At 72.7% G+C, this 44,411-nt stretch carries 38 protein-coding genes and 2 pseudogenes; 25 read left to right on the top strand and 15 right to left on the bottom strand.

The genetic code is table 11. The features are described 5' to 3' along the window. A pseudogene (locus ACZ573_RS37095) lies at window positions 1–231 on the top strand (glycosyltransferase); the annotation flags it as partial. A 43-nt stretch (window positions 232–274) separates the two neighbouring features. On the opposite strand, the gene ACZ573_RS37090 reads toward ACZ573_RS37095, so the two are convergent. From ACZ573_RS37090 to ACZ573_RS37080, 3 genes are all read right to left on the bottom strand, one after another. Further along, on the bottom strand, window positions 275–460 hold the full coding sequence (locus ACZ573_RS37090; RefSeq protein ID WP_471313092.1) for an acyl-CoA carboxylase subunit epsilon: 186 nt from the start codon (window positions 458–460) through the stop codon (window positions 275–277). Between the two features lie 24 nt (window positions 461–484). Continuing rightward, on the bottom strand, window positions 485–2,050 hold the full coding sequence (locus ACZ573_RS37085; RefSeq protein WP_471313089.1) for an acyl-CoA carboxylase subunit beta: 1,566 nt from the start codon (window positions 2,048–2,050) through the stop codon (window positions 485–487). A gap of 68 nt (window positions 2,051–2,118) precedes the next feature. After that, the gene (locus ACZ573_RS37080) at window positions 2,119–3,030 is read right to left on the bottom strand and encodes an aldo/keto reductase (RefSeq protein WP_471313087.1); all 912 of its coding nucleotides are present in this window, start codon (window positions 3,028–3,030) and stop codon (window positions 2,119–2,121) included. Window positions 3,031–3,455: 425 nt separating this feature from the next. On the opposite strand from ACZ573_RS37080, the gene ACZ573_RS37075 reads away from it, so the two are divergent. From ACZ573_RS37075 to ACZ573_RS37025, 11 genes are all read left to right on the top strand, one after another. Further along, the gene (locus tag ACZ573_RS37075) at window positions 3,456–4,466 is read left to right on the top strand and encodes a ScbA/BarX family gamma-butyrolactone biosynthesis protein (RefSeq protein WP_471313085.1); all 1,011 of its coding nucleotides are present in this window, start codon (window positions 3,456–3,458) and stop codon (window positions 4,464–4,466) included. Between the two features lie 44 nt (window positions 4,467–4,510). Continuing rightward, window positions 4,511–5,542, top strand: coding sequence for a beta-ketoacyl-[acyl-carrier-protein] synthase family protein (locus ACZ573_RS37070; RefSeq protein ID WP_471313083.1), 1,032 nt, complete (start codon window positions 4,511–4,513; stop codon window positions 5,540–5,542). A 79-nt stretch (window positions 5,543–5,621) separates the two neighbouring features. Continuing rightward, window positions 5,622–7,289, top strand: coding sequence for an FAD-dependent monooxygenase (locus ACZ573_RS37065; protein WP_471313081.1), 1,668 nt, complete (start codon window positions 5,622–5,624; stop codon window positions 7,287–7,289). Further along, window positions 7,286–8,302, top strand: coding sequence for a beta-ketoacyl-ACP synthase III (locus ACZ573_RS37060; protein WP_471313079.1), 1,017 nt, complete (start codon window positions 7,286–7,288; stop codon window positions 8,300–8,302). The genes ACZ573_RS37065 and ACZ573_RS37060 overlap by 4 nt, the downstream gene beginning before the upstream one ends. 53 nt (window positions 8,303–8,355) lie before the next feature. Further along, on the top strand, window positions 8,356–8,619 hold the full coding sequence (locus ACZ573_RS37055; protein WP_471313077.1) for an acyl carrier protein: 264 nt from the start codon (window positions 8,356–8,358) through the stop codon (window positions 8,617–8,619). A 2-nt stretch (window positions 8,620–8,621) separates the two neighbouring features. Next, window positions 8,622–9,854 carry a beta-ketoacyl-[acyl-carrier-protein] synthase family protein gene (locus ACZ573_RS37050; RefSeq protein WP_471313075.1) on the top strand — a complete coding sequence of 411 codons (1,233 nt, stop codon included), beginning with the start codon at window positions 8,622–8,624 and terminating at the stop codon, window positions 9,852–9,854. 166 nt (window positions 9,855–10,020) lie between these two features. Then, window positions 10,021–10,947 (top strand): aldo/keto reductase, encoded by a 927-nt coding sequence (locus tag ACZ573_RS37045; protein WP_471313073.1) that lies wholly within the window; start codon window positions 10,021–10,023, stop codon window positions 10,945–10,947. Window positions 10,948–11,121: 174 nt separating this feature from the next. Then, complete coding sequence (locus ACZ573_RS37040; protein WP_471313069.1) at window positions 11,122–12,720, top strand: MFS transporter; 1,599 nt, start codon at window positions 11,122–11,124, stop codon at window positions 12,718–12,720. Between the two features lie 108 nt (window positions 12,721–12,828). Next, window positions 12,829–14,745, top strand: coding sequence for an HAD-IB family hydrolase (locus ACZ573_RS37035; RefSeq protein ID WP_471313067.1), 1,917 nt, complete (start codon window positions 12,829–12,831; stop codon window positions 14,743–14,745). Between the two features lie 80 nt (window positions 14,746–14,825). After that, window positions 14,826–15,812: a quinone oxidoreductase family protein gene (locus ACZ573_RS37030; RefSeq protein WP_471313065.1), complete on the top strand. Its 987-nt coding sequence runs from the start codon at window positions 14,826–14,828 to the stop codon at window positions 15,810–15,812. A gap of 6 nt (window positions 15,813–15,818) precedes the next feature. After that, on the top strand, window positions 15,819–16,460 hold the full coding sequence (locus ACZ573_RS37025; RefSeq protein WP_471313063.1) for an MBL fold metallo-hydrolase: 642 nt from the start codon (window positions 15,819–15,821) through the stop codon (window positions 16,458–16,460). A gap of 148 nt (window positions 16,461–16,608) precedes the next feature. Here ACZ573_RS37025 and ACZ573_RS37020 read toward each other — a convergent pair whose 3' ends face one another. After that, window positions 16,609–17,076 (bottom strand): MarR family winged helix-turn-helix transcriptional regulator, encoded by a 468-nt coding sequence (locus tag ACZ573_RS37020; RefSeq protein WP_301370282.1) that lies wholly within the window; start codon window positions 17,074–17,076, stop codon window positions 16,609–16,611. Between the two features lie 239 nt (window positions 17,077–17,315). Between ACZ573_RS37020 and ACZ573_RS37015 the strand changes: the two genes are divergently transcribed. From ACZ573_RS37015 to ACZ573_RS37005, 3 genes are all read left to right on the top strand, one after another. Further along, on the top strand, window positions 17,316–18,044 hold the full coding sequence (locus ACZ573_RS37015) for a 4'-phosphopantetheinyl transferase family protein (protein WP_471313060.1): 729 nt from the start codon (window positions 17,316–17,318) through the stop codon (window positions 18,042–18,044). Between the two features lie 121 nt (window positions 18,045–18,165). Next, window positions 18,166–21,600, top strand: a complete 3,435-nt coding sequence (locus ACZ573_RS37010; protein ID WP_471313058.1) for a HelD family protein — start codon at window positions 18,166–18,168, stop codon at window positions 21,598–21,600. 18 nt (window positions 21,601–21,618) lie between these two features. Beyond that, on the top strand, window positions 21,619–21,882 hold the full coding sequence (locus ACZ573_RS37005) for a hypothetical protein (RefSeq protein WP_471313055.1): 264 nt from the start codon (window positions 21,619–21,621) through the stop codon (window positions 21,880–21,882). 3 nt (window positions 21,883–21,885) lie between these two features. Here the strand turns inward: ACZ573_RS37005 and ACZ573_RS37000 are convergent, their stop codons facing one another. From ACZ573_RS37000 to cseB, 4 genes are all read right to left on the bottom strand, one after another. Beyond that, window positions 21,886–24,489 carry an ABC transporter permease gene (locus ACZ573_RS37000; protein WP_471313053.1) on the bottom strand — a complete coding sequence of 868 codons (2,604 nt, stop codon included), beginning with the start codon at window positions 24,487–24,489 and terminating at the stop codon, window positions 21,886–21,888. 58 nt (window positions 24,490–24,547) lie between these two features. Then, complete coding sequence (locus ACZ573_RS36995; RefSeq protein ID WP_471313050.1) at window positions 24,548–25,321, bottom strand: ABC transporter ATP-binding protein; 774 nt, start codon at window positions 25,319–25,321, stop codon at window positions 24,548–24,550. Between the two features lie 161 nt (window positions 25,322–25,482). Next, window positions 25,483–26,715 carry a sensor histidine kinase gene (locus tag ACZ573_RS36990; protein WP_471313048.1) on the bottom strand — a complete coding sequence of 411 codons (1,233 nt, stop codon included), beginning with the start codon at window positions 26,713–26,715 and terminating at the stop codon, window positions 25,483–25,485. A gap of 41 nt (window positions 26,716–26,756) precedes the next feature. After that, the gene (gene cseB, locus ACZ573_RS36985) at window positions 26,757–27,485 is read right to left on the bottom strand and encodes a two-component system response regulator CseB (RefSeq protein ID WP_471313047.1); all 729 of its coding nucleotides are present in this window, start codon (window positions 27,483–27,485) and stop codon (window positions 26,757–26,759) included. Between the two features lie 363 nt (window positions 27,486–27,848). On the opposite strand from cseB, the gene ACZ573_RS36980 reads away from it, so the two are divergent. Continuing rightward, on the top strand, window positions 27,849–28,787 hold the full coding sequence (locus ACZ573_RS36980) for a beta-ketoacyl-ACP synthase III (protein ID WP_471313044.1): 939 nt from the start codon (window positions 27,849–27,851) through the stop codon (window positions 28,785–28,787). Further along, window positions 28,784–29,560: a thioesterase II family protein gene (locus ACZ573_RS36975; protein WP_471313042.1), complete on the top strand. Its 777-nt coding sequence runs from the start codon at window positions 28,784–28,786 to the stop codon at window positions 29,558–29,560. Before ACZ573_RS36980 ends, ACZ573_RS36975 begins: the two co-directional genes overlap by 4 nt. A 92-nt stretch (window positions 29,561–29,652) precedes the next feature. Here the strand turns inward: ACZ573_RS36975 and ACZ573_RS36970 are convergent, their stop codons facing one another. Beyond that, complete coding sequence (locus tag ACZ573_RS36970) at window positions 29,653–30,930, bottom strand: M6 family metalloprotease domain-containing protein (protein ID WP_471313040.1); 1,278 nt, start codon at window positions 30,928–30,930, stop codon at window positions 29,653–29,655. Window positions 30,931–31,199: 269 nt separating this feature from the next. Here ACZ573_RS36970 and ACZ573_RS36965 point away from each other — a divergent pair, with 269 nt between their 5' ends. From ACZ573_RS36965 to ACZ573_RS36955, 3 genes are all read left to right on the top strand, one after another. Then, the gene (locus ACZ573_RS36965) at window positions 31,200–31,922 is read left to right on the top strand and encodes a TetR/AcrR family transcriptional regulator (RefSeq protein ID WP_471313038.1); all 723 of its coding nucleotides are present in this window, start codon (window positions 31,200–31,202) and stop codon (window positions 31,920–31,922) included. 62 nt (window positions 31,923–31,984) lie between these two features. Further along, complete coding sequence (locus tag ACZ573_RS36960) at window positions 31,985–33,517, top strand: MFS transporter (RefSeq protein WP_471313036.1); 1,533 nt, start codon at window positions 31,985–31,987, stop codon at window positions 33,515–33,517. Between the two features lie 59 nt (window positions 33,518–33,576). Continuing rightward, a complete protein-coding gene (locus ACZ573_RS36955) occupies window positions 33,577–34,398 on the top strand; it encodes a dioxygenase family protein (protein ID WP_471313034.1) in 822 nt (273 codons plus the stop codon). Between the two features lie 284 nt (window positions 34,399–34,682). Here the strand turns inward: ACZ573_RS36955 and ACZ573_RS36950 are convergent. Continuing rightward, window positions 34,683–34,925 (bottom strand): annotated as a pseudogene (locus ACZ573_RS36950) (GNAT family N-acetyltransferase); the annotation flags it as partial. A 225-nt stretch (window positions 34,926–35,150) separates the two neighbouring features. On the opposite strand from ACZ573_RS36950, the gene ACZ573_RS36945 reads away from it, so the two are divergent. Further along, entirely contained in the window at window positions 35,151–36,128 is a 978-nt protein-coding gene (locus ACZ573_RS36945) for a sigma-70 family RNA polymerase sigma factor (protein WP_471313032.1), read from the top strand. 84 nt (window positions 36,129–36,212) lie between these two features. Here ACZ573_RS36945 and ACZ573_RS36940 read toward each other — a convergent pair whose 3' ends face one another. Further along, complete coding sequence (locus ACZ573_RS36940; protein WP_471313029.1) at window positions 36,213–37,166, bottom strand: helix-turn-helix transcriptional regulator; 954 nt, start codon at window positions 37,164–37,166, stop codon at window positions 36,213–36,215. A 62-nt stretch (window positions 37,167–37,228) separates the two neighbouring features. Between ACZ573_RS36940 and ACZ573_RS36935 the strand changes: the two genes are divergently transcribed. After that, window positions 37,229–38,791, top strand: a complete 1,563-nt coding sequence (locus ACZ573_RS36935) for an MFS transporter (protein WP_471313027.1) — start codon at window positions 37,229–37,231, stop codon at window positions 38,789–38,791. 269 nt (window positions 38,792–39,060) lie between these two features. On the opposite strand, the gene ACZ573_RS36930 is transcribed toward ACZ573_RS36935, so the two are convergent. Next, window positions 39,061–39,837 (bottom strand): DUF6227 family protein, encoded by a 777-nt coding sequence (locus ACZ573_RS36930; protein ID WP_471313025.1) that lies wholly within the window; start codon window positions 39,835–39,837, stop codon window positions 39,061–39,063. A gap of 192 nt (window positions 39,838–40,029) precedes the next feature. On the opposite strand from ACZ573_RS36930, the gene ACZ573_RS36925 reads away from it, so the two are divergent. Continuing rightward, complete coding sequence (locus ACZ573_RS36925; protein WP_471313022.1) at window positions 40,030–40,671, top strand: vitamin K epoxide reductase family protein; 642 nt, start codon at window positions 40,030–40,032, stop codon at window positions 40,669–40,671. Window positions 40,672–40,785: 114 nt separating this feature from the next. On the opposite strand, the gene ACZ573_RS36920 is transcribed toward ACZ573_RS36925, so the two are convergent. Next, complete coding sequence (locus ACZ573_RS36920) at window positions 40,786–41,196, bottom strand: rodlin (protein ID WP_471313020.1); 411 nt, start codon at window positions 41,194–41,196, stop codon at window positions 40,786–40,788. A 271-nt stretch (window positions 41,197–41,467) separates the two neighbouring features. Between ACZ573_RS36920 and ACZ573_RS36915 the strand changes: the two genes are divergently transcribed. Next, the gene (locus ACZ573_RS36915; RefSeq protein WP_471313018.1) at window positions 41,468–41,989 is read left to right on the top strand and encodes a hypothetical protein; all 522 of its coding nucleotides are present in this window, start codon (window positions 41,468–41,470) and stop codon (window positions 41,987–41,989) included. A 155-nt stretch (window positions 41,990–42,144) separates the two neighbouring features. After that, window positions 42,145–42,384, top strand: coding sequence for a chaplin (locus tag ACZ573_RS36910; protein WP_471313016.1), 240 nt, complete (start codon window positions 42,145–42,147; stop codon window positions 42,382–42,384). 84 nt (window positions 42,385–42,468) lie between these two features. Here ACZ573_RS36910 and ACZ573_RS36905 read toward each other — a convergent pair whose 3' ends face one another. Together ACZ573_RS36905 and ACZ573_RS36900 are read right to left on the bottom strand one after the other, a co-directional pair. Further along, window positions 42,469–42,816, bottom strand: coding sequence for a hypothetical protein (locus tag ACZ573_RS36905; RefSeq protein WP_373042054.1), 348 nt, complete (start codon window positions 42,814–42,816; stop codon window positions 42,469–42,471). Between the two features lie 177 nt (window positions 42,817–42,993). After that, a complete protein-coding gene (locus ACZ573_RS36900; protein WP_471313013.1) occupies window positions 42,994–44,193 on the bottom strand; it encodes a chaplin in 1,200 nt (399 codons plus the stop codon). Window positions 44,194–44,411 lie beyond the last annotated feature (218 nt).

Raw genomic sequence — 44,411 nt, 5'->3', positions numbered from 1 at the left:
TACACCACGATCCAGTACGCCCTCGGCGCCACCGTCCCCGGCTGGGCCTCCCTCTTCATCGGCATGGTCTTCCTCGGCGGCGTCCAGCTCGTCTGTGTCGGCCTGCTCGGCGAGTACATAGGCCGGATCTACTCCGCCGTCCAGGCCCGCCCCGCCTACTTCGTCGGCTACGACTCCGCCGACCAGGAAGCCCCCGCCCCCAGCGAACGGACTCCCGAATACGCGTCCTGACCCCGGCAGGGACCTGGAGCGGCGGGCGCGAACGGTCGGCCGCTCAGCCCTGCCAGCTGTGTGCGGTGCGGAAGCCCGGGGCGCGCTCCAGGCGGCGCCAGCCCGCGCGGGGGTGCGGGACGGGGCGGGGTTCCGCGACGGCGGCGGCGCGGGCCAGGAGGATCGCGGTGATCGCCGCCAGTTCCTCGGGGGCCGCGTCGCCCTTCTCTATGCGCAGCAGGGTGTCCATACGGGTCAGCTCTCCTTCGCTCGGTTACTGCGGCGGGTTGCCGTGCTTGCGGGCCGGCAGATCGGCGTGCTTGTTGCGGAGCATCGCGAGGGCGCCGATGAGGACCTCGCGGGTCTCGGTCGGGTCGATGACGTCGTCGACGAGGCCGCGCTCGGCCGCGTAGTACGGGTGCATCAGCTCGGTCTTGTATTCCTTGATCTTCTGCGCGCGCATGGCGTCGGGGTCGTCGGCCCCGGCGATCTCCCGGCGGAAGATGACGTTCGCCGCGCCCTCGGCACCCATGACCGCGATCTCGTTGCTGGGCCAGGCGTAGGTGATGTCGGCGCCGATGGACTGGGAGTCCATGACGATGTACGCGCCGCCGTAGGCCTTGCGCAGCACGAGGGAGATACGGGGCACGGTGGCGTTGCAGTAGGCGTACAGGAGCTTGGCGCCGTGGCGGATGATGCCGTTGTGCTCCTGGTCGACGCCGGGCAGGAAGCCGGGGACGTCGACGAGGGTGATGATCGGGATGTTGAAGGCGTCGCAGAGCTGGACGAAGCGCGCGGCCTTCTCCGAGGCGTGGATGTCCAGTACGCCCGCGCAGCTGGCGGGCTGGTTGGCGACGACGGCGACGACCTGGCCGTCCATCCGGGCCAGGGCGCAGATGATATTGGTGGCCCAGCGCTCGTGGACCTCCAGGTACTCGCCCTCGTCGACGAGTTCCTCGATGACCTTGCGCATGTCGTACGCCCGGTTGCCGTCGGCGGGGACCAGGTCCAGCAGGGCGTCGCAGGGGCGGTCGGCCCGGTCGCCGGTCTCGACCGCGGGCGGGTTCTCCCGGTTGTTCTGCGGGAGCAGGGACAGCAGGTAGCGGACCTCGGAGATGCAGGTCTCCTCGTCGTCGTACGCGAAGTGCGCGACGCCCGAGGTTCCGGCGTGCACGTCGGCGCCGCCGAGGCCGTTCTGGGTGATCTGCTCGCCGGTGACGGCCTGGACCACGTCCGGGCCGGTGATGAACATCTGCGAGGTGTCGCGGACCATGAAGACGAAGTCCGTGAGGGCCGGGGAGTACGCGGCGCCGCCGGCGCAGGGGCCGAGCATGACCGAGATCTGCGGGATGACGCCCGAAGCCTTGGTGTTGCGCTGGAAGATGCCGCCGTAGCCGGCCAGCGCCGAGACGCCCTCCTGGATACGGGCGCCGGCGCCGTCGTTCAGGGAGACCAGCGGGGCACCGGCCGCGATGGCCATGTCCATGATCTTGTGGATCTTCGTCGCGTGGGCCTCACCGAGGGCGCCGCCGAAGATGCGGAAGTCGTGCGCGTAGACGAAGACCGTCCGGCCCTCGACCGTGCCCCAGCCGGTGATCACACCGTCCGTGTAGGGCTTCTTGTTCTCCAGGCCGAACCCGGTCGCCCGGTGCCGGCGCAGCTGCTCGACCTCCCGGAAGGAACCCTCGTCGAGCAGCAGCGCGATGCGCTCACGCGCGGTCAGCTTGCCCTTCGCGTGCTGGGTCTCGGTCGCACGGTCGCTGGGGCCGCTCCGGGCCTGCTCCTTGATCTGCCGCAGCTCCGCCAGCCGGTTGAGTGCTGAGTGCTCGCTCGTGGTCACGTCGGTTCCTTGGTGGGGTTGTCGGTGGGGAGGAGGCCGGTCGCAGGTGGCCGGTCGCAGGTGCCCGGTCAGCGGCTGCCGACCGCCGCGGGCAGGTCGGCCAGTTCCGCCAGGACCTCGGACGGGAGGGTGACCGCGCCGGCCGCGACGTTCTCCTCGAGGTACTTCGGGGTCTTGGTGCCGGGCAGCGCCATCACCCCGGGGCCCTGGGCCAGCACCCAGGCGATGGCCAGCTGGGGCACGGTGATCCCCAGGCGGGCCGCGATCCTGCCGGTGGTCTCGGTGATCGCCTGGTTGGCGGCGATGGCGTCCGGCTGGAACCGGGGGATCCCGCGGCGGGCGTCGACGCGCGGCAGGTCCTCGACCGTGGTGATCCGGCCGGAGAGGAAGCCGCGGCCCAGCGGGGCGAAGGCGATGAAGGTGATGCCCTGCTCCGCGCAGTAGGGGACGACGTCCCCGGTGGCGTCCGGGCTCCACAGGGAGAGTTCGGACTGGACCGAGGCGACGGGGTGGATCGCGTGCGCGCGGGAGATCTCGTCGACGGAGGCCTCGGAGAGGCCGATGGCCTTGGTCAGGCCGGCCTCGACGAGTTCGGCCATGGCGCCCCAGCTCTCCTCCACGGGGACGGCCGGGTCGACGCGGTGGAGCTGGTACAGGTCCACGTGGTCGGTCCCGAGCCGCAGCAGGCTCGCCTCGCACGCGGCGCGCAGGTGCTCCGGGCGGCCGTTGCGGTGGGTGCGGCGGGCTCCGTCGACGATCAGGCCGCCCTTGGTGGCGAGCACGACCTCGTCGCGGCGCTCGCGCAGCGCCTTCCCGACGAGCCGCTCGTTCGTGAACGGGCCGTACTGGTCGGCGGTGTCGAAGAAGCGGACTCCCATGTCGATGGCCTGGTGGATGACCCGCACCGACGTCGCGTCGTCCCATCCCTCCTGGTCATAGCCCCAGGACATGCCCATGCAGCCCAGTCCCACCCGACCCACGGAAGGTCCTTCGGTTCCCAAGTTGAGGGTGTGCACAGGGGCCTCCAAGGGGCTTGCAGTCAGTAGTAGATGCCGATTCACATCGGATCGAAGGTTATCGCAGATGTCTGACACTACTGTGAGTCCTACCATGCATCGCATCCGATGTGACCTGTGATGATGCCCTCAGCCGGTTAACGGGATGTGTCGTTCAAATGATTGATCAAATCCCTTGACGGTGAGGTTGTTGGCGCATAGCGTCCTGCCTCGTGCCAGGGCCCTGACACTCGTCTGGGGTCGAATTTTCATCGTGGCATCGCCCGTGCAGCGCCGCCGGGCCGCCGAGGATCCGACCGGCCGACACGGCCGCGAACAGGAACCTGTCTTCTTGGTGAGGGCCGCCGTACGGGCGAGCCGTCGCCCCTAATGCTTCGGGTGGTGTCAGGGTGGGGATCGACCGCTTTGAGTCGAACGCGAGTGTTATTTCCGAGGAGCTTCCGCTCTCCTACGTACGGACCGTCGACCGGACGCTGCTGCACCGCAGCGCGCTCTCCGAGGTGTTCCTGACGGACTACCGCCACCAGGACCCCTCCCGCTTCCTCGCCGCCGCGCAACTGCCCGCCTCGCACGCCTACTACACCGACCACCTCAGCCAGTCCCGGGTCCTGGACCCGTTGCTGCTCCTGGAGTGCTGCCGACAGGCCGAGACGTACGCCGGGCACGCCCACTTCGACATCCCGCGCGACCAGAACTTCATCCTGAAGTCCTGGTCCATGACCTACGAGCCCACCCCGGCCCCCGCCCCCGGCACCCCGCCGGCGGAGCTGCGCATCGAGGTGGAGACCGCCGACGAGAAGCGTCTGCGCGGGCAGTTGCGCGGTGTGACGTACGTGATGGCGATGCTGCTGGGCGGCGAGCGCATCGGCGAGGTGCGCATGGACGTCGGCTACCTGCCCTCCGAGGTGTACCGATCGCTGCGGCACGGCCGCCGCCCCGACGCCCCCGCGCTGTCGGACCTGTTGCCGCCGCGCCCCCTCGACGCCCTGGCGGACGCGGCCGCGGTGGACCGCGCGGACCGGCGCAACGTCGTACTCGGCACGGTCGACCGGACCGGCCCGCTGGCCGGGAGCGCCCCGCTGCTGGCCCCGTTCGACAACCCCAGCATGTTCGACCACCGCCAGGACCACCTGCCCGGCATGGTGATGATGGAAGCCGCCCGCCAGCTCGGCCTGTACGTCATGGCCGACGGCGCGCCGGCCCCCGCGGCGGTCATGACCGGTTTCACCGCGGACTTCTTCCAGTACGCCGAGCTGGACCGCCCCACGCTGGTGACCGCCCGCCCCGCGCGTGACACGGCCGGGGCCGAAACCGTCCTGGAGATCTCCTTCGAGCAGGAGTCGACGGTCGTGGCCTCCGGTCGGATCACCCTGCGGGCCGCCGACGGCCTGCCCGGCTGACCGTCCCACCCACCACGAACACGGCTTACACGAAAGGACTCGTCATGGACCTGAGGGACGGGCTGGGGATCAAGGCCGTACGCGTCTGGCTGCCCCAGCGGGCCGACACCGCGCACGAGGCCGTCGCCGCCGGCCGGATCGACACCGAGGAGCAGGCCACCGCGGGCATCCGGCAGCTGCCGGTGTCCGACCTGGCCGCACCCGACATGGCCGTACGCGCCGCCCGCGCCGCACTGGCCGCCGCCGGCCCGGACGCACCCGCGCCGGATCTGCTGATCCACGCCTGGATCCACCACCAGGGACACGACTTCTGGTCGCCGGCGCACTACGTCGCCCGCGAACTGGGCGCACACCACACGCTCCCGGTCGGGATCCAGCAGATGTGCAACGGCGGCGCCGTCGGCCTGGAGCTCGCCGCCGCGCGGCTCCTCGCGGACCCCGGCTGCCGCAGCGCGCTGGTGACCACCGCGGACCGCTTCGCCGACGAGGGCTTCGACCGCTGGCGCGGCGACTACGGGGTCTGGTACGGGGACGCCGCCACCGCGGTCGTCCTGCACCGCCCCGACGGCACCCCCGACGAACTGCTCCTGCGCTCCCTGGCCACGGCCACCATCCCCGAGGTGGAGGCGCTGCACCGGGGCCGGGACGCCTTCTCGCCCGCGCCGCGCTGGCACAGCGACCGGGTCGACGTCCGCCGCACGAAGAAGGCGTTCATCGAGGACACCGGACTCGATGTCTTCTACGAGCGCGTCCACTCCGTACTGCCCGACATCGTCCTCGGGGCGCTGGCCGACGCCGGGCTGGAGCCCGACGACCCGCGCGTGGCGCTGATCGCCTTCCCCCGCGTCGGCGACAAGGTGCTGAACGAGACCTACTACCCGGGTGTCGCCGGCCTCACCAAGGCGCGGAGCATCCGGCTCGGCGGCGACACCGGACACCTCGGCGCCGGTGACATGGCGGCCAACTTCGAGGAGATCCGGCGGCGCGGGCTGCTGGCCGCCGGCGAGATCGCCCTGGTCATCAGCGCGGGCGGCGGATTCACCTTCTCCTGCGCCGCGGTGGAGATGCAGCAGTGACCGACCGTACGACCCGTACGACCCGCAAGGCCCGTACGACCGCCTCACCGAACCGACGACCCCGACCCGGAGCGCAACGATGACCCCTGAACAACGACGCGAGTCCGCACCCGCACCCGACGTGCTGGTCGTGGGCGCGGGCCCGGTCGGCCTGGTGGTCGCCTGCGAACTGGTCCAGCAGGGCATCCCCGTCCGGCTGGTCGACGCATCCGTCACCTCGCCCGAGCACTCCCGGGCCGCCATCGTCTGGCCGCGCATCCTGGAACAGCTGCGCCGCATCGGCGCGGCCGCCCCGCTGATCGACGCGGGCCACCAGGTGGACGGGGTGAGCTTCTACTCCGAGGGCAGCCGCCTGGGCTCGGTGTCCATGAACCACCTGCCCGGCACCCCGTACCGCTTCGCCCTGACCATCCCGCAGAACGTCACCGAGTCGGTGCTGGAGAAGCGCCTCCTCGAACTCGGCGGCAGCATCGAGCGCGGGGTCACCCTGGAGCGGCTCACCCAGGGCCCGCAGCGGACCCGGGTGAGCCTGCGCACCGCCGAAGGAGCGGTGGAGGAGGCCGAGTACGGCTGGGTGGTCGGCGCGGACGGCGCGCACAGCACCGTACGCAAGCAGCTCGGCATCGCCTTCGAGGGCGAGGCGCCGGACCTGACCTTCGCGATCGCCGACGCGCCGGTCGAGGGTGGGCTCTCGCACCGCATGCTGCACTACCTGTACTCCGCCAGGGGCGCGTTCGGGCTCGCACCGCTGGACGGGGTGAACTTCCGGCTGGCGGTCAGCGTTCCGCACCAGGAGAAGGGTGCCCCCGCACCGTCCCGGGAGCTGTTCCAGGAGCGCCTGGAACAGGTCGCGCCCGGCGCGGGCACCATCGGCGCACTGCACTGGAGCACCACGTTCCGGCTGCGCTGCCGTACGGCCGCCGCCTTCCGGCAGGGGCGCTGCTTCCTGGCCGGCGACGCCGCGCACATCATGAGCCCGGCCGGCGGCCAGGGCATGAACACCGGCCTCGTCGACGCGGTGAGCCTGGGCTGGCGGCTCGCCGGAGTCATCCGCGGCCGGCTGGCCGACTCCGTGCTCGACGAATACGACGCCGAGCGCCGGGCCGCCGCCCACCGGATCACCCGTACCACCGGACTGCAGACCCGCTGGGGCCTGGTGAGCGGCCGGGCCCGTACCGCCGCCCGCGACGGCATCGCCCGCGTCGCCGACACCACCGGACTGCTCCAGCGCGTCGCGGCCCCGGTGATGAGCCAGCTCGACATCGGCTACGCCCCGCCGCAGGACCGGTGGTCGGCGGTCAAGGGCGCCGCCACCCGGCTGGCGGGCATCTCGGGGGTGCGGCCGGGCACCCGGCTGCCCGTCTTCGTCGCCGAGCCGGGCGACGAGGAGCGGCGGACCGGCCGGCCGCGGATCGCCGGGGACCGGCTGAGCGTGCTGCTGTGGCCCGGCGTCCACCGGGGTCCGGGCTGGGCCGAGCGCACCGCGGCCGCCTGCGCGGCGATACCCGCCGGGACACCGGTGGTGGACCTGGCCGAGATCGTCTCGCCGGACCTGGAGCGGAGCTTCCCGCGCGACCCGGCCGCGGCGGTCGTCCGCCCCGACGGGCACCTCGCGGCCTTCGTACCGCTGACCCGGCCGTGGGAGATCGCGCCGGCGCTGCGGCACGCGGGACTGCTGCCCACCGCCGATGCCGCGACCGCCGACCTCGCTACCGCTCCCGAGGCCCCCCGCGAGGTGACGGCATGACGCGCGTCGCCGTGGTCCGCGGCATCGGTGCCTGGCTGCCCCCGACGGTGGTCACCAACGACATGCTCGCCGCCCGCCTGGACACCTCGGACGAGTGGATCCGCAGCCGGACCGGCATCGGGCAGCGCCATGTGGTCGACCCCGGCATGGCCACCGGCGACCTCGCGGTCGAGGCCGGGCGGCGGGCCCTGGACTCGGCCGGCGTCGACTCGGTCGACCTGGTCGTGCTGGCCACGACCACCCCGGACCGGCCCTGCCCGGCGACCGCTCCGGACGTGGCGCACCGGCTGGGGCTGGCCGGCGTACCGGCATTCGACGTCTCCGCCGTGTGCAGCGGCTTCCTGTACGCGCTGTCCACCGGGGCCGCCATGATCGGCGCGGGCCGGGCCGACCGCGTGCTCGTCATCGCCGCCGAGGCCTTCACCACCCTGCTCGACCCGCAGGACCGCTCCACCGTCGCGATCTTCGGCGACGGTGCGGGGGCCATGGTGCTCGGCGCCGGCCAGGAGGGTGATCCCGGCGCGGTGCTGGGGATCGACCTCGGCAGCGACGGCGCGCTGGCCGACCTGATCACCGTACGGGCCGGCGGCTCGCGGCAGCCGCTCGCGGCCGACCCGACGGCCGACGCGACGGCGGACCCCGCGGACGCGTGGTTCACCATGCGCGGCCGCGAGGTGTTCATGAACGCCGTCGTCCGCATGGACGCCTCGGCCCGCAAGGTGCTCGGCGAGGTCGGCTGGAGCGCCGACGACGTGGACCTCTTCGTCGGACACCAGGCCAACGCCCGCATCCTCAAGGCCCTGGGGGACCGGCTCGGCGTCCCCGGGGGCAAGGTCTTCTCCCACATCGAACACGTCGGCAACACCGCGGGCGCCTCCATCCCCGTCGCCCTCGCCGATGCCGTGGCCACCGGCCGCCTGCGCGGCGGCGACAAGGTGCTGCTCAGCGCCTTCGGCGGCGGCGCCACCTGGGGGAGCGCCGCCCTGAACTGGCCGGACCTCGCGGCCGGCTGACACCACACACTTCCTTCCCGCCTCACGACACCACACACAGGAGCGCAACGACCATGACCGCCGACACCGCCGCCACCACCGACACCTTCACCCGCATCGCCGCCGTCCTCGGCCGCCACTTCGGCGTCGAGAGCGCCGAGGTGCAGCCCGGCACCACCTTCGAGGAGCTGGAGTTCGACTCCCTCGTCCTGGTGGAGTTCGCCCTGACCCTGCAGCAGGAGTTCGGCGTCGACGTCTTCGACTACGAGCTGCTGGAGTGCCCCACGGTCGCGGACGTCGAAAAGCTCATGCTGACCAAGGCCGAGGCGGCGGTCTGACGATGGGCACAGCGCAGAAGGACGGCATCGCGGTCACCGGCCTGGGCCTGGTGACCCCGGCCGGCATCGGAGTAGACGAGAACTGGCGACGTGTCCTCTCGGGCCGCAGCGCCGCCGCCTGCGACCCGGAACTGGAGGGCGGCAAGCCGGACTTCTCCTGCCGGGTGCCCGGATTCGACGCGGCCGCACTGCTCGGCCGTACCAAGGCGTGGCGCTACGACCGCTTCGTCCAGCTGGCGATCGCGGCCGCACGGGAGGCGGTCGCGGACTCCGGACTGGATCCGAAGCAGTGGGACGGCGCCCGGGTGGCGGTCGTCGTCGGCAACTCCCTCGGGGGATCCACCACCTTCGAGCGGCAGTGCCAGACGATGGGCGAACAGGGCCCGGGCATGGTCTCGCCCATGCTGGTCCCGATGTCCATGGTCAACATGGTCGCCGGGTACGTGGCCATCGACATCGGGGCCAAGGGGCCGAGCCTGGTCACCGCCACGGCCTGCGCCTCCGGCACCACGGCCGTCGGCTACGCGCAGGACCTGCTGCGCAGCGGTGCCTGCGACGTGGTGATCGCCGGGGGTTCGGAGTCGGCGATCAGCCCCACCGTCATGGCGGGCCTGAACCAGATGGGCGCGCTGTCCAAGCGGATGGACTACCCGGAACTGGCCTCGCGCCCCTTCGACACGCACCGCGACGGCTTCGTCGCCGCCGAGGGCGCCGGCATCCTGGTGCTGGAACGCGCCGCCGACGCCCACGCCCGAGGTGCCTCCGTGCACGCGTACGTGAGCGGCTACGGGGCTTCCTCGGACGCCCACCACGCCACCGCGCCGGACCCGCAGGGCCACGGCGTCGAGCGGGCGGTGCGCGCGGCCCTGGCCGACGCGGGACTCGCGCCCGAGGACATCGGCCACGTCAACGCGCACGGCACGTCCACGCCCATGAACGACGTGACGGAGGCCCGCGGTCTGTACCGCGTGTTCGGCGAGGGCGCGGCGGTCTGCTCCACCAAGGGCGTCACCGGCCATCCGCTGGCGGCGGCCGGCGCGATCGAAGCCGCGTACACGGTGCTGGCCGTCAAGCACGGGCGGATCCCGCCGACGGCCAACCTGACCGACCGGGACCCGGAGATCGCCCTGGACCTCGTCGCCGGCGCGCCGCGCCAGAGGCGACTGCTCGCCGCGGTCAGCAACTCGGCGGGCTTCGGCGGCCACAACGCGGCGCTCGTGGTCACCGCGGCCTAGGGCTGCGGACCCGGCCCGGGGTTCCGGTCCGCCGGAACCCCCTCGAACCGGTGCCGGCCGGCGCGCTGTGCCGACGCGCCGGCCGGCACCCACCATCTTTCCCCTGAACGACACAACGTGAGGTTTCACCGTGAAGACGCGCCAACTGGGTTCCGCAGGACCGGACGTGAGCTCCATCGGGCTCGGCTGTATGGGAATGAGCTGGGGGTACGCAGAGTCCCAGCGCACGGACAGCACCTCCGTGGAGGTCATCCGGACCGCCCTCGACCTGGGCGTGACGTTCCTGGACACCGCGGACATCTACGGGGACGGGCACAACGAGTTCCTCGTCGGCGAGGCCCTGCAGGGCCGTCGCGACGAGGTGGTGCTCGCGACCAAGATGGGCCTGGTCGTGGACGACCTGGCCACCAAGCGGATGCACCGGGACGGTTCCCCTGCCCAGGTGCGCCGGGCCGTCGAGGCGAGCCTGAAGCGGCTGCGCACCGATGTCATCGACCTCTACTACCTGCACCGGGTCGACCCCGCCGTGCCGTTGGAGGAGACCTGGGGCGCCCTGGCCGAACTGGTCGCCGAGGGCAAGGTGCGCCATCTGGGGCTGTCCGAGGTGACGGCGGGCGAGGCCGCCCGGGCGCACGCCGTGCATCCGGTGACGGCGATCCAGTCGGAGCTGTCCCTGTGGACGCGCGACGCGCTCGAGGGCGACGACGTCGTGGGCTGGTGCGCGGCGAACGGGGCCGCCTTCGTCCCCTTCGCCCCCCTGGGCCGGGGCTATCTCACCGGCAGCATCGACACGTCGACGCAGTTCGAGGACGACGACTTCCGGGCCACCAATCCGCGGTTCTCCGACGCCGCGCGGGCCGCCAACCAGCGGATCGTGGACACCGTGAAGGACGTGGCCCAGGCGCACGGCGCCACGCCGGCTCAGGTGGCGCTGGCCTGGGTGCTGGCGCGCGGCGAGCACGTCGTACCCATCCCGGGCACCAAGCGGGTCGGGTACCTGCGCGAGAACGTGGCGGCCGTGGAGGTGCGGCTCAGCCCCTTCGACCTGGACCGGCTCACCGGCCTGCCGTCCGCCGTCGGCACCCGCTACTGATCCGAATTCAGCCAAGTCGCAGAATTCTGATACACCTCAACCGGTGTTCTGAGTAAGAACCCTGATACTGTTTCGACTGGTCCTGGCCGCCGCGGCCCCCGCCGCGTGCGGCCCCTGGGACCCTCCCTTCCGCATGCCTTCACCCCCTGCCTGAATCCCGAGGAGGTACTCCCGGTGAGTACAACCGCACAGCCAATAGACCGAGCACCGTCCCGAGCGGGCATCACGCTGCTGGCGGCATGCCTGATCGCGGCGCTCCTGCCCACGTCGATCACCGGAACCTCCGTCACCCTCCCCGCCATGGGTGCCGACCTCGGGAGCGACCTCGCCGACCTCCAGTGGGTCGTCAACGCCTACGACCTGACGTTCGCCAGCTTCCTGCTCGCCTGCGGCTCGCTGTCCGACATCATCGGCCGCCGCCGGATGTTCCTCGGCGGCATGACGGTCTTCGCCCTCTGCTCGCTCATCGCCGGCGCGGCCACCGACATCACCGTCGTCGACATCGTCCGCGGCATCGCCGGCATCGGCGCCGCCGCCGTCATCACCAGCGCCAGCTCCGCCCTGGCCAACGCCTTCGACGGCGCCGCCCGCGCCCGCGCCTTCGGCTTCTACGGCACCTGCTTCGGCATCGGCCTCGCCTTCGGCCCGCTGGCCGCCGGCGCGCTGACCAGCGCGCTCGACTGGCGCTGGTTCTTCTACGCCCAGGCCATCATCGCCGTGGTCGTCATCATCGCCGCCCTGCGCATCCCCGAGGGCCGCAACCCCGAGGCCCCCAAGGTCGACTGGGCCGGCACCTTCACCTTCACCTCCAGCCTCTTCCTGCTGATCCTCGCGCTGGTCGAAGGCCCCCAGATCGGCTGGGCACACCCGGTCGTCCTGCTCTTCCTCGCCGGATCCGCCCTGCTGCTCGCCGGCTTCGTCCTCGTCGAATCGCGTTCCGCGCACCCCATGTTCGACCTGGGCCTCTTCCGCCAGCCGCAGTACGTCGCCCTGTGCGTGACCCCGGTCGCCCTCGCCTTCGGGTTCGTCGCCCTGCTGGTCTTCCTGCCCTCGTACTTCATGGCCGTGGACGGCATCTCCGCCGCCGACGCCGGTCTGCTCCTGCTGCTGCTCACCGCCCCCACCCTGGTCATGCCGGCCGTCGCGGGTTACGCCTCCAAGTGGCTCTCGCCCCGCACCCTGCTGGTCACCTGCATGACGCTGGTCGCCGCCGGCACCGCCTGGCTGACCGTCATCGAAGCCCACATCGGCGTCCTGTCGCTGGCCGGTCCGCTGCTCGTCATCGGCATCGGCTTCGGCATCTCCAACGGCGTGCTGGACGGCGCAGCCGTCAGCTCCGTGGAGCCGCACCGCGCCGGCATGGCCGCGGGCATGTTCAACACGATGCGCATCACCGGCGAGGTCATCGCCATCGCCGCCATGGGCTCGCTGATGGTCAGCGTCACCCGCTCGCAGCTCTCCGACGGCATCGGCGACTACGCCGCCGCGGGCTCGGCTGGCGACGTCGCCAACCAGCTCGCCCAGGGTGACCTGGCGACCTCCGCGACCAAGGTGGAGGAGTCCCTCCGCGGCGCCTACACCGAGTTCGCCTCCACCGCGTACAGCGGCGCCATGCACGAGATCCTCTGGGTGCTCTCCGCCATCTGCCTGGTCACCGTGCCGTTCCTGTGGGTCCTGTGCCGTCCGCGCAAGGAAGAGGCCGCCCCGGCGGCGGCCACCCCGGACACGGAGACCGAGTCCCCGGAGCCCGCCCTCAGCGGCTCGGCCTCCTAGGGGAGTGTCCCGCCCTCCGACCCCGTCGCCCGGGTGCGGGCGATCCCCCGCACCGCCCCCGGGCGGCGGCCCGGCCGCCACCACCGAACCCAGCCCTCGGAGCACCGCATGAACGACCAGGCCCGGTACACGGCCTTCTTCGACGTCGACGAGACCCTCATCACCGTCAAGAGCATGTTCCGCTTCCTGCGTTTCCACCTGCGGGCCCAGGGCGCGCCCGACTCCGCGTACGAGGAGGCCGCCGCGCACCTGCGCCGGCGTGCCGCCGAGGGCGTGCCGCGCGAGGTGACCAACCGCGAGTACTACGGCCTCTACGCGGGCTGTTCGGTCGAGGAGGTCGCCGCCGAGGGACGCGCCTGGTTCGCGCAGGAACTGGCGGCCGGCGGACTGTTCCACCCGCCCGTGCTCGACGCCCTGCGCGAGCACCGCAGCGCGGGCGACCGTACGGTCCTCGTCTCCGGGTCCTTCCCCGCCTGCCTCGACCCGGTCGCCGCCCACGTCGGCGCGGACGCGGTGCTGTGCTCCCGGCCCGAGATCAAGGACGGGCGCTACACCGGCGAGCTGACGGTCGCGGTCATCGGCGACGCCAAGGCCGTCGCGGCCGAGGCCGACATGCGCGGCACCGGCGCCGATCCCGCGCACTGCCACGCGTACGGCGACCACGCCTCCGACCTCCCGCTGCTGACCGCCGTCGGCCACGCGCACGTCATCGGCGACGACCCCGTCCTGGCGGAGCGCGCCGCGGACAGCGGCTGGCACCGGCTGAAGGGCATCGCCGGGCACACCCCGGCGGCCGCCGCTCCCGCCCCCGCCGCCGCTACCGCTGCCCCGGCCGGCGACCCGCTCGGGGAACTCGCCCGTCTCGGCGGCCTGCCCGGCACCCCGGAGCAGCCCGCATGGCGCACCGGGGCCGAGCTGCTGCTGCGCTACCTGGGCCGCGCGGCCGCCATGGCCGCCGACGGCTACGCCGCCCCCGAGGACATCGACACCGCCATGCGGCTCGGCTGCGGGATGCGCCGCGGCCCGCTGGAACTCCTCGCCTCGATCGGCCCGCACACCGCGCAGGCCGCCTCCGAAGCCCTGGGCCTGCCCGCCGGGGCGTTCGCGCGCCTGGGCCGGGCACCCGTGGCCGCGGCCCCGGTCCCGGCTCCGCCCGCCGCGGGGGCGGGGCCCCGTACCGTGGGCGACGTCGGCGTGGTCGGCGCCGGCACCATGGCGACCGGCATCGCGGCCGTGTTCCTGGCCTCCGGCCACCCGGTACGCCTCCTCGCGCGCTCCGAGCAGCGCGCCGAGGCGGCCCGCGTGGCCGTCCACCGGGCCCTGCTGTCCACCCGGATGCCCCGCGACGAGGCCGACCGGGTCCTGGAGGGGTGCGTCACCGTCCTGTCGGCCGAGGCGCTCGCCGGCTGCGACCTCGTCGTCGAGGCGATCGCCGAGGACCTCGACGCGAAGCTCGACGTCCTGACGCGGCTCGACCGTGCCTGCGGACCGGGCACGGTGCTGGCCACGACCACCTCCAGCCTGCCGGTGGCCCGGCTCGCCGCGGCCGTGAGCCGCCCGGCCGACGTCATCGGCCTCCACTTCTTCAACCCGGCCCCCGCGATGACCCTCGTCGAGGTCGTCCGGACCGACACCACCGCGGCCGAGGTCATCGCCACCGCCGACGCCCTGTGCCACGGTCTCGGCCGGACCCCCGTGCACTGCACCGACCGGGCCGGCTTCATCGTCAACGCCCTGCTGTTCCCGCTCCTCAACGACGCCGCCCGGATCGTCGGCGAGGGCCGCGGCACCGTGGAGGAGGTCGACGCGGCCGTCACGGGCGGCTGCGGCCTCCCGCACGGCCCGTTCCGCCTGCTCGACGTGGTCGGCACCGACGTCGCACTCGCCGTGCAGCAGGGGCTGCGGCGCGGCCTGGGCGGCTCGGACCTCGACGTGGCGCCGCTCCTGGAGGAACTCGTCCGCGACGGGGTCCTCGGGATGAAGGCGCGCCGCAGCGTCCGGCAGCACCTGCGGCCCGCCGCCTGAGCCCGCGACACCCCCGCTCCTGATTCCACCAGCCCATTCCCCCCGTCCCTCACCCCATCGTTCTCCCACCGGAGGTGGCCATGCGCGCCGCACGTTTCGCCGAATTCGGCGACCACAATGTCCTGACCGTCGTCCACGACGCCCCCGAGCCCGAGGCCGCCCCCGGCCGCGTGGTCATCCAGGTCAGCCACGCAGGTGTGAACTTCGCCGAAGTGATGTTCCGCCGCGGCCAGTTCCCCGTCGGCCTGCCGCACGTGCCCGGCCTGGAGGCCGTCGGCACCGTCCGCTCCGTGGGCGAGGGCGTGACCGGCCTGCGTCCCGGCCAGCGGGTGGCCGCGCTCACCCTCGACGGCGGCGGCAACGCCGAGTTCGTCTCGGCCCGCGCCGACCTGACCGTACCGCTGGAGGACGAGCTCGCCGAGCTGCCGTCCGCCCTTGCGGCGGCCGCCCTGTGCAACGGCGCGACCGCCTGGGGCGTCGTGCACGCCGCGGGCCGCGTCGAGCAGGGCGACACCGTACTCGTCCTGGCCGCGGCCGGCGGCGTGGGCACCGCGGCGGCCCAGCTCGCCCGGGCCGCCGGCGCCGCCCGCGTCATCGGCGCTACCAGCTCGCCGGAGAAGGCCGCGCAGGCCCTGGAGTTCGGCTACGACGCGGTCGTCACGTACGACCGGCTGGAGGAGGAGGTCCGGCGGCTGACCGACGGCGCCGGCGTCGACGTCGTCCTCGACTCCATCGGCGGCGACATCCGCGGCACGGCCAACGGGCTGCTCGCGACGCTCGGCCGGCACGTCATCTTCGGCGACGCGGCCGCCCAGGACACCTCCTACCAGGCCAACCACGTCTGGTTCACCGGCACCGCCCTGGTGGGCTACAACCTCGGCGGCCTGGCCAACAGCCGCCCCGGGGTCCTCGGCGACCACCTGCGCAGCGCCCTGCGCGCGGTGGCCGACGGCGCGGTCCGCATCGAGGTCACCGAGCTGCCGCTGGCGGACGTGGCCAAGGCCCACGAGCTGCTGGAGTCGCGCGCCTCCGTCGGCAAGTACGTCGTAGCCGTCGACGGCCGGTGACGTGACGTGCTCGTCCTCGGATTTCCGGCCGGCTCCTTCGGTACGAACTGCTACCTGCTGGCGGCGGGCCCCGACGGCCCGTGCATCGTCGTGGACCCGGGCCAGGACGCGACCGCCTCGGTACGCGCCGCCCTGGGACGGCACGGCCTCCAGGCGGAGGCCGTCCTGCTGACCCACGGGCACATGGACCACACCTGGTCCGTGGCGCCGCTGTGCGAGGAGCTCGGCGTGCCCGCGTACATCCACCCCCTGGACCGGGAGATGCTGGTCCGCCCCGAGGCGGGGCTGCCCGCGGACTTCCCGGCGGCCGTGCTGCGGGGCTTCCCGCGCTCGGAGCCCGAGCTGGTGCGCCCGCTGCCCGACGAGGGCTTGCTCAGCCTCGCGGGCCTGGAGATCGAGGTGCACCACGCCCCGGGCCACACCCCGGGGTCGGTGGCGTACTCGCTGCAGGCGGGCGAGGACGCGCTGCTGCTGACCGGGGACAGCCTGCTCGCGGACGGCCTCGGGCGGGCGTTCCCGCCGGTGGGGGACCCGGACGTACTGGCCGGCTCGATGTCCAGGGTCTGCGGCCCGCGACGGGACCGGACCACGGTGCTGCCGGGTCACGGTGGCACCACCACGGTGGGCGCGGTACGCAGGTTCCTCTAGAGCCAGGACTCCGGTCTTCCGGTCGACTCCCAAGTCGCCCTGGAGGGCCGGAGTTTCGGCATGTGCGGGTTCCGTACGGGGTCCGGAAATCAGCCTGGCCCCGACCCTTGCCGGGCCGGGGCCAGACCCCTGGATCTCTGCCGGAAGGTTACGGGGTTTCCTCTTCCGTCAGAGCGGTGATGCACCGTTCCAGAAGATCCCGCAACTGCTTTTGCTCATCGGCCGACAAGGCATTGGAAAGCTTCGCTTCCACCTTTCGGGCGACGGTGTCGGCTTTCTTGACAAGAGCGCGTCCGGCCGGCGTCAACTTGGTGACGAGCACCTTTTGATGAAGGTCGGAAGTCTGTCGCTCGATCAAGCGCTTCGACTCGAGATTGGCCAGCACCGTGGCCATGCTCTGAGGCGTCACGAGGCAGACGCGCGCCAGCTGTGCACCTGACATGCCCGGCGAATAGGAGAGCGCCATCAGTGCTGCATACTGTGGAACTGTCAGGCCGAGATCGCGGAGAACTCTGCTCTTCTCGCCGATCAATGCCTGTTCGGCACGCTTAATGACGTGTCCTACTCGAGCAGCCACTTCCTGTTCGAATTCGGCCACTCTGGACGACCGGCTCATGCCGCTCCTTTATTTACAGAGACAGGTAATCCCCCCGCTGAGGCGTATATGAATGTGCCGAGCTAAGCCTCATGGCAACGCTACCATGCATCTCATAGAAGGCAATACCCTGTTCAGTGACAGAGTTCTGTTAACTCGGCGAGAGTAATCCGTCACCGATGCGATCTGCCGCGGCCTTCGGTGTCCGCGCCCCGGCCGCCCATCGGGCCCCTCGTACGGCCCTTGGATAGGATTGCCGGATGACCACACCCGCCGGCCTCAGCTCCGCCGTGCTGCGGCTCGACCGGCCGGTCGGGGCGCAGCGGCCGCCCGGCCGCGGTGAGGCGCTGGTGCGGTTCGTCGACGCCGGGACGCAGGCCCCTTTCGCGGAACGCCTCGCCCCCGACGTGCTCGACGCGGCCGAGCGCCGGCGGGCCGACCGGTTCGCGCGCCCCCAGGACCGCGGCTCCTATCTCGTCGCGCACGTCGCGCTGAGGCTGCTGCTGGGCGCCCTGCTCGACACCGCTCCCCGCGATCTGGTGATGACCCGCGACGCCTGCCCCGAGTGCGGCGGCCCGGACGGGCGGCCGGTCCTCGTGGGCGGCCGTGCCCATTTCTCCCTGTCGCACAGCCGCGACGCGGTCTTCGTGGCCTGCGCGTCCACGCCGGTCGGGGTGGACGTGGAGGCCCTGCCGGCGGCGCGGGTGGTGGCGCAGAGCGAAGACTTCTTCCACCCCGACGAGAGCGCCGAACTCGCCGCCCTCCCCGAGGCCGGCCGCCCTGCGGCGTTCGCCCGGCTGTGGACGCGCAAGGAAGCTCATCTCAAGGGCACCGGGGCGGGACTGGGGCACGGCGGCCACCTGACCTACCTGGGGACGGGCCCGGCCGCCGATTCCGTCCGCCCGCACTGGTCCCTCGCCGACCTGCCGGCCCCCGAGGGCTACGCCGCCGCGCTCGCGCTGCGCGCCCCCTCGGCGCGTTGGCGCTGAGGCCCGGAACCAGAACTCATGTACTGAGTGTCCGTCACCACCCGCTCTCTGATAGTTGTTTCAGCGGGGTACGGGCGCAGGCCCGTAGCGGTGTCTCTGCGGCACCGCAGGGAGGACGCACATGAGTACCACCACTCGGGGCGAGGACCTCGCCGTCGAGCAGCGGGCCGTCGACCACGCGTACGACTGCTACACCGCGCGCCTGGCCGAGATGAGCGGAACGTCGGCGGCCACGGCGTCGGCGAGCGGCAAGGACGGGATCGCCAACCGGATCGAGGCAGAGGCGCGCGCCGCCTCGTACGGCGGACTCGGCGACGAGGCGCTGGTGTTCGCCCGGGTCGACGCGCCGGAGCGGCCCGGCACGGAACCCCGCCCCTGGTACGTCGGACGGCGGGTCGTGTGGGACGCCTCGAACGAACCGGTGGTCCTGCAGTGGACCAGCCCCCTGGCCAGGAAATGGCTGGACGCCCGGCCCGAGAGCCCCGGTGAGGTGACACTGCGGCGCCAACTGCGCTGCGTCCAGCGGATCGTGGAGGGCTACTTCGACGACATCGCCCCGCCGGCCGCCGCCGCTCAGGCGCCGGAGTCCGAGACCGCCGCCGTACCCGAGACCGCCGCCGTACCCGCGACCGCCCCCGTACCCGCGACCGTGCCGGAGCCCCGGCCGTCGTCCCCGGCCACCCCCGGCGACATCGTCCGCCGGCAGCGCCGCAAGACGCTCCAGCCGGACGAATTCCTGCTGCGCGAGCTCCAGCGGTCGCGCGGCGGCCGCATGCGCGACATCGTCGAGACGATCCGCCGCGACCAGATGGAGCTGGTCACCGGTTCTCCCTCCGACATCCTCGTCGTGCAGGGCGGCCCGGGCACCGGCAAGTCGGCGGTCGGTCTCCACCGGGTGACCTGGCTCGTCAACAACGACCACTTCAAGGCCCAGGACATCCTGGTGATCGGCCCCCACCAGCGGTTCCTCGAGTACGTCGGCCAGGTCCTGCCGACCCTCGGCACCCGGGACGTCAACGCCGTCCAGCTGAACCGCCTGTGGGACGGCGAGATACTCGGCGCCGACTCCCCGCAGGCGCGACGCGTGAAGTCCGACGAGCGCATGGCGGCCGTCCTGCGCCGCCGCGTGGAGAACGACTACCGCCCCGAAGCCCTCGACGACCTCGTCGTCGCGCCCTCCTTCGAAGGCGACGAGCCCGCGATCGTCGTCCCCGCCGGCAGTACGACCCTGCGCGTACCGCGCTCCCAGGTCCTCGCCCTCCTCGACCAGGCACACGAGGGCGACGGCCCCTACCGGGAGCGCCGCGACCGCTTCCGCGGCCTGCTCGTCGACCGTCTCCTTCAGGAGCTCTCCGACATCGCACCCCGGCGCGGGCAGGCCGGCACGATCCGCCGCGACCTGGAGCGCAACCGCCGGGTCGAGCGCCTGATCGAACGCGTCTGGCCGTCCCCGGGCGCCAGGGAGGCACTGCGCACCCTCTACGACTCGCCCGACGTCCTGCGCGCCTGCGCCGACGGGATTCTCGACGAGGGGGAGCAGGCGGCCCTGCTCAGGCCCCGGGCCGCCAGCGCCGACGCCGACCCCTGGACCCTCGACGACCACGTCTGCCTCGAAGAGCTCCGGGTCCTCATCAGCGGGGAGACCCCGAGCCGCTACGGGCACATCGTGGCCGACGAGGCACAGGACCTCACGCCCATGCAGGCCCGTGCCCTGCGGCGGCGCTGCGCCGTGGGTGGCTCCATGACCGTCCTGGGCGACCTCGCGCAGGCGACGGGGCCGCACATCCCGGCGAGCTGGGACCTGCTCGGCACGGTCCTCTCCGACCACGGCGACTGGCGGGTGGCCGAGCTCAACACCAGCTATCGCGTGCCCGCCGAGATCATGGAGTTCGTCGCCCCCCTCGCCCGGGAGATCGCACCGGCCCTGCCCTACCCGCAGGCCGTGCGCGAGGCGGGCGAGGACGCCGTACGGACGGTGGAGACCGAGCCGTGGAAGCTCCTCGACGACACCGTCGCGCACGTGACGCGCCTCGTGGGCACCAGCGACGGGAACACCCTGCGCTCCGTGGCCGTCATCGTCCCCGACGACTCGGACTGGCTCGACGCGATCAGCCGCCGGATCGACGGGGGCGGGGACATCGGCGACCGGCACCGAGCCGCCGTGTCCGTGCTGGCCGCCGCCCAGGCCAAGGGCATGGAGTACGACCACGTCCTGGTCATCGAGCCCGCCACCATCGCCGACCGCGGTCCCGCGGGACTGCGCCAGCTGTACGTGGCCCTGACCCGCAGCACCCAGAGCCTGACCGTCCTGCACACCTCCCCGCTGCCGGACGTGCTCACGGGCCCCGGGACCGGATCCGGAGCGCCGGCCCCCGAGGCAACGGCGGAGGCGCAGGCACAGGCACAGGCACAGGCACAGGTGGAGGCCGAGGCGGCGGCAGCCGTGAACCGGCTTCCCCCGATCGGGGCCGACGTACGGGTCGAGGTCGTGGACCGGGCCCCCGGCGGCCGCTACAAGGTCAAGGCCCTCACCCCCGGCTTCGACCGTCCCCTGGTCCTCACCGTCCGGCACGGATCCGTTCCTCCGCGACGTGGCGACAAGCTGGACTGCTGGGTGTTCGCCAACGAGACGAACCAGACGGTCCTCACCTCCGACCAGCGGGGCCGGTCGCCCGTCTCGCCGAGGATGGCGGGCCGCTACCTCGCGGCACTGGACGTGCTCCGTGAGCTGACCGAGAACGAGGGGGAGGTTCCCGACGCCCGCGGCAGGCTCTCCGAGCTGCAGGGGATGGCCAACCGCGTCCTGCGCAGGGACCAGGCCGACTGGGTCGACGTGCTGCACCTGTTCGGCTCTCCCGACCGGGACGGGCTGGGCGTTCTGCGCGACCTCGCCGCGAGCGCCAACCGCGCGCTCAAGGAAGGCACCTTGGACACCGGCCGGCTCCTGGAACACCTGACGGCCTCGGGCTGGGCGGACAGCCTGGCCGAGGCGCGCCGGGCGCTCCAGGACCGCTTCACCGCCGACCCGGACCCGGACCCGGCCCCCGCCCCACCGCAGCCCGAGCAGAAGGACGTAGAGCAGATGATCCTCGTGGAAGACGTGGAAGACACGGCCGCGCCGGCTTCGGCCACCAAGGAAGGCTTCCTGCGCGCACTGGAGGCATCGGCCGCAGCCGACCGGACGTGCAAGAAGCACGAGGCGGTCCGCCACGCCCTCAAGTCGGACCTCCTCTGGGCCGACCTCCAGCCGGCCGATTCGCCCGTCGTCGACGTCAGCTGCGTCACCGCCCAAGGGCTCTTCCTCTACGAGGCGTTGGGCGCCGGCCGCTCGGCGTACGCGGACCTCCGCTCGGGCGCCACCCGCCTGCTGGAGATCAACCACACCCTGCCCACGCGGGCCGACGGCCTCTACCTGGTCCTCTCCGAACCCCCGGCCGAGGACTGGTCCGCGGACACCGTCCGCGACGTCTTCGGCATCCACGTCATCTGGCGCAGCCCCGAAGGATGGGGCGGCAAGGACACGGACACCGCGCTGGGACAGCCCCCGCAGAACTGACGAAGCGGCGCACGCACCGTGCCCACCGGCTACGACCTGCTCACCGTCGACGCCCTCGCCCCCGGGACGATGGCCGCCGCACCGGCCCGGTGCTTCGGCGTCGAGGTCGGCGACGTCGGCACGGACGTACGGTTCGTCCGGGCGACGCAGGAGGACCCGTCGGGGAGTCTCGCCGAGGAGCTGACGGGCCGGCTCCCGGGGCGGGACGGTCTCGGCCGGTGGTGGTACCGCCGGCCGGAGCCCGTGCCCTGGGATCAGCCGTCTCTTTCGGATCTTGCCTGACCCCTACAGCTCGGCGACGGCCTCCAGGGGGCTCAGGGACGACGCGTGGCGGGCCGGGAGGGCGGCCGCCACGGCGCCCGTGGCGAGGGAGATCAGGCAGATGAGCAGCAGCGTGCCCCAGGGAAGGGCCAGGGAGTAGTCCTTCAGCGCGCCGTTGGTCAGGGCGCCGACCGCCCAGGCCCCGAACAGGCCGGACGCCAGGCCCAGCAGGGTGCCGAAGGCGGCCACGGCCAGGGATTCGAGGCGGATCGTCCGGCGGATGCCGGCGCGGTCCATGCCGATGGCGCGCAGGACGCCGATCTCCCGGGTGCGGTCCGACACCGACATGGCCAGGGTGTTCATGATGCCGAGGGCGGCGATCACACCGCCGATGGCGAGCAGGCCGTACGTCAGGGTCAGCAGGGTGCTCAGGGAACCGGAGGCCTCCTGGACGAGTTCCTGCCGGTCCTGGACTTGGAGCAGCGGGTTGTTGCCCGTGGCGGTGCGCAGCCGGTCCTTCGTGGCGCCGCCGTCGCCGCCGTCCGGGCCGCCGTCCGCGCGGACGAGGACGCGCTGGACGGAGCCGGGATCGAGGCTGCCGCGCTGGACCTCGGTGCGGGCGCCCAGGGCGTCCTGGGCGGTGGGGTTGTCCTCGTAGACGCCGACGACCGTGTACGGGGTGGGGTCTTGGCCGGGGCCGCCGATCAGGGCGTCGATCCGGTCGCCGGTGCGCACACCGTTCGCGCGGGCGAGGCTGCTGGAGAGGGCGATGCGGCCCGGTCCGAGGTCCTTCAGGGAGCCGTCGACGAAGTCCAGCTTCATGACGGACGGGGCGGCCGCCGGGTCGACCCCGGAGATCTGGCGGACGCCACCGCCGATGAAGAGGGTGGAGTCGGTGACGGCGGTCGCCGTCCGTACACCGGGGATGGCGGTCACCCGCTGCACGGCGGCCGGGTCGATGCCGGCCGACGAGGTGTGGGTGCTGATCACGTAGTCGGCGGCGAGACCGGCCGCGGCCTGGCGGTCGAGGGCCCGCCCGGTGGAGTGGCCGATGACGGCGAGCCCGGCGACCAGGGCCGTGCTGACCATCAGGGCGGAGGCGGTGGCGGCGGTACGCCGCGGGTCGCGCAGCGCGTTGCGGTGGGCGAGGTGGCCGGTGATTCCGAGGCGGCCGGTCAGCCGTCCGCTCAGCCGGAGCACGGGGACGGCGAGCAGCGGCGCCAGCACGATCAAGGCGATGACGAGGAGGGCGCAGCCGGACATGGCGCTCCGCAGGTTCTCCTCGGAGGCGTCCTTCGCCCCCGCGAGCGACAGCAGCAGTCCGGCGCCGAGGGCGAGCAGGAGGGCACCGGCCGCGCCGCGGACCCGGGACGAGGTGGCGGTGGGCGGCTGTTCCGCCGCGCGCATGGCCTCGACCGGTGCGATCCGCGCGGCCTTGCGGGACGGCAGCCACGCGGCGAGCACGGTGACGCCCACCCCGACGGCGAGCGCGGCCGCCACGGGGAGCGGGCCGATCACCAGGGGGCCGCGGGGCAGCGACTCACCGGCGGTGCTCAGGATTTCCGGCAGTACGGAGGCGATCCCGAGGCCCAGCAGGAAACCGAGGGCCGAGGCGGCGAGGCCGAGGAGGACGGCCTCCCAGAGGAGGGAGCGCACGACCTGGCGGCGCGTGGCACCGATCGCGCGCAGCAGGGCGATCTCACGGGTGCGCCGGGCGACGAGCATGGTGAAGGTGTTGACGATCAGGAACGACCCGATGAAGAGGGCGACTCCGGCGAAGACCAGCGACAGCTTCTCGTTGCCGCGGGTGAGCGTGTCGACGAGGACGGCCTGCTGGGCGGCCTGGGCGGCGCCGGTGGTGGCCTCGGCCCGGTCGGCGGGGAGCAGGGCGGTGACCTGGCGGGCGAGTTCGGCCGCGTCGGTGCCCGGTACGGCGGACAGGTCGATCGAGGTGTAGCGGCCCGGGGAGGCGAACAGCGCCTGGGCGGTGGCCTTGTCGAACAGGACGAGGGTGCCGCCGGCCGTCACCCGGGTGTCCCGGGTGGTGACGATGCCGACGAGGCGCTTCGTCATGGCCGGGCCGTCCGTGGCCAGGGTGATCTCCGCGCCGAGACGGAACCGGCCGGCGGCCGCGGTGCCGCTGTCCACGGCGATCTCCTCGCCGTCGCGGGGGGCGCGGCCCTCGGTCAGCGGGTGGCGGCTGTCCTTGCCGTCGGCGCCGGGGACGTAGGCGGCCGCCCGGTGCGCCCAGATCCTGCCGGTGCGCAGCGGGGTGCCGGTCGAGGAGTTCAGGGTGGCCGGGCCGTCCGCGGACGGCCGTACGGCGGCGACGCCGGGCAGCCCGGCCAGCTTGCGGGCGAGGGCGTCGTCGAGCACGGTGGCGTGCTCGTCCCCGGCGGATCCGGCCGTGCCGGGTGCGCCAGGTGCGCCGGGCGGGGGGTCCTTCGGGGTCACGGTGACCGCGATGTCGGCGTAGTCCTTCGACACGGCGGCCCGGTGGGCCGCCGTGGAGGAGTCCGCGAAGACGAGGGTGCCGGAGACGAAGGCGACGCCGAGGGTGACGGCGAGCACTGTCATCAGCAGCCGGGCCTTGTGCGCCAGGAAATTGCGCAGGGCTGTTTTCAGCATGGGTGAGTGGCTTCCGGGGCGGGGGCGGGGGCGGGGGCGGGAACGGGGAGAGGGCGGGTCAGCTCGTGCGGGCGCGGGTGTCGAACTGCTTCATCCGGTCCAGCACCCGGTCCGGAGTGGGGCGCACCATCTCGTCGACCAGCCGGCCGTCGGAGAGGAAGACGACGCGGTCGGCGAAGCCGGCGGCGACCGGGTCGTGGGTCACCATCACCACGGTCTGGCCCAGTTCGCGCACGGAGTCGCGCAGGAAGCCGAGAACCTCGGCCCCGGAGCGGGAGTCGAGGTTGCCGGTGGGCTCGTCGCCGAAGACGATCGCGGGCCGGGTGACCAGGGCCCGGGCCACCGCGACGCGCTGCTGCTGCCCGCCGGAGAGCTGCCCGGGCCGGTGGTCCAGCCGCTGGGCGAGACCGACCATGGACACCACGCGGTCCAGCCACTGCCGGTCGGGGCGGCGTCCGGCGATGGACAGCGGCAGGGTGATGTTCTCCAGCGCGGTCAGGGTGGGCAGCAGGTTGAACGCCTGGAAGATGAAGCCGATCCGGTCCCGGCGCAGCTCGGTGAGCTGCCGGTCGCCCAGTGCGCCCAGTTCGGTGGTGCCGATGCGGACGGAGCCGGAGCTGACGGAGTCGAGGCCCGCGGCGCAGTGCATGAGGGTGGATTTGCCGCAGCCGGAGGGGCCCATGATCGCGGTGAACTCGGCCTCCCGGAAGGAGACGCTGACGCGGTCCAGGGCCACCACGCGGGTGTCGCCGCTGCCGTAGACCTTCGACAGGTCGGTGGTGGACGCCGCGACACCGGGCGTCGGGCGGGAGGTGAACGGGTCGGCGGTCACGGGGACTCCACTTCGGGTGCGGTGCGAAAGGGCTGCACGCCGAAGGGTGTCGGAGGGACGTATCAGGGCCGGGGCCGCCGTGTATCGGCTTCCGCGCCGTTGCGCAGCAGTTGTGCGGGGGCGGCCGGGGCGGCCGGGGGAGGGCCGGGGCGGCCGGCCGGTCAGCGCGGGAGGCGGAGGGTGGCGACCGCGCCGCCCTCCGGGGCGTTGTCCAGGCGCAGTTCGGCGCCGAGCACCCGGGCCTGGCCCAGGGCGATGGTCAGGCCGAGGCCGTGCCCCGCGCCCCGCTCCGTGGCGCCCGTACGGAACCGGCGCGGGCCGTCGAGCAGCAGGTCGGCGGGGAAGCCGGGGCCGTGGTCGCGGACGACGACGGTCCGGCCCTCGACGGTGACCTGTACGGGGGTCCGGCCGTGCCGGTGCGCGTTGATGACGAGGTTGCCGACGATCCGCTCCAGGCGGCGCGGGTCGGTCTCCACCGTCCCCGCGCCGGGCGCCTCGGTGACGCCGACCTCCGTGTCGAGACCGGTACGGGCCACCGCCTCGGCGACCACCGCGGCCAGCGGGACCCGGGCGGCCACCGGCGCCTCCGCGCCCGCGTCCAGCCGGGAGATCTCCAGCAGGTCCTCGACCAGGCCGCGCAGGTCGCGTACGCGGGCCCGGATCAGGTCCTCCGTCTCGCCGGGCGGCAGCAGGTCGGTGGCGGCCAGCAGACCGCCGACGGGGGTGCGCAGCTCGTGCGCCACGTCCGCCGTGAACTGCCGCTCGACGCGCAGCCGTCGGCCGAGGCTGTCGGCCATGAGGTCGACGGTGGCGGCGATGTCGGTCACCTCGTCGCGGCCCCGGGCGTGGCCCAGGGCGGGGCCGGTACGGGCGTCGAGGTCCCCGGCGGAGATCCGGGCCGCGGTCTCGGCGACCCGGCGCAGTCGGCGGGCGACCAGCCCGGCCCCGTAGACCGCCAGGGGCAGCGCGGCGGCGAGCGAGAGCAGCGAGGCCACCGCCATGCTCGCGTCGAGGCGGCGCAGGTCGTGGAGTTGCGGGCTCATGTTGATCCGCACGGCCAGCACCGGGCTGCCCGCGCCGCCGACCCGCTGGGCGCCCCAGACGCTCGGCCCGAGGTTCCCCTCGACGCGCCCGTCGTAGGCCACCCGCCGGTCGCCGTCGGCGGGGTGGCGCAGGGCGGTGGGCAGTTCGGCCGGATCGAGCTCGGCGCCGCCCGCCAGCGTTCCGGTGCGCCGGTAGACGTCCATGGCGGAGTACACCGTGTTGGTGGCCTCCATCTCGGCCCGGCTGCGGACGTCCATCGCGGTCCACACGTGGACGAGGATGCCCACCGCCAGGGCGACCAGGCAGGCCGTGGCCGCCGCCAGCGCGGCGATCTTCCAGCGCAGGGGCACGCGGGCCGGCCACCACGGCCGGCGCGGGGGGTGCACCGGCCTCAGCGCCTGAGCTTGTAGCCGAAGCCGCGGACCGTCTCGATCCGCTCCCGGCCCAGCTTCTTGCGCAGCCGCTGCACGGCCAGGTCCACGACGCGGCTGTCGCCGTCCCAGCCGTACTCCCAGACGTCGCGCAGGAGGGTGTGCCGTTCCAGCACGATGCCCGGGTGGGCGGCGAACTCCAGCAGCAGCTTCAGCTCGGTGGGGGTGAGCGCCACGGGCTTTCCGGAGAGGCACACCTCCATGCCGCCGGTGTCGACGGTCAGGTCCCCGAAGGCCAGTACGGCGTCCTCCCGGCCGGCGGCGGGCTCGCCGCCCGGGGCGGGCGCGTACGCCGCCCTCCGCAGCAGTGAGCGGATGCGTGCCACGAGGACGTACGTGTCCACGGGCTTGACCACGTAGTCGTCGGCCCCGGCCTCCAGACCGGCGACGACATCGAGGCCGTCGCCGCGGGCGGACATCATCAGCACCGGCACCAGGCTGGTCTCGCGGACCCGGCGGCACAGCCCGATCCCGTCGAGGCCGGGCAGCATCACGTCCAGGATCAGCAGGTCGAAGCCGTCGTCGTCGCGGAAGGACTCCAGGCCGGTCAGTCCGTCGGCCGCGGCCGTGACCCGGTAGCCGTAGCGTTCGAGGGCGACGGTGAAGGACCGGCGCATCAGCTCGTCGTCCTCGACCAGCAGCACGCGGACCGGAGGCTGAGATTCCGGTGCCGGGGCGGGTGAGGGCACGGGCGGGACTCCTGTTCGTACGGGCCGGGCGGAGCGCCGCTCCGGCGTGACACCACAGGCCGCCGGCGACCCGGAAGGAACGATACGGGAGGCACCGGGCGCGGCGGCCGCCGTCGGGGCCGGGCGTGCGATCCGATCGGCGGCCGAGCGCCCCCCGATACACGGCAGATACAAAAGGCCGGGGCCGAAAGGCCGGGGCGGACACCGGGTGGGAACGGCGCGGTTGCGGAGTCTGTCCGGATCACCGGCGCCGATGGCGGAAAACGGCCTGTTCGAAGGGAGGGGCCCGGCCGGGCGCTGCATAGTCTGATCATCGGTCGATCAGGATCCGGATCCGGGTCCACGGAGCGAGGAGAAACACTGATGGTCGGGTCGCGTGTCCTTTCCTTCGGGCACTATCAGCCTCCGAAAGTCTTGACCAATGCCGACCTCGAGCAGATGGTCGACACCGACGACGAGTGGATCCGGAGCCGGGTCGGGATCAGGACCCGCCGGGTGGCGGCCGAGGACGAGTCCGTTTCGGACATGGCCACGAAGGCCGCCGAGCACGCGCTGGCCAACGCCGGACTCACCGGTGCGGACATCGACTTCGTCATCGTGGCCACCTGCACGGCACTCGACCGCTCGCCCAACATGGCGGCCCGGGTGGCCGCCGCGGTCGGGGCACAGGCTCCCGCCGCCATCGACGTGAACACGGCCTGCTCCGGATTCCCGCACGCCATGGCACTGGCCGACCAGAGCATACGGACGGGTTCCGCCACCAAGGCCCTGGTCATAGGCGTGGAGAAGCTCACCGACTTCGTCGACTGGAGCGACCGCACCACGTGCGTGCTCGTCGGCGACGGCGCGGGCGCGGCCGTCGTCGTGGCCTCCGAGGAGCCGGAGATCGGCCCGGTCGTATGGGGTTCGGTACCCGAGATGGGCCAGGCCGTACGCATCGAGGCGCCGTCCAACACCTTCGCCCAGGAAGGGCAGTCCGTCTACCGCTGGGCCACCACGAAGCTCCCGGAGATCGCCCTCCAGGTCTGCGAGCGGGCCGGCGTGAAGCCCGAGGAGCTGGGCGGGGTCGTCCTGCACCAGGCCAACCTGCGGATCATCGAACCCCTGGCGCGCAAGATCGGTGCGGTCAACGCCGTCATAGCCAAGGACGTCGTCGAGTCGGGCAACACCTCGGCCGCGAGCATCCCGCTCGCGCTGTCCAAGCTCATCGAGCGGGGTGAGATCGAGAAGGGATCGCCCGTGCTGCTCTTCGCGTTCGGCGGGGGCCTGTCCTACGCCGGCCAGATCGTCAACTGCCCGTGACCGGCGCCGGCGGATCGACCGCGACGACATCCCCGCGCGCGCCGTGGTGGCCGCTGCTGCGGCTGCGGGAGGCGGTGACCGCGCCCCGGGCGCGGCTGCTGGTGTTCCCGCATTCCGGGTCCGGCCCCAACACCCTGTTCCCCTTGATCGAGCCGCTGCCCGACGACGTGGAGGTGCTCGGGCTCTCGCTGCCCGGGCGGGAGCGCCGGTTTGGCGAGCCGCCCGGCTGCCGGCTCGACCAGGTCCTGGACTCCGTCTCCGACGAGGTGCTCGGCCGTGACCCGCTGCCCACGGTGGTCTTCGGGCACAGCCTCGGCGCGCTCCTGGCCACCCGCGCCGCGCGGCTGCTCGGCCCGCACTGCCGGGCGGCCGTCGTCAGCGGGCAGGCCCCCGGCCGGACCCCGCGCCGGGCCCACGCCACCGCCACCGAGGAGGACGCCGTCCGGCTGCTGCGGGACGGCGGCGGCACCCCGGAGTGGGTGCTGAACGACCCGGACATGCTGGCGCACGTGACGCGCGTACTGCGGGCGGACATCGCACTCGGCCGGGAGGCCGCGGCGGGGTTCGAGGACGTACGGCTCGACGTGCCCCTGCACGCGCTGGGCGGCACGGCGGACCCACTGGTCCCGCACCAGCCGCTGGACGGCTGGGCCGCCCACACGACCGCGGCGTGCGAGGTGCTCCGGTTCGAGGGCGACCACTTCTTCCTGCTGGCCGACGAGCACCGCCCCACGGTCGTGGAGGTGCTGCGCCGGGCCCTCGCGGACGGCTGACCGGGCCGGGCCGGGCCGCCCGGACGCGCCGAAGAGCCGGAGTCACGTGGTGCGTGACTCCGGCCCGGGGGCCGTCCCCGGCCCGCGGGACGTCACGGCCGGATGATGCGGACCTGGTAGCTGCCGTTGCGCAGTTCACCCACCACGGACACGCTGATGCCCGCCTTCTCGTCGGTGAAGGTCTCGCCCGGCCGGAACGGCGCGTCCGAGAGCTCCGCGTGCACATTGGGCCGCCGGGTGCAGCCGCCGCTCGTGCTCGCGCTGTCCGACACGGTGATCGGGCCGTGCCCGGTGTCCACGTCGGAGTCCACCTTGTAGATGAGGACGCCCGGTTTGCAGACGGCCTCGTCGTTCCCGGCCCGGGTCCGCACCTCCACCGCGTACCCGGTGCTCTCCGACAGCGGGACGAAGGCCAGCTTGGTGCCGCCCCGTATCCCCAGCGGGGACAGGGTGTGGTCGCTGGTGCCCGACTTGGCCGCGCAGCTGATCTGCGTAGTGTCCAGCCAGCCCAGCTTCCACTTGTGCCAGCCCATCAGGTCGTTGTTGGCACCCCAGTCCTCGCTCATGATGTCCCAGTGCCCGACCGTGTTCCCGCCGTCCGAGGTGTAGAGGTCGGGCAGCCCGAAGACGTGCCCGTTCTCGTGCGGCAGCACCCGGTAGCCGGTCTCCTGGTAGGTGCCGGAGCCGTCGTCCTGCCGGCTGTAGACGAAGGACGTGTTGGCCAGCGGCACCCCGTCGGCGACCGGAGCCTCGCCGTTGCCCGAGAAGGTCACCGACAGGACGGTGTCCAGGGCGGACGGCCCGGCGTTCGGCGTGACCAATATGTTGATCAGGTCGTACCGGGTGAAGTCCACGTCGGGGTCGGCGGCCTTCGCTATGTGCTCGACGAGCTGCCGGTAGCCCGGCTCGTACGCGGACCCGCGCTCGATCCCGTACGCCGCGAAGGGCATCGGCATCCGCAGCCAGCCCTTTATCGGGGCCTCGGCCCGGTAGGCCAGCCGGCCGTAGGAACTGGTGCGGAACCATTCGGCCGTCTGGGGGAAGAACTCCGCCATCCGGTCCGCCGCCGTGCCCTCGCCCTTGGCGTCAGGGAAGTCGATCATCAGGTTCAGGGCCCGGATCTCGCCGGTCGAGCGTGAGTACCCGGGCGGGGTCGGCATGCCCTCGGACATCTGCACACCCATGGTGCCCGCGATCCGGCAGGGCGCGAGAGCCGATTCGACGGTCGTGGCCACCGCTCCGGCCGCCGAGTTGCCGCGGCTGGATATGCCGGTGCTGGCGGTCGTCGTGACGCCGAGGGCCAGCGCGGTCAGGCCGATGTACGCGCTGGTGCGGCATGGTCTGCGTATCCGGTGGCGGGTCTGCGACATGGACATCGCCTTCGGGGCCGCGGCAGCCGGCCCTGCCCGGTCTGCGCTCTGTCCGATCACCCTCCGCCGGGCGCGGCGCGCCCGCGCGCCGGGAGAGGCCGAACGTGGACACGCCCGTGACTCAGGTCACACGGGGGAGTGAAATAACCGGGGACCCGATCCCCGTTTGTACGGGAGTCCCGCTAAGCGGGGGGCGGCTCCCCGTTTGGGCGGGACGGTCGCGCAGTCCGCACCACGAGTCCACGGATCCGCGCCAGGGAGGCCCCGGAATGAAGAGCTCCACCAGCATCGCCCCGGCGGTCCGGCCCACCACGGACCCGGACCCGGCGCAGGTGCAGGCGCAGGTGCGGCCGCAGGTGTCCGCGACCGGCGTCCCGCGTCCGCGCGCCGACGCCGTCCGCAACCGCGAGCGGATCCTGGCGGCGGCCCGCGAAGCCTTCGTCGAATCCGGCTCCGCGACCCCCTTCGACGAGGTCGCCCGCCGGGCCGGCATCGGCAATGCCACGCTCTACCGGCACTTCCCCGACCGTCCCACCCTCGTCCACCACGTCGTTCTCTTCACGATGGGCCGGGTGACGGCCTCGGCCGAGGCCTCCCTCGCCGAGGAGCCCGACGCCTTCGCCGCCCTGTGCCGGTTCACGCACGCCGCCGCGGACGAGCGGATCGGCGCCCTGTGTCCGATGCTCGCCGACGGCTTCGACGGCGAACACCCCGAACTCCTCGCGGCACGCACCGCGCTGGAGGAGGCCGTCGTCACCCTGCTGGCCGCGGGCCAGGACGCCGGACTGGTCCGCACGGACATCGGCGTCGGCGACCTGATGGTCGCCCTGTCCCAGCTCAGCCGCCCCCTCCCCGGCACCGCGTGCCTCGACACCGACCGCTTCGCCCACCGTCATCTCCAGCTCTTCCTCGACGGGTTGCGCGCCCCGGCCCGTTCCGAACTCCCGGGTTCGGCAACGACCTTGGACGACCTGCGGCAGAAAACCATGTGACGCGCACAAAGCTCAAAAAATATCCTTTTTCAGTCATTCCGCACAGTGAAGTGGGTACCCCCATGTCCAAAACGGCCGCGAGCCTCGCGCCGGCTGCCGATCCCAGCCGCTGGAAGGCACTCGTCTTCATAGCCCTGGCCCAGCTGATGGTCGTCCTCGACGCGACCATCGTGAACATCGCCCTCCCCTCCGCCCAGACCGACCTCGGCATCTCGGACGGCAACCGCCAGTGGGTCATCACCGCGTACGCGCTGGCCTTCGGCGGACTGCTCCTCTTCGGCGGCCGCATCGCCGACAAGTGGGGCCGTAAGAACGCCTTCGTCGTCGGCCTCATCGGCTTCGCCCTGGCCTCCGCGCTCGGCGGCGCCGCGAACGGCGAGGCCATGATGCTCGGCGCCCGCGCCCTCCAGGGTGCCTTCGGCGCGCTGCTCGCGCCGGCGGCCCTGTCGCTGCTCGCCGTCATGTTCACCGACGCCAAGGAGCGCGCCAAGGCCTTCGGCATCTACGGGGCCATCGCGGGCGGCGGTGGCGCCGTCGGCCTGATCCTCGGCGGCTTCCTGACCGAGTACCTCAACTGGCGCTGGACCTTCTTCGTCAACATCCCCTTCGCGATCGTCGCGGCCGTGGGTGCCTGGCTGGTCATCCGGGAGTCCGCGGGCTCCCGTAACCGCGCGCCGCTCGACATCCCGGGCGTGGTCCTGTCCACCACCGGTCTCGTCGCCCTCGTGTACGGCTTCACCCGCGCCGAGTCCGCCGGCTGGTCGGACGCCGTGACGGTCGCCATGTTCGTCGCCTCGGCGGTGCTGCTGGCCGCCTTCGTCCTCGTCGAGTCCAAGGTGAAGTCCCCGCTGCTGCCGCTGCGCGTCCTGCTGGAGCGCAACCGCGGCGGTGTCTACCTCTCGCTGGGCCTCGCCGTCATCTCGATGTTCGGCCTGTTCCTCTTCCTCACCTACTACCTGCAGGTCGTGAAGGGCTTCTCGCCCGTCAAGACCGGCTTCGCCTTCCTGCCGATGATCGCGGGCATGATCACGGGCTCCACCCAGATCGGCGCCCGCCTGATGACCCGGGTCCCGCCGCGCCTGCTGATGGGCCCCGGCTTCCTGGTCGCAGGCCTCGGCATGCTGCTGCTGACCCAGCTGGAGGTCGGGTCCTCGTACCCGGCGCTGATCCTGCCGGCGCAGCTGCTGCTCGGCCTCGGCATGGGTACGGCGTTCATGCCGGCGATGTCCCTGGCCACGCACGGGGTGGACCCGGCCGACGCCGGTGTCGCCTCCGCCATGGTCAACACCTCGCAGCAGGTCGGCGGCGCCATCGGCACCGCGCTGCTGAACACCATCGCCGCCTCGGCGACCACCGCCTACCTGACCGGCCACGCGGCCGAGGCCGCTGCGGGCGGCCCGGCCGGGCAGCTGATCCAGGCGCAGGCCATGGTCGAGGGCTACGCGTCCGCCATCTGGTGGGCGGTCGGCATCCTGGTCGCCAGCTCGGTCATCGCGCTGACGCTGATCAACACCGGCCGTCCGGGCGCCGGCGGCCCGGTGGCCTCCGGTTCCGGCGACGACGCCGAGCTCAAGGTGCCGGTGCTCGCCCACTGACCAGGGCCGAGGGTCCTGCGGAACGACTGATGACCCCATCTCGTTCAAATTTGAACGAGATGGGGTTAGTCTGTTTCCGTACGCGTTTCAACCAAAAGAGGAGCGCCCCCGTGATCCGTATACCGGCCCTGTACCTGAGTCACGGCGCACCCCCGCTGGCCGACGACCCCCTCTGGCCGGGCGAGCTGGCCGCCTGGTCCGCCGGCCTGCCGCGCCCCCGGGCGATCCTGATGGTCTCCGCCCACTGGGAGGAGGCGCCGCTCGCCCTCGGCGCCACCGAGCGCGTCCCTCTCGTGTACGACTTCTGGGGCTTCCCGGAGCACTACTACCAGGTGCGCTACGACGCCCCCGGCGCCCCGGAGCTGGCCGCCTCGGTCCGCAAACTGCTGCGCGCCCCCGGCACCCCGGTCCAGGACATCCCCGACCGCGGCCTGGACCACGGGGCGTACGTGCCCCTGGTGGAGATGTACCCGGAGGCCGACATCCCGGTCCTCCAGATCTCCCTGCCCACGCTGGACCCGGCCGGGCTGATGGACATCGGCCGCAAGCTGGCCCCGCTGCGCGACGAGGGCGTGCTGATCGTGGGCAGCGGCTTCTTCACGCACAACCTGGCGGCGCTGCGCCATACGGGTCCGGGCGTCCCCGCCTGGTCGGCGGAGTTCGACGCGTGGGGCCGCGAGGCGCTGGCCGCGTCCGACGTGGACGCCCTGCTGGACTTCGAGCACAAGTCCCCGGCGGGCCGCCTGGCCCACCCCCGCACGGAACACTTCGCCCCGCTCTTCGTCACCCTCGGCGCGGCCGAATCCGACCTGACCGCCGCCCGCACCCCGGTGGAGGGCTTCTGGATGGGCCTCTCGAAGCGCTCCCTCCAGTACGGCTAGTGCTGTGGCCGGGAAGGTTTGCCGGGTCACGACGCCCGGCACGGTGAGCACGGTGACGATGCCGTTCTCGTCGTAGTCGTCGATGAGTACGCAGACCGGGATCCCCCCGCGCGCGTAGGAGCTGCGCTTGCGGGTGCGGTCGCGGGTGATGCTCTCGCTGCCGGGGGAGACGACCTCGACGATCAGTGCGACGGCGGAGGCGTCGATCCCCAATCCGTCCTCGGTCACGTGCTCCTCCGCGTCCGCCGGAACGATGAAACGCGCTTCTCGTGGCGGCGGACGTCCGATGGGGCGCAGGCCGGTTTGGGGCGGAATGCGCTGCTCGTGGCGTATCCGGCCGTTCGATCGCCTGTCCAGGCAACCAGAAGCCGGTGCGGCCCGTCTTCGGGGTGGGAGTGCAGCCGAGGGTGGCGCTGTTCCGGAGTGAAGACGGCCGTGTCGAATGTGACGGCAGTCTCACGGGCGTAGTGGTTGCAGAGGTCCGTGAGGGGCGCCGGATCGGCCTCCGCTCCGGGCCTGACCTGCACCTCTTCGAGATCTTGTGGCCTCCGCCCCCCTCCGGCGGCGGGGCAGGATACTGCAAGATCTCGAAAAACAGGGAGCGGCGTGGGAATTCTGTCCCGATTCCAGTCGTTGTTTCCTTCGGAAGCGGGCACTCGGGAGAGTGTCCGTGACGCACCGGACCGGTCGGCAGCCGTCCCGGCGGCGTCCACCAGCCGCACCGCGACCGAACACTTCGCAAGGGAGCACGCATGGCAACCCGCGCCGTCGCCCGTCGTCAGTCCACGAGCAGCGCTCGCGCTGTGGGCGGGGAGATCGCAGACCGTGACCTGGTCGGCATGTACCTGGACGAGATCGCGCGCACCCCGCTGCTCGACGCCGCCAAGGAAGTGGAGCTCTCCCAGATCATCGAGGCGGGCGTCTACGCCCAGCAGATCCTCGACGGCGCGATAGAACGCGACGGGGACACCCCGGCCCGCGAGGAGCTGGAGGCGCTGGCCGCCGAGGGCGAGCGGGCCAAGGAAGTCTTCATCCGCTCGAACCTCCGCCTCGTCGTGGCCGTGGCCCGGCGCTATCCCCGCAGCGGTCTGCCCCTCCTCGACCTGATCCAGGAGGGCAACGCGGGCCTGGTCCGCGCGGTCGAGAAGTTCGACTACGCCAAGGGCTTCAAGTTCTCCACGTACGCCACGTGGTGGATCCGGCAGGCGATCACCCGGTCCATCGCGGACCAGTCCCGCACCATCCGCCTCCCCGTCCACCTGGTCGAGGAGCTCGGCCGGATCCGCCGCATCCAGCGTGAATTCAACCGCGAGAACGGCCGCGACCCGGAGCACGCCGAGATCGCCGCCGAGCTGGACTCGACGGAGAAGCGCGTGGGCGACGTACTGGACTGGGCGCGCGACCCGGTCAGCCTCAACATGGCGGTCGACGACGACGGCGACACCCAGTTCGGTGACCTCCTGGAGGACACCTCGGCGATCTCGCCCGAGCAGTCCGTGCTCTCCCTGCTGCGCAGCGAGGAGCTGGAGGACCTGCTGGGCAAGCTCGACCAGCGCACGGCGTCGATCATCAAGATGCGGTACGGCATCGAGGACGGCCGCGAGCGGACCCTGACGGAGGTCGGCAAGCAGCACGGCCTGACCCGTGAGCGGATCCGCCAGATCGAGAAGCACGCGCTGCTGGAGCTGAAGCGGATGGCGCGCGACACCGGCTTCGACGCCGTGGCCTAGAGCGGCCCGCCGTCGAGCCCCCCGTACGAGCCCCGGTGCCTATCCCCCCCAGGCGCCGGGGCTCTCTCCTGCCCGGAGCCCCGGCTACGGCGCCGCGGCCTCGGACAGCCGCGCGGCCAGTGCCCCGGCCGCCTCCCGCAGTGCGGCCGGCTCCCGCACGGTGAACGGCAGGCCCGTCAGGGCGAGCCGCGCCACCGTCCACTCCGGCGCGTCCGCGCTCTCGAAGCGCACCGAGCTCCCCGTCCCGTCACCCGGCAGGGCCGCGGCCCGCAGCCAGGCCGGCAGCTCCGCCGGGCCGGCCGCGAAGTCGACCTCCACCCGGTACGGCTGCTTCTCCCCGCCCCGCAGCCCCCGCCGGACGAACTCCTCCGCCTCCATCGGCAGGTCCCGCCGCACGAACCGGGCTCCCGTCGCGAAGGCCTCCTCCACCCGGTCCACCCGGAAGGTCCGCCAGTCGTCCCGCTCCAGGTCGTAGGCGACCAGGTACCACCGGCTCCCGGTGCTGACCAGCCGGTACGGCTCCACCAGCCGCCGCGTCTCGGCCCCGTTCCCCGCCCGGTACGCGAACCGGAGCCGCTCCGGCCCCGCCACCGCCGCCGCCATCGTGGTCAGCGTCCGCGGGTCCACGCTCGCCCCGTCCCCCCGGGACAGTGCGATCGTGGCCGACTGGAGCGCGCTCACCCGGTGCCGCAGCCGCGAGGGCAGGACCTGCTCCAGCTTGGCCAGGGCCCGTACGGAGGCCTCCTCGACCCCCTCGATCGCGTGCCCGGCCCCGGCCCGCAGCCCCACCACGATGGCCACGGCCTCCTCGTCGTCCAGGAGCAGCGGGGGCATCGCCGCCCCCGCCACCAGCCGGTATCCGCCCTCGGCCCCGAGAGTGGCCTCCACCGGGTACCCGAGGTCCCGCAGCCGCCCGACGTCGCGCCGGATGGTCCGCGGGCTCACCCGCAGCCGCTGGGCCAGCTCACTCCCGGGCCATTCCCGCGGGGTCTGGAGGAGGGACAGCAGGGAGAGCAGCCGTGCGGGTGTGTCGGTCATGAATCAAGGCTGCCAGCGAAATAGGACACGAACTGACCTAGACGCCGTCTAAGTTTCTCCTCATGAGCACCGAGACGTCCAAGACATCGCCCGAAAGAGAGAACGGGCCCGTACAAGAAGAGCGGAACGACGTAGCCCACGACGCACCCAGCTCGCCCGCCGACCGCCGCCGCTGGCTGGCGCTCGCCATCGTGATGACCGCGGCCTTCATGGACCTCGTCGACGTCACGATCGTCAACATAGCCATCCGCACCATGCGGGAGGACTTCGGCGCCTCCACCAGCGCGATCCAGTGGATCACCGCGGGCTATGCCCTTGCCTTCGCCGCAGGACTGATCACCGGTGGCCGTCTCGGTGACATCTACGGCCGCAAGCGTGTCTTCCTCATCGGCATCGCCGGGTTCACCGCGGCCTCGCTGCTCTGCGGCATCGCCGCCAACCCGGACGTGCTCGTCGTGGCCCGCCTGCTGCAGGGCGGTATGGCCGCCCTGATGGTGCCGCAGGTCCTGGCGATCATCCACGTCACCTTCCCGCCGCAGGAGCGCGGCAAGGTCTTCGGCATGTTCGGCGCGATCGTGGGCCTCGCCGCCGTCTCGGGTCCGCTGCTCGGCGCGCTGCTCATCGAGTGGGACCTCTTCGGCCTCGGATGGCGCCCGATCTTCCTGATCAACCTGCCCGTCGGCATCATGGGCGTGGTCCTGGGCCGCAAGTTCATCGCCGAGTCCAAGGCCCCCAAGGCGCTGCGCCTGGACCTGGTCGGCGTCGTCCTCGCCACCCTCGCCCTGGTCCTGCTGATCTTCCCGCTGACCCACGGCCACGAGAACGACTGGCCGCTGTGGGGCTTCGTCTGCATGGGCGCGGCGCCCTTCGTCTTCGCCGCGTTCATCGCGTACGAGAAGTACAAGATCAGGAAGGATGGCTCCCCGCTCGTCGAGCTCTCCCTCTTCAAGGTCAAGAGCTTCGCCGGCGGCATCGCCGTCCAGCTGACCTTCGGCATCGCCACCGGCATCTTCTTCCTGGTCTGGACGATGTACATGCAGATGGGCCTCGGCTGGAGCGTGCTGCGCGCGGGTCTCACCGGCATCCCGTTCTCCATCGCGGTCTCGGTCGCCGCCGGCCTCTCGGTCGAGAAGCTCGTCCCCCGCTTCGGCCGCAAGGTGCTCCAGGCCGGCGCGCTGGTCATGGCCGCCGGTCTGCTCCTCTACATCTGGGAGTCGCAGCACTACGGCATGGAGATCGCCTCCTGGCAGATGGCTGCCCCGCTGATCGTCATGGGCGTCGGCATGGGCCTGATCGTGGCTCCGCTGAACGACACCGTGCTCTCCGAGGTGCCGCGCGAGCACGCCGGATCTGCCTCGGGCCTGATCAACACCACCGGCCAGATGGGCAACGCGCTGGGCCTCGCCCTGACCTCCGTCGTCTTCTTCGGCCTCATCGGCGACGACATGGTCTTCGGTCCGCAGTACGTGGAGGCCTTCCGCGGCGCGCTCTGGTGGGTCGTGGCCGTACTCGTCGTGATCTTCGCGGTGATGTTCGTACTGCCGCGCCGCGCGCTCCCGATGGAGGAGCGCGAGGGTGCCGCCGAGCACGCCGGCCGCACCACGGAGAAGGTCCCGGTCGCCTGAGCCAGGCCCCACGCGCCATCGAACGGACATGCCCGTCCTCCCGGGCGGGCATGTCCGTTCTTTTCGTTTCCCTCCGCAGGCCTGCGCACAGGGGTGCGAATCCGCCGATAAGGCCTCGATCGGGGCCGCCGTCCAGCTGCCGGGCAGCGCCACGCCGACCCCGGCGGACCTGCGCCCCGACCGGGTCCGCATCACCGAGGACCCGCCCCCGGACCTCCGGCTCGCCGGCCCCGGCACGCCTTAGGGGGTGTCGTGCCGATCGGGCCGGCTCACCGTACGCGGGTGCGCAGTTCCATCGCTCCGCGCGCGGCCGCCTCGCTCTCGTACACCTCGCACATGTGCCGCCCGTCAGGCGTCGCCGTGTGCTCGACCTCCCACAGGCTGACCTCGCTCCCGTCCAGCAGGACGAAGGCGTGCTCGTACAGGCTGAAACCCGCGCCCCGCCCGTCCGAGAGGCAGTGCCGCGCGCCGAACGCCTGCGTGATCTGGTGCGCGTACGCCGACCGCAGCAGCGCCGCCACCCGCTCGCCCGGCCGGTCGGCGTTCTCCGCGCGGCGCAGCACCCGCCGGGCGTGGTCGGCGGAGTCCTCCACCGCGTACTCCCGGTGCCGCCGCACCGGGGCTGGGGCCGGGGCCGCGTACAGCACGCTCAGCAGCGCCACCCCGCCGTCCGGCTCGTCCTCGCCCGGCACCAGCACCGGATCCGGGGACGCCCCGGCCGACGCCTCGCCGAACAGCCGGGTCACGGCCAGGCAGGTCTCCGCCTTGCTCGCGAAGACCTCGTGCCGGACGGCCCGGTCGCCCTCCAGCCGGTAGGCCAGCTCCCACAGCGAGACCGAACCACCGTCGGTCAGCAGATAGGTGTGCCGGTGGGTCTCCCGCCAGACGCCCGCCTCCGGGCTGTGGTGGGTGGTGTAGAGCGAAGAGCTGTGGGCGAGCGCCGTGCCGAGGCGCTCGACCAGCCTGTCCGGCAGGTCGAAGGAGTTGAGGGCGCGGCCGAGGAGTCGTTCGAGGTGCGCCTCGGTTGTCTCGTACGGATCGCTCAAGGTGGGTCTCCAGGCCGTCGCAGCTTGTCACTTTGCGGAAGCTCAACGTAACCCCTGGCTCTGACATCACGTCCGGGGTTCGGTAAAACGTCCGGGAAGCATCGGAGGTTCCCGCCACACCTTCAGGTCAACTTGCCTACGGATGAGCATGGTTGGGGCCGATCTGAGGGGAAGCGCGGGACTATGGGCCACATGGCAACGAATACAGTGGGCCTCCCGCGTCAGCAGGTACGGCCCCACAACGGACATCCGGGCGAACACGACGCGGCGCCGAGGGGATTGGCCTGGCTGCTGGCCGCCACCGGGGCGGCCGGGCTGCTGGCCTCATGGGTGATCACCCTCGACAAGTTCCTCCTGCTGGAGGACCCGGACTTCAAGCCCGCGTGCAGTCTCAACCCGGTCGTCTCCTGCGGCAGCGTGATGGCGAGCGAACAGGCGGCGGCCTTCGGCTTCCCCAATCCGATGCTGGGGCTCGTCTCGTACGCCGTCGTGGTCTGCGTGGGCGCCGGCCTGCTGGCCGGCGCCCGCTACCGCGGCTGGTTCTGGCTCGGACTGAACGCCGGCACGCTCTTCGGCGTCGGCTTCTGCAGCTGGCTGATGGTCCAGTCGCTCTACGAGATCAACGCGCTCTGCCTGTGGTGCTGCCTGGCCTGGGTCGCGACCCTGCTGATGTTCTGGGCGGTCACCGCGCACAACGTCCGTACGCGCGCCCTGCCCGCCCCCCGCCCGCTGCGGGGCTTCTTCACCGAATTCGGCTGGGCCCCGCCCGCCCTGCACATCGGAGTGATCGGCATGCTGGTCCTCACCCGCTGGTGGGACTTCTGGACCGGCTGACCGCCGGGGGCGGAACGCGAAGAGGGTCCCGGCGGCTGGACGCTGCTGGGACCCTCTTCCTTCACTCCACAGGCTCAGCGGCCCGCGATCACCCGAAGGGCGGAGGAGCGGAGATCAGCTGCCGTTCGAGAGGTTGCCCGACAGGACGGGGATGTTGTCCAGGATGTGCGAGAGCGGCTCGTCGCCCTTGGCCTGGGTGGAGTTCTCGGTGCACTGCTGGTTCTGCGGGTTGGACAGGACGTTGATGTCCTGGACGCCGATGTTGAGCGCGGCGAGGACCGACTGCAGGTTGACCTTGGCGGGCAGGCCGATGCAGGGCTTGTTGAGGGTGCCCTGGACCAGGCTGAGCTGCGGGCTCATGTCGCCGTGGGTCTTCTGGTTGCCGTAGATCTGCTGGGCGCCGTTGCCGTTGACGGTGTTGACCCCGTTGTCGTTGCCGATGGCCATGGCCGGGGCCGCGGCGGCAGCGCCCGCGCCGATCGCAACGGCGGAGACCGCGGCGGCGGTCATGAACTTCTTGAACATCTTGTTCCTTCTGTCGCACGAGTGCCCGCTGATGGAGCGCCCTGGTCAACTGCCCGACCAGGGAGTTGGTTCCGGTGCTTCACTCAAACGGCCTGCGCGCGTCGAGGTTTTCCCCGCCCCGGGTGAGTGGCCTCCGGACGCCTGCGCGAAGCCCGTACGCAGCCAGCATCCGGCGGGGCTGCGGTTGCGCTCCGTGCGAGGTGTTCGCACGGTGGGTGAAGAAGCGGACTATTCGAGTCCATTTTCGTGTCCCCACCGCGAAGGAACATCCATGCACCGCACGAAGCCGTTCCGCGCCCGCCTCCTCGTCCCGTCCGCCCTCGCCGCCGTCATACTGTCCGGCGCGGCTGCCCCCGCGGGCGCCGCGGAGGGTGGCGGCTCCGCGGCCCTCACCGAGCGCGTGGCCTCCGTGAAGCAGCAGGTCGAGAAGATCGAGCGGCGCGCGGCGGCCGCGGGTCCCATCGACGACCTTCTGGCGAGCCTCAGCAAGACCCTCGAGGGGCTTCTCGCGACGGTCGGAGGTCTGCTGCCCGACGGGGTGAAGCTGCCGCCGATCGAGCTGCCGAAGCTGCCGGAGATCAAGCTCCCCGAGCTTCCCGACCTGTCCGGCCTCATCCCCGCGCTGCCGCCGGTGGAGCTCCCGCCGATCGACGGGGTGGTTCTCCCGGTGGACGCCCTGCCCGCGGCACCGGCCGCCCCGGCCCTCCCGGCTCTCCCGGCCGCCCCGGCCGCCCCGGCAGTTCCCGCCCTTCCGGCGATGCCGGCCCTCCCGGCGATGCCGGCCCTCCCGTAGGGGCGGTGCCGCGCCGTCAACCCGTCCGATGGTTACGACAATTGAGCCGAACAGGTCTCATCGTGCGCGTGACCGTGTCGTCTGGGAAGCTGGACCGTTTCGCTCGGTGTGAGCCCCGGTTCGGGGCAGAACATCGAACAGAAGGTGCACTTCCCATGAACTCTGCCAAGAAGGCCGCCCTGGTCCTGGCCACCGCTGGTCTCGCTGCGGCCGGTGCCGCCGGCTCCGCCGCCGCCGACTCGTCGGCCGAGGGCGCGGCCGTGGGTTCCCCCGGCGTCCTGTCCGGCAACCTGGCCCAGGTGCCGGTGCACATCCCGGTCAACATCTGCGGCAACACCGTGAACATCGTCGGCCTGCTGAACCCGGCGTTCGGCAACGTCTGCGTCAACAACTGACGTCGGCAGAACAACCGACTGTGGGCGCCCCGGCCTTGCCGGTGGCGCCCACAGTCGTGTCGGCGGGGGGTCAGCCGGGACGGCTCAGCCCTGGCCGCCGTTGAGCTTCACGCCGCCGAGCATGGGGGACGCCTGGGTGGCGCCGTTCGCGAGGCCGAGCACGGTGCCGGGCACGTCGTTGCGGACCTTGTTGACCTTCTGCGCGGTACCCACGACCTTGTTGACGGTGTCGCCCTGCTCGGCCAGTCCGTTGCCCACGGTCTGCGGAAGGGACTCGGAGACGGGCCCGACGGCGTTCAGCGTCTCGGTCACCCCGCCGGTCAGGCTCATGGGGGGCATCGCGGCCGCGGGCTCGGCCGCGAAGGCGGTGGCGGAGGCGCCGAGGGCGGCGACGGAGCCGACGACGACAGCGGCGACCTTCGTGAGCTTCATTATCGAAATCCTCTTCTTTCGTGGACAGAGGCGTCAGCGGCGACCGTCGCGCCGCTTTCACCCTGGGTAACGATTCCCCGTCGCTGCGGAAACGCGAACGCGCACGCGGTTAAGGGACGGGGGCATGACAGCGGCCGGAGAATCCGACGAGGATTCTCCGGCCGATATTTATTCCGATTACCGGTAGGAGACGCGCGACCGCCGGTACAGAATGGCGCCGCCCAGGATCAGGGCGCTGGCGAGGGCCGCCGCGGCCGCGGGCTGACCCGCGCCGGTCTCGGCCAGCATGGGCCCGGTCACGTGCGCCGGAGCCGGAGCGGGGGCCGGAGCGGGGGCCGGCGGCTGTACGGGCGCGGGGGCCGGAGCCGGTGTCATCACCGGGGGGAGGGTGACCGGGGTGTCACCGCCGGGGCCGGCCGGCGGCTGGTCCGCGGGCGGCACGGCCTCGGGCGCGGGGGCCGGGACCGGAGCCGGGTGCTCCACGGGCAGGCTGCCGTGCGGCGGCCCGGGTGCGGGCCCCTCCTCTACCACGGGAGCAGGTCCCGGTGCGGGGGCCGGCAGCGTGTGCGGAGCCTCCTCGGCCGGTGCCGGGGCGGGCTCCGGGGCGGGCTCCGGGGCGGGGAGCGTGTGCGGGGCCTCCTCGGCCGGAGGCTGGGCCGCGGGGGGTGCCGGCGGAATCTCCGGCATCGGCGCGGGCGCCTCCTGGACCGGTTCCGGGGTGGGCAGCGGGGCCGGGTGCTCCTCCACCGGTTCCGGCTTGGGGTGCGGCTGCTCGGGCGCGGGGGGAGCGTGGTGCGCCGGCGGGGGCGGCGGCGTCGACCCGGAGTGGTCGTCGCACTCCTCCTTGCCCCGCTGCTCACCCGGGCCGCCGTAGCCGCCCTCGTGCTCCGGCTCCTCCTGGCGCGGCTTCGCGTGCCGCGGTCCGTCCTGCCGGGGCTGCTCGTGCCGGGCCTGCTCCTCGTGGGGCTGCTCGTACCCGCCCGCGTGGCGCGGCGACCCGTGACGTTGCTCCGGCACCGCGTGCCGGCCCTCGCGCTCGTCGAGGTAGCGCTCGAAGGCCTCGGCGTGCTCGGGGCTGAGGTAGCGCCCGTAGTCGTAGCCGTCGTCCGTGTGCGAGCCGGTGTCGGTGACGCACGTGTTCCCCATCGCGGGGTTGAGCGCCGCACCGCCGTCCACGCTGTTGCCGCACACGTTCGGTGCGAAGGTGATCGGTACCGAGACGCTGTTGCCGGCCAGCACGCCCGGCGAATGCGAGGCCTCGGCGCTCGCTCCGGGGTGCGCGTAGGCCGCGCCGGTCGCGATCGACAGCAGACTCGACGCGGCTGCCGCCGTGAGCATCCCCTTGCCCAGTACCTGTCGGCTCAGTACCTGTCGCATGGGTCCTTCCCTGTCTACCGGCGCCACGGCCGGTGTGGAATCGGAGGTGGGGGGGGGGGGGGGGGGGGGGGGGGGGGGGGGGGGGGGAAAGGGGGGGGGGGGGGGGGGGGGGACCCCCCCCCCCCCCGCCCCGCACCCACCCCGCCGACCCGGCCGGAGGCCGTCTCGCGGGGTGGAACCCCCACGGCCGGATACCGGCAGGGGATTACCCTGGGCGG

This window comes from Streptomyces sp. NPDC040545 (assembly GCF_055595065.1).
This window is presented reverse-complemented; position numbering and strand designations above follow the sequence as displayed.

Excerpts from the sequence above, each read along its gene's own strand:
- ACZ573_RS37070 (WP_471313083.1), top strand. The coding sequence starts at position 4,511 with ATGGACCTGAGGGACGGGCTGGGGATCAAGGCCGTACGCGTCTGGCTG.
- ACZ573_RS37050 (WP_471313075.1), top strand. The coding sequence starts at position 8,622 with ATGGGCACAGCGCAGAAGGACGGCATCGCGGTCACCGGCCTGGGCCTG.
- ACZ573_RS37000 (WP_471313053.1), bottom strand. The coding sequence starts at position 24,489 with ATGCTGAAAACAGCCCTGCGCAATTTCCTGGCGCACAAGGCCCGGCTG.
- ACZ573_RS36965 (WP_471313038.1), top strand. The coding sequence starts at position 31,200 with ATGAAGAGCTCCACCAGCATCGCCCCGGCGGTCCGGCCCACCACGGAC.
- ACZ573_RS37010 (WP_471313058.1), top strand. The coding sequence starts at position 18,166 with ATGAGTACCACCACTCGGGGCGAGGACCTCGCCGTCGAGCAGCGGGCC.
- ACZ573_RS37060 (WP_471313079.1), top strand. The coding sequence starts at position 7,286 with ATGACGCGCGTCGCCGTGGTCCGCGGCATCGGTGCCTGGCTGCCCCCG.
- ACZ573_RS36955 (WP_471313034.1), top strand. The coding sequence starts at position 33,577 with ATGGGGTTAGTCTGTTTCCGTACGCGTTTCAACCAAAAGAGGAGCGCC.
- ACZ573_RS36945 (WP_471313032.1), top strand. The coding sequence starts at position 35,151 with ATGGCAACCCGCGCCGTCGCCCGTCGTCAGTCCACGAGCAGCGCTCGC.
- ACZ573_RS36925 (WP_471313022.1), top strand. The coding sequence starts at position 40,030 with ATGGCAACGAATACAGTGGGCCTCCCGCGTCAGCAGGTACGGCCCCAC.
- ACZ573_RS37015 (WP_471313060.1), top strand. The coding sequence starts at position 17,316 with ATGACCACACCCGCCGGCCTCAGCTCCGCCGTGCTGCGGCTCGACCGG.
- ACZ573_RS36915 (WP_471313018.1), top strand. The coding sequence starts at position 41,468 with ATGCACCGCACGAAGCCGTTCCGCGCCCGCCTCCTCGTCCCGTCCGCC.
- ACZ573_RS36980 (WP_471313044.1), top strand. The coding sequence starts at position 27,849 with ATGGTCGGGTCGCGTGTCCTTTCCTTCGGGCACTATCAGCCTCCGAAA.
- ACZ573_RS36935 (WP_471313027.1), top strand. The coding sequence starts at position 37,229 with ATGAGCACCGAGACGTCCAAGACATCGCCCGAAAGAGAGAACGGGCCC.
- ACZ573_RS37020 (WP_301370282.1), bottom strand. The coding sequence starts at position 17,076 with ATGAGCCGGTCGTCCAGAGTGGCCGAATTCGAACAGGAAGTGGCTGCT.
- ACZ573_RS37090 (WP_471313092.1), bottom strand. The coding sequence starts at position 460 with ATGGACACCCTGCTGCGCATAGAGAAGGGCGACGCGGCCCCCGAGGAA.
- ACZ573_RS37035 (WP_471313067.1), top strand. The coding sequence starts at position 12,829 with ATGAACGACCAGGCCCGGTACACGGCCTTCTTCGACGTCGACGAGACC.
- ACZ573_RS37065 (WP_471313081.1), top strand. The coding sequence starts at position 5,622 with ATGACCCCTGAACAACGACGCGAGTCCGCACCCGCACCCGACGTGCTG.
- ACZ573_RS36940 (WP_471313029.1), bottom strand. The coding sequence starts at position 37,166 with ATGACCGACACACCCGCACGGCTGCTCTCCCTGCTGTCCCTCCTCCAG.
- ACZ573_RS36960 (WP_471313036.1), top strand. The coding sequence starts at position 31,985 with ATGTCCAAAACGGCCGCGAGCCTCGCGCCGGCTGCCGATCCCAGCCGC.
- ACZ573_RS36905 (WP_373042054.1), bottom strand. The coding sequence starts at position 42,816 with ATGAAGCTCACGAAGGTCGCCGCTGTCGTCGTCGGCTCCGTCGCCGCC.
- ACZ573_RS37055 (WP_471313077.1), top strand. The coding sequence starts at position 8,356 with ATGACCGCCGACACCGCCGCCACCACCGACACCTTCACCCGCATCGCC.
- ACZ573_RS36970 (WP_471313040.1), bottom strand. The coding sequence starts at position 30,930 with ATGTCGCAGACCCGCCACCGGATACGCAGACCATGCCGCACCAGCGCG.
- ACZ573_RS36910 (WP_471313016.1), top strand. The coding sequence starts at position 42,145 with ATGAACTCTGCCAAGAAGGCCGCCCTGGTCCTGGCCACCGCTGGTCTC.
- ACZ573_RS36900 (WP_471313013.1), bottom strand. The coding sequence starts at position 44,193 with ATGCGACAGGTACTGAGCCGACAGGTACTGGGCAAGGGGATGCTCACG.
- ACZ573_RS36920 (WP_471313020.1), bottom strand. The coding sequence starts at position 41,196 with ATGTTCAAGAAGTTCATGACCGCCGCCGCGGTCTCCGCCGTTGCGATC.
- ACZ573_RS37030 (WP_471313065.1), top strand. The coding sequence starts at position 14,826 with ATGCGCGCCGCACGTTTCGCCGAATTCGGCGACCACAATGTCCTGACC.